Annotated in this window: 52 protein-coding genes (1 of these 52 cut by a window edge); 33 read left to right on the forward strand and 19 right to left on the reverse strand. The window is 63.9% G+C overall.

Annotated elements, in window-relative coordinates; genetic code table 11:
- Nucleotides 1–381, reverse strand: partial view of a hypothetical protein gene (locus V1479_RS02845; protein ID WP_368801571.1) — the 5' portion only. The gene continues 150 nt to the left of window position 1, outside the view; 381 of the gene's 531 nt are visible here — the first part of the coding sequence; its start codon is at nt 379–381; the stop codon falls past the left edge of the window.
- A 1-nt stretch (nt 382) separates the two neighbouring features.
- Entirely contained in the window at nt 383–3,313 is a 2,931-nt protein-coding gene (polA, locus tag V1479_RS02850; RefSeq protein ID WP_368801572.1) for a DNA polymerase I, read from the reverse strand.
- 390 nt (nt 3,314–3,703) lie between these two features.
- On the opposite strand from polA, the gene V1479_RS02855 reads away from it, so the two are divergent.
- A complete protein-coding gene (locus V1479_RS02855; protein ID WP_368801573.1) occupies nt 3,704–5,083 on the forward strand; it encodes a M20/M25/M40 family metallo-hydrolase in 1,380 nt (459 codons plus the stop codon).
- A 17-nt stretch (nt 5,084–5,100) separates the two neighbouring features.
- Nucleotides 5,101–5,718 (forward strand): ribonuclease D, encoded by a 618-nt coding sequence (locus V1479_RS02860; protein WP_368801574.1) that lies wholly within the window; start codon nt 5,101–5,103, stop codon nt 5,716–5,718.
- 15 nt (nt 5,719–5,733) lie between these two features.
- On the opposite strand, the gene V1479_RS02865 is transcribed toward V1479_RS02860, so the two are convergent.
- Nucleotides 5,734–6,828 carry an acyltransferase family protein gene (locus V1479_RS02865; RefSeq protein WP_368801575.1) on the reverse strand — a complete coding sequence of 365 codons (1,095 nt, stop codon included), beginning with the start codon at nt 6,826–6,828 and terminating at the stop codon, nt 5,734–5,736.
- A gap of 353 nt (nt 6,829–7,181) precedes the next feature.
- On the opposite strand from V1479_RS02865, the gene V1479_RS02870 reads away from it, so the two are divergent.
- From V1479_RS02870 to V1479_RS02890, 5 genes are all read left to right on the forward strand, one after another.
- Complete coding sequence (locus V1479_RS02870) at nt 7,182–8,750, forward strand: peptide ABC transporter substrate-binding protein (protein ID WP_438620497.1); 1,569 nt, start codon at nt 7,182–7,184, stop codon at nt 8,748–8,750.
- Between the two features lie 65 nt (nt 8,751–8,815).
- Nucleotides 8,816–9,733: an ABC transporter permease subunit gene (locus tag V1479_RS02875; RefSeq protein ID WP_173189993.1), complete on the forward strand. Its 918-nt coding sequence runs from the start codon at nt 8,816–8,818 to the stop codon at nt 9,731–9,733.
- 10 nt (nt 9,734–9,743) lie between these two features.
- On the forward strand, nt 9,744–10,898 hold the full coding sequence (locus tag V1479_RS02880; RefSeq protein ID WP_368801577.1) for an ABC transporter permease: 1,155 nt from the start codon (nt 9,744–9,746) through the stop codon (nt 10,896–10,898).
- A gap of 1 nt (nt 10,899) precedes the next feature.
- Entirely contained in the window at nt 10,900–12,543 is a 1,644-nt protein-coding gene (locus V1479_RS02885) for an ABC transporter ATP-binding protein (RefSeq protein ID WP_368801578.1), read from the forward strand.
- 127 nt (nt 12,544–12,670) lie between these two features.
- Complete coding sequence (locus V1479_RS02890; protein ID WP_368801579.1) at nt 12,671–12,826, forward strand: hypothetical protein; 156 nt, start codon at nt 12,671–12,673, stop codon at nt 12,824–12,826.
- On the opposite strand, the gene V1479_RS02895 is transcribed toward V1479_RS02890, so the two are convergent.
- From V1479_RS02895 to V1479_RS02940, 10 genes are all read right to left on the reverse strand, one after another.
- Complete coding sequence (locus V1479_RS02895) at nt 12,823–13,284, reverse strand: RrF2 family transcriptional regulator (protein WP_368801580.1); 462 nt, start codon at nt 13,282–13,284, stop codon at nt 12,823–12,825. The two genes, V1479_RS02890 and V1479_RS02895, sit on opposite strands and share 4 nt — an antisense overlap.
- Before the next feature lie 158 nt (nt 13,285–13,442).
- Complete coding sequence (locus V1479_RS02900) at nt 13,443–14,465, reverse strand: sulfate/molybdate ABC transporter ATP-binding protein (protein WP_368801581.1); 1,023 nt, start codon at nt 14,463–14,465, stop codon at nt 13,443–13,445.
- Complete coding sequence (cysW, locus tag V1479_RS02905; protein ID WP_368801582.1) at nt 14,462–15,358, reverse strand: sulfate ABC transporter permease subunit CysW; 897 nt, start codon at nt 15,356–15,358, stop codon at nt 14,462–14,464. The genes V1479_RS02900 and cysW overlap by 4 nt, the downstream gene beginning before the upstream one ends.
- Nucleotides 15,355–16,176: a sulfate ABC transporter permease subunit CysT gene (cysT, locus tag V1479_RS02910; protein ID WP_368801583.1), complete on the reverse strand. Its 822-nt coding sequence runs from the start codon at nt 16,174–16,176 to the stop codon at nt 15,355–15,357. The genes cysW and cysT overlap by 4 nt, the downstream gene beginning before the upstream one ends.
- A gap of 78 nt (nt 16,177–16,254) precedes the next feature.
- Complete coding sequence (locus tag V1479_RS02915; protein ID WP_368801584.1) at nt 16,255–17,256, reverse strand: sulfate ABC transporter substrate-binding protein; 1,002 nt, start codon at nt 17,254–17,256, stop codon at nt 16,255–16,257.
- Nucleotides 17,257–17,476: 220 nt separating this feature from the next.
- Nucleotides 17,477–19,534 carry a bifunctional aldolase/short-chain dehydrogenase gene (locus tag V1479_RS02920; RefSeq protein ID WP_368801585.1) on the reverse strand — a complete coding sequence of 686 codons (2,058 nt, stop codon included), beginning with the start codon at nt 19,532–19,534 and terminating at the stop codon, nt 17,477–17,479.
- Between the two features lie 36 nt (nt 19,535–19,570).
- Entirely contained in the window at nt 19,571–20,527 is a 957-nt protein-coding gene (locus tag V1479_RS02925) for a sugar-binding transcriptional regulator (RefSeq protein ID WP_368801586.1), read from the reverse strand.
- A gap of 120 nt (nt 20,528–20,647) precedes the next feature.
- The gene (locus tag V1479_RS02930) at nt 20,648–21,694 is read right to left on the reverse strand and encodes a substrate-binding domain-containing protein (RefSeq protein ID WP_368801587.1); all 1,047 of its coding nucleotides are present in this window, start codon (nt 21,692–21,694) and stop codon (nt 20,648–20,650) included.
- 46 nt (nt 21,695–21,740) lie between these two features.
- Nucleotides 21,741–22,727, reverse strand: coding sequence for an ABC transporter permease (locus V1479_RS02935; protein WP_173188262.1), 987 nt, complete (start codon nt 22,725–22,727; stop codon nt 21,741–21,743).
- Entirely contained in the window at nt 22,727–24,232 is a 1,506-nt protein-coding gene (locus tag V1479_RS02940; protein ID WP_368801588.1) for a sugar ABC transporter ATP-binding protein, read from the reverse strand. Before V1479_RS02940 ends, V1479_RS02935 begins: the two co-directional genes overlap by 1 nt.
- A 162-nt stretch (nt 24,233–24,394) precedes the next feature.
- Between V1479_RS02940 and mtnK the strand changes: the two genes are divergently transcribed.
- From mtnK to V1479_RS02980, 8 genes are all read left to right on the forward strand, one after another.
- Nucleotides 24,395–25,663, forward strand: coding sequence for an S-methyl-5-thioribose kinase (mtnK, locus tag V1479_RS02945; protein WP_368801589.1), 1,269 nt, complete (start codon nt 24,395–24,397; stop codon nt 25,661–25,663).
- Nucleotides 25,660–26,751, forward strand: coding sequence for an S-methyl-5-thioribose-1-phosphate isomerase (mtnA, locus tag V1479_RS02950; RefSeq protein ID WP_368801590.1), 1,092 nt, complete (start codon nt 25,660–25,662; stop codon nt 26,749–26,751). Before mtnK ends, mtnA begins: the two co-directional genes overlap by 4 nt.
- Before the next feature lie 80 nt (nt 26,752–26,831).
- Nucleotides 26,832–28,052 (forward strand): alpha-hydroxy acid oxidase, encoded by a 1,221-nt coding sequence (locus V1479_RS02955; RefSeq protein ID WP_368801591.1) that lies wholly within the window; start codon nt 26,832–26,834, stop codon nt 28,050–28,052.
- A gap of 121 nt (nt 28,053–28,173) precedes the next feature.
- Complete coding sequence (locus V1479_RS02960) at nt 28,174–29,310, forward strand: alpha-hydroxy acid oxidase (protein ID WP_368801592.1); 1,137 nt, start codon at nt 28,174–28,176, stop codon at nt 29,308–29,310.
- A gap of 76 nt (nt 29,311–29,386) precedes the next feature.
- Nucleotides 29,387–30,649 carry an imelysin family protein gene (locus V1479_RS02965; protein WP_368801593.1) on the forward strand — a complete coding sequence of 421 codons (1,263 nt, stop codon included), beginning with the start codon at nt 29,387–29,389 and terminating at the stop codon, nt 30,647–30,649.
- Nucleotides 30,650–30,673: 24 nt separating this feature from the next.
- The gene (locus V1479_RS02970; RefSeq protein WP_368801594.1) at nt 30,674–32,182 is read left to right on the forward strand and encodes a di-heme oxidoreductase family protein; all 1,509 of its coding nucleotides are present in this window, start codon (nt 30,674–30,676) and stop codon (nt 32,180–32,182) included.
- Nucleotides 32,179–33,237 carry an imelysin family protein gene (locus V1479_RS02975; protein WP_368801595.1) on the forward strand — a complete coding sequence of 353 codons (1,059 nt, stop codon included), beginning with the start codon at nt 32,179–32,181 and terminating at the stop codon, nt 33,235–33,237. Before V1479_RS02970 ends, V1479_RS02975 begins: the two co-directional genes overlap by 4 nt.
- A 13-nt stretch (nt 33,238–33,250) precedes the next feature.
- Nucleotides 33,251–34,324: a DUF1513 domain-containing protein gene (locus tag V1479_RS02980; protein ID WP_244648581.1), complete on the forward strand. Its 1,074-nt coding sequence runs from the start codon at nt 33,251–33,253 to the stop codon at nt 34,322–34,324.
- Here V1479_RS02980 and ocd read toward each other — a convergent pair.
- From ocd to V1479_RS02995, 3 genes are read right to left on the reverse strand one after another with little or no spacing between them, the layout of a single operon-like run.
- Complete coding sequence (gene ocd, locus V1479_RS02985) at nt 34,321–35,379, reverse strand: ornithine cyclodeaminase (protein ID WP_368801596.1); 1,059 nt, start codon at nt 35,377–35,379, stop codon at nt 34,321–34,323. The genes V1479_RS02980 and ocd overlap by 4 nt on opposite strands.
- A 32-nt stretch (nt 35,380–35,411) precedes the next feature.
- On the reverse strand, nt 35,412–36,725 hold the full coding sequence (locus tag V1479_RS02990) for a glutamine synthetase family protein (RefSeq protein WP_368801597.1): 1,314 nt from the start codon (nt 36,723–36,725) through the stop codon (nt 35,412–35,414).
- Nucleotides 36,715–37,617, reverse strand: a complete 903-nt coding sequence (locus V1479_RS02995; RefSeq protein ID WP_368801598.1) for a MurR/RpiR family transcriptional regulator — start codon at nt 37,615–37,617, stop codon at nt 36,715–36,717. The genes V1479_RS02990 and V1479_RS02995 overlap by 11 nt, the downstream gene beginning before the upstream one ends.
- Nucleotides 37,618–37,824: 207 nt before the next feature.
- On the opposite strand from V1479_RS02995, the gene V1479_RS03000 reads away from it, so the two are divergent.
- The 15 genes from V1479_RS03000 (at nt 37,825) to V1479_RS03070 (ending at nt 51,935) form a co-directional block, all read left to right on the forward strand.
- Entirely contained in the window at nt 37,825–38,646 is an 822-nt protein-coding gene (locus V1479_RS03000; RefSeq protein ID WP_368801599.1) for an N-formylglutamate amidohydrolase, read from the forward strand.
- Entirely contained in the window at nt 38,636–39,280 is a 645-nt protein-coding gene (locus V1479_RS03005) for a cysteine hydrolase family protein (RefSeq protein ID WP_368801600.1), read from the forward strand. Before V1479_RS03000 ends, V1479_RS03005 begins: the two co-directional genes overlap by 11 nt.
- Before the next feature lie 64 nt (nt 39,281–39,344).
- Nucleotides 39,345–40,661 carry a M20 family metallopeptidase gene (locus tag V1479_RS03010; protein ID WP_368801601.1) on the forward strand — a complete coding sequence of 439 codons (1,317 nt, stop codon included), beginning with the start codon at nt 39,345–39,347 and terminating at the stop codon, nt 40,659–40,661.
- Nucleotides 40,662–40,696: 35 nt separating this feature from the next.
- On the forward strand, nt 40,697–41,932 hold the full coding sequence (locus tag V1479_RS03015) for an ABC transporter substrate-binding protein (RefSeq protein ID WP_368801602.1): 1,236 nt from the start codon (nt 40,697–40,699) through the stop codon (nt 41,930–41,932).
- Nucleotides 41,933–42,003: 71 nt separating this feature from the next.
- Nucleotides 42,004–42,759 carry an ABC transporter ATP-binding protein gene (locus V1479_RS03020; RefSeq protein ID WP_368801603.1) on the forward strand — a complete coding sequence of 252 codons (756 nt, stop codon included), beginning with the start codon at nt 42,004–42,006 and terminating at the stop codon, nt 42,757–42,759.
- Nucleotides 42,756–43,490, forward strand: coding sequence for an ABC transporter ATP-binding protein (locus V1479_RS03025; protein ID WP_368801604.1), 735 nt, complete (start codon nt 42,756–42,758; stop codon nt 43,488–43,490). The genes V1479_RS03020 and V1479_RS03025 overlap by 4 nt, the downstream gene beginning before the upstream one ends.
- Before the next feature lie 8 nt (nt 43,491–43,498).
- Nucleotides 43,499–44,368 (forward strand): branched-chain amino acid ABC transporter permease, encoded by an 870-nt coding sequence (locus tag V1479_RS03030; protein WP_368801605.1) that lies wholly within the window; start codon nt 43,499–43,501, stop codon nt 44,366–44,368.
- Complete coding sequence (locus V1479_RS03035; RefSeq protein WP_368801606.1) at nt 44,368–45,330, forward strand: branched-chain amino acid ABC transporter permease; 963 nt, start codon at nt 44,368–44,370, stop codon at nt 45,328–45,330. The genes V1479_RS03030 and V1479_RS03035 overlap by 1 nt, the downstream gene beginning before the upstream one ends.
- Before the next feature lie 156 nt (nt 45,331–45,486).
- A complete protein-coding gene (locus V1479_RS03040; protein ID WP_368801607.1) occupies nt 45,487–46,215 on the forward strand; it encodes a TetR/AcrR family transcriptional regulator in 729 nt (242 codons plus the stop codon).
- Nucleotides 46,216–46,245: 30 nt separating this feature from the next.
- Complete coding sequence (locus V1479_RS03045; protein ID WP_368801608.1) at nt 46,246–47,316, forward strand: C4-dicarboxylate TRAP transporter substrate-binding protein; 1,071 nt, start codon at nt 46,246–46,248, stop codon at nt 47,314–47,316.
- A gap of 8 nt (nt 47,317–47,324) precedes the next feature.
- The gene (locus tag V1479_RS03050; protein WP_368801609.1) at nt 47,325–47,897 is read left to right on the forward strand and encodes a TRAP transporter small permease; all 573 of its coding nucleotides are present in this window, start codon (nt 47,325–47,327) and stop codon (nt 47,895–47,897) included.
- On the forward strand, nt 47,894–49,213 hold the full coding sequence (locus V1479_RS03055) for a TRAP transporter large permease (RefSeq protein ID WP_368801610.1): 1,320 nt from the start codon (nt 47,894–47,896) through the stop codon (nt 49,211–49,213). Before V1479_RS03050 ends, V1479_RS03055 begins: the two co-directional genes overlap by 4 nt.
- Nucleotides 49,214–49,234: 21 nt before the next feature.
- Nucleotides 49,235–50,233, forward strand: coding sequence for an MBL fold metallo-hydrolase (locus tag V1479_RS03060; protein WP_368801611.1), 999 nt, complete (start codon nt 49,235–49,237; stop codon nt 50,231–50,233).
- An 8-nt stretch (nt 50,234–50,241) separates the two neighbouring features.
- Entirely contained in the window at nt 50,242–50,991 is a 750-nt protein-coding gene (locus tag V1479_RS03065) for a glutathione S-transferase family protein (RefSeq protein ID WP_368801612.1), read from the forward strand.
- Nucleotides 50,988–51,935: a fumarylacetoacetate hydrolase family protein gene (locus tag V1479_RS03070; RefSeq protein WP_368801613.1), complete on the forward strand. Its 948-nt coding sequence runs from the start codon at nt 50,988–50,990 to the stop codon at nt 51,933–51,935. The genes V1479_RS03065 and V1479_RS03070 overlap by 4 nt, the downstream gene beginning before the upstream one ends.
- Nucleotides 51,936–51,957: 22 nt before the next feature.
- Here V1479_RS03070 and V1479_RS03075 read toward each other — a convergent pair whose 3' ends face one another.
- Nucleotides 51,958–53,070 carry a Gfo/Idh/MocA family protein gene (locus tag V1479_RS03075; protein ID WP_368801614.1) on the reverse strand — a complete coding sequence of 371 codons (1,113 nt, stop codon included), beginning with the start codon at nt 53,068–53,070 and terminating at the stop codon, nt 51,958–51,960.
- An 8-nt stretch (nt 53,071–53,078) separates the two neighbouring features.
- The gene (locus V1479_RS03080) at nt 53,079–53,780 is read right to left on the reverse strand and encodes a GntR family transcriptional regulator (RefSeq protein WP_368801615.1); all 702 of its coding nucleotides are present in this window, start codon (nt 53,778–53,780) and stop codon (nt 53,079–53,081) included.
- 127 nt (nt 53,781–53,907) lie between these two features.
- Here V1479_RS03080 and V1479_RS03085 point away from each other — a divergent pair, with 127 nt between their 5' ends.
- From V1479_RS03085 to V1479_RS03095, 3 genes are read left to right on the forward strand one after another with little or no spacing between them, the layout of a single operon-like run.
- Entirely contained in the window at nt 53,908–55,065 is a 1,158-nt protein-coding gene (locus V1479_RS03085) for an LLM class flavin-dependent oxidoreductase (protein WP_368801616.1), read from the forward strand.
- Nucleotides 55,065–55,958, forward strand: a complete 894-nt coding sequence (locus tag V1479_RS03090; RefSeq protein WP_368801617.1) for an aldo/keto reductase — start codon at nt 55,065–55,067, stop codon at nt 55,956–55,958. Before V1479_RS03085 ends, V1479_RS03090 begins: the two co-directional genes overlap by 1 nt.
- Complete coding sequence (locus V1479_RS03095; RefSeq protein WP_368801618.1) at nt 55,958–56,488, forward strand: flavin reductase family protein; 531 nt, start codon at nt 55,958–55,960, stop codon at nt 56,486–56,488. Before V1479_RS03090 ends, V1479_RS03095 begins: the two co-directional genes overlap by 1 nt.
- Here the strand turns inward: V1479_RS03095 and V1479_RS03100 are convergent.
- Nucleotides 56,461–57,555: a LacI family DNA-binding transcriptional regulator gene (locus V1479_RS03100; protein WP_368801619.1), complete on the reverse strand. Its 1,095-nt coding sequence runs from the start codon at nt 57,553–57,555 to the stop codon at nt 56,461–56,463. The genes V1479_RS03095 and V1479_RS03100 overlap by 28 nt on opposite strands.
- Nucleotides 57,556–57,671 lie beyond the last annotated feature (116 nt).

A 57,671-nucleotide genomic window follows, 5' to 3' on the forward strand; every position in this document is an offset into this window, starting at 1 on the left:
ACAGTAGCACGTGTCCGGCGAAATTGGATCTTCATACACTTCATCTGCTTGGCTTGGCATTCTGAGTGCGTCAATAATTCGCTTTAGACGATTGTCTAGGTCACCTGAACTAAGGGCAGATTTTCGTTCGGGTGTCCCTGTAAGTAGGACTAAGTCCAGCATAATCTGCACTTTGACATGCTTTCCATACAGTGGCGCAAAGCGCTGCTCGCGAATTGTACGTGCCGAATTTGCGAAGAATTCTCGATCGAGGACATTGAAGGGGTCGCTTTTCCGGACTTTTGCTAATTGATGGTGAAAGCTGCGGCGCATCTCCCATATCGCCGCAAGGCTTTTTCTCTTGGATGGAATCTTTCCTCGGTATGTAAGAAATATCTCCACCTCAATGCGCCTCGTCCCAGTTCTTCGCGGCGCGGGCGTCGACGTGCAGCGGCACTTTCATGGCGAGTGCCGGCATGGCGGCATGCTCCATGACGTCGCGGATCACCGGCATGGCCGCCTCGATCTCGCCTTCCGGCGCTTCAAAGATCAGTTCGTCGTGCACCTGCAGCAGCATCTGCGTGTTGTGCAGCCCTGCTTTCTCCAACGCAGCCTCCATCCGCACCATCGCGCGGCGGATGATGTCGGCGGCCGAGCCCTGGATCGGGGCGTTGATCGAGGCGCGCTCGTTGAACGCCCGCACGGAGGGATTCGGCGAGCGTATCTCGGGGAAGTGGATGCGGCGGCCGAAGATCGTCTCGACGTAGCCGTTGTCGCGCGAATGCGCCTTGGCCGCGTCCATATAGTCGCGGATGCCCGGAAAGCGCTCGAAATACTTCTTGATGTAGGCGCTGGCCTCTTCGCGCGGAATCGCAAGCTGGTTGGCCAGTCCGAATGCCGAGATGCCGTAGATGATGCCGAAATTGATCGCCTTGGCGCGCCTGCGCACCTCGCCCGGCATGCCCTCGACCGGCACGCCGAACATCTCGGATGCCGTCATCGCGTGAATGTCGATGCCATCGGCAAAGGCTTGGCGAAGCTGGGGAATGTCGGCGACGTGGGCGAGCACGCGAAGCTCGATCTGGCTGTAATCGGCCGAGATCAGCAGGTTCCCGGGCTCGGCGATGAAGGCGGTGCGGATCTTGCGGCCTTCCGCGGTGCGGATCGGGATGTTCTGAAGGTTGGGATCGGACGACGACAGGCGACCGGTGGTAGTGGACGCCAGCGCATAGGACGTGTGCACGCGCTTCGTCTGCGGGTTGATAAAGCCGGGCAGCGCGTCGGTATAGGTCGATTTCAGCTTCGTGAGCTGGCGCCAGTCCACGATCTTGCGCGGCAGCTCGTGCCCGGCGGCTGCAAGGTCTTCGAGTTCGCGCGCGGTGGTCGACCACTGTCCGGTCTTGGTCTTCGATCCGCCCGGAAGTCCCATCTTGCCGAACAGGATGTCGCCGAGCTGTTTCGGCGAGCCGACGGTGAAGCGCTCGCCGGCAAGCTGATAGATTTCATCCTCCAGTGCCGCCGCGCCCTGGGCGAAGTCGCCTGACAACCGCGACAGAATCTGCCGGTCGACTGAAATGCCGCGCTGCTCCATCCGCCCGAGCACCGGCACCAGCGGGCGTTCCAGCCGCTCATAGACGGAGACGAGGCCCTTTTCGGCAAGCCGTGGCTTGAGGACCCGCCACAGCCGCAGCGTCACGTCGGCATCCTCTGCGGCATAGCAGGTGGCCCTGTCGAGATCGACGAAGTCGAAGGTGACCATCGCCTTGCCGGAACCGCACACGTCCTTGAAGGCGATCGGCGTATGGCCCAGCCAGCGCTCGGACAGCGCATCCATGCCGTGACTGCCGTTGGAGCCGCCGTCGAGCACGTAGGAGAGAAGCATCGTGTCGTCATAGGGCGCAACGTCGATGCCGTGGCGTTGCATGATGACGAGATCGTATTTCAGGTTCTGCGCGACCTTGAGGACGCTGCGATCCTCCATCAGGGGCTTCAGTTCGGCCAGCGCGTCTCGCGCAGGAATCTGGCCTTCCACCAGCCCGCCGCCCAGCAGGTCGCCGGCGCCCGACTTGTGGATCAGCGGCACATAGGCAGCGCGTCCGGGGCGGGTGGCAAGGCTGAAGCCACACAGCTCCGCCTGCATCGGGTCGAGGGATGTCGTCTCCGTATCGAAGGCGACGACGCCTGCCTCGCGTGCCTCCGCGATCCATTCGCGCAGCGTGGCGATGTCGCGGATGCAGTCATAGGCGGTGTTGTCGACCTTTTGCGCGACCGCCTCGGCGGCGCGGGCCGCAGCGAGCGCTCCCGGCGTGTCTCCAGCCGCCGCCGCAGGCGATGCGGCATCCCCCTCGGCAGTTGCGTCAGCAGGCTTTGAACCGACATCCGGACCGTGCGCTGCCTCGCCCCATTCGACATCCACCTGTGCGGATTCGATCTCCGCGGCCTCGGCGCCGGACGCCTCGGCGACGCGCCGCGTCAGCGTGGTGAATTCCATCGCCTTGAGGAAGGAAATCAGCTTCGGGCCGTTCGGCGGCTGCAGCACGAAATCGTCCAGCGGCTCGACGCCGGGCACGTCGTTCCTGAGCCGCACCAGTTCACGCGACATGAGCGCCTTGTCGCGATTTTCGATCAGCGTCTCGCGCCGTTTCTGCTGTTTGATTTCGCCCGCCCGCTCCAGCAGCGTGTCGAGGTCGCCATATTCCTCCAGAAGCTGCGCCGCCGTCTTTTGGCCGATGCCGGGAACGCCCGGAATGTTGTCGACCGAGTCGCCCATCAGCGCCTGCAGGTCGATCATCTTCTCCGGCGGCACTCCCCACTTCTCGATCACCTCGGGGACGTTGATTTCCTTGTCCTTCATCGGGTCGTACATCGACACGGTGGGACCCACGAGCTGCATCAGGTCCTTGTCGGAGGAGATGATGGTGGTATCGCCGCCGGCCTCGCAGGCCAGCCGCGCATAGGTGGCAATCAGGTCGTCCGCCTCATATCCTTCCATTTCCAGACAGGGCAGGTCGAAGGCGCGCGTCGCCTCGCGGATCAGGCCGAACTGGGGGATCAGGTCCTCGGGCGGCGCCGAGCGGTTTGCCTTGTATTCGGGATAGAGTTCGTTGCGGAACGTCTTCGACGAATAGTCGAAGATGACCGCGAAATGTGTCGGCGTGGCCCCTACATCGGTGTCGCGCGCGTTCTGCATCAGCTTCCAGAGCATGTTGCAGAAACCGGAGACCGCGCCGACTGGAAGACCGTCGGATTTTCGCGTCAGCGGCGGCAGTGCGTGATAGGCGCGGAAGATGTAGCCCGAGCCGTCGACGAGGAAGAGATGATCGCCTTTTTTCATGGACAAACGCCTAGCGCGGGGCATCCGTGGTGTCCATCGCAAACCGCTTCAGAGCCCCTTGTTCCTGCCACGTCGTCAGGGCAGGCCGCCCATCACGGCCATGTTACAGAGATGTAATGTTGACGCCCTTGAATCGCCATTTTCAAAGACCCAAATGCAGGTCATCGGCAATTTTCGCCGAGTCCGGGAAATAGGCCCGTCCCCCGCCTGAACCGGACATTGCGGGAGCCTCATCCCCCTCTCCGGGCTCCCGCATCGTTTCGAGTAAGGCCGCCGTGGTTCCCCTCCACCACGGCGGCACTTTTTTGTGCTGCTGGCACAAGGAAGCAGGGCTTTTCGAGCGGTGCGCCGGACGATAGGGTCGCGGCCGCAGAATCGAAAGGTCCAACCATGTCCGCACTCGCTCCCGTCCTCGAACGTATTGACGCAGACCTCGAAGCAAGCCTCGAACGGCTGTTCGCGCTGCTGCGCATTCCCTCCATCTCGACAGACCCGGCCTTCGCGCAGGATTGCCGCCGCGCCGCCGAATGGCTGGTCGATGATCTGAAGGGCATTGGCTTCGATGCAAGCGTGCGCGACACGCCCGGCCATCCGATGGTCGTTGCCCATCACGACGGGCCGGAAGGTTCTCCGCATGTCCTGTTTTACGGCCATTACGATGTCCAGCCGGTTGACCCGCTGGACCTGTGGGATGCCGACCCGTTCGATCCGAGCATCAAGGATCTGGAGCCCGGCAGAAAGGTCATCACCGGCCGCGGCTCGTCCGACGACAAGGGGCAGCTCATGCTGTTCGTGGAGGCTTGCCGCGCCTGGAAACAGGTGCATGGCAGTCTGCCGTGCAAGGTCACCTTGCTGTTCGAAGGCGAGGAAGAATCCGGCTCGCCCTCGGTCAAGCCGTTCCTCGACGCCAATTCGGAGGAGTTGAAGGCTGATTTCGCCATGGTCTGTGATACCGGCATGTGGAACCGCGAAACGCCTTGCATCACGGTCGGCCTACGCGGACTCGTGGGCGAGGAGGTGACGATCCACGCCGCCAACCGAGACCTCCACTCCGGCGTCTATGGCGGTGCGGCGGCCAATCCCATCCGCATCCTTTCCAGGATCCTCGCGGACATGCACGACGAGACGGGGCGTATCACAATCCCCGACTTCTATGACGGCGTTGAAGAGACGCCGAGCCAGATCAAGGCATCTTGGGATAAGCTCGACATCAGCCCTCTTCTGGGCGACATCGGCCTGTCGGTCCCGTCGGGCGAAAAGGGACGCTCGATCCCGGAAATGGTGTGGGCGCGCCCGACCGCCGAATTCAACGGCATCTCCGGCGGATACGAGGGCGAGGGCTTTAAGACGGTGATCGCCGCGCAGGCCTCGGCGAAAGTGTCCTTCCGCCTCGTCGGCAATCAGGACCCCGAGGCGATCCGCGCGGCATTCCGCAAGTTCGTCGAGGATCGGGTTCCAGCCGACTGCTCCGTGACGTTTCACAAGCATGGCGGGTCGCCGGCGCTGCAGCTCGCCTATGATTCCCCGATGGTGACCAAGGCCGCCTCGGCGCTGACGGACGAGTGGCCGAACAAGGCCCTCGTGCTTGCCATGGGCGGCTCGATCCCGATCGTCGGCGATTTCAAGCGCCGCCTCGGGATGGACACCCTGCTCGTGGGATTCGGCCTCGACGACGACCGCATCCATTCGCCCAACGAGAAATACGACCTTACCTCGTTTCACAAGGGCCAGAGAAGCTGGGCGCGCATCCTCGCCGCCCTGACCGCCTGAACCCGAAAGGCCGCTCGATGACCATCCGCTTTCACAAGGGCGACCTGCCCGATCTTGCCAATTATGACGTCGATGCGATTGCGATCGACACCGAGACGCTCGGGCTGAACCCGCATCGCGACCGGCTCTGCGTGGTGCAGCTTTCGCCCGGCGACGGCACCGCCGACGTGATACAGATCGCGCCCGGTCAGAAGCGTGCGCCCAACCTCGTCTCGCTGCTCCGCAACCGCAAGATCACCAAGCTCTTCCACTTCGGCCGCTTCGATCTTGCGGTGCTCTACCACGCATTCGGCGTGATGCCGGAGCCGGTCTTCTGCTCCAAGATCGCTTCACGGCTGACCCGGACCTATACCGATCGCCATGGTCTCAAGGACATCTGCAACGAGTTGCTGGGTGTCAGCCTGTCCAAGGTGCAGCAATCGTCCGACTGGGCAGCCGAGACGCTGACGCCGGAGCAACTCGAATATGCCGCTTCCGACGTTCTCTACCTGCACCAGCTTCGCGAAAAGCTGCTGTTCAGGCTGGAGCGCGACGGACGGACGAAAGAGGCCGAAGCCTGCTTCCGCTTCCTGCCCACCCGCGCCAGGCTCGATCTGATGGGCTGGGACGAGCAGGACATCTTCGCCCACTCGTGAGGGGTTGTGCCGGGCCTATTCGGCTGGCAGCGCGGCACGTTGCGGCTTTGCTGGGCGATCGATGATCGCCCAGTCAGGCCTCTCGAACAGGAATTTGCCCCAGCCGGTCCACTGGATCAGCCCATAGAGCATGACCGGGCCGATCACGCCTGCGATGGTTACAAGCAGGGAGATCGTGCCGATATCGGTGATGATGCCGGTGCGGATGAGGATCACGCGCGATACGGCCATGGGCAGGAAGAAGGCGAGGTAGATCACGATCGAGTGCGCGCCGAGCCACGATAGCCATTGCATCCATGAAACCTGTGCGACGAGGGCCGAGACGGTTACGATCGCCATCGCGCCGGCGACGCCAAGCGCCAGCGAAATGAACGGCAGCACTGCCAGTCCAGCGGCACCGGCGGCATCGCCTCCCGGCTGGTGGAAGATGGCGAAGGAGGCCGGCGCTGGCGTGAAGACGAAGATGCCGTTGATGACCGCCCACAGCCCAAGAAGACCGAGAGCCTTGGCGCGGTTCGCAGCAACCCATTCGGCAAGGTCGAAAATCCGCGTTGCGAAGGCATAGCCGGCGAAGAAGTAGACATAACGCGAGCAGAACTCGTCGAAGAGCACCCAGCCGGTGTGGATCGGCAGCATCTCGAGCACGGCGGCGAAACCCAGCACCAGCCAGACCGGCAGCGTCTTCACCAGCCGCGTGAAGATGAAAAAGATCGGCAGCATATAGACGAACCACAGCGTGCCAAACGGCTGTATGAACGACCAGAGATAGGCTGTCAGCGGCGCGGCGGCCCCGTCTTCAGCCACCATGCCGGGCGCCTTGAAGACGAACTGGATCGTCAGCCACAGCACATAGAAATAGAGGAAATGCACGACCTTCCGGTCGACGTAGCGCAGCCATGGCCTGTCGATGACGAGCCCGAGGAAGAGGCCGGAAATCAGGAAGAAGTCGGGCATTCGGAAGGGGCGCGCAAACGCCACGACATAGTGCATGAACCCTTCGCCGCCCATGGTGCTGCCGACGCCGAGCGTCGAGTGCATCATCACCACGAAGATGATGCAGATGCCCTTGGCGATGTCGACCCACCCGATGCGTGTCGCGGTTTCAGCCATTTCGTGCTCCCTGCGCTTACGGAATGCGCTTTTGATTGGGCGCAAACCTAGCACGCCGAGGCCAGCGAACCATTAACCCGCCAACGGAACGGCGGGCATCTTGCTGGCTTGGTGAAGACTTTCTTGCATGCACCGGAGAGCAAGATTCCGTCAATTTCACCTTTTTGATGCGCGTGTTCGTGCGAAAATTATGCCTTCAGGCTAATCGCATTGCGGAAAGGGCGCATGGGCGGCCGCGCGTCCGATTCACGCTTGCTCTCGGATTAGGCTTGTTCATAATCTGCCTCACCCGGCGGCGGGGACCGGTTCCAGAGGAGGAAGTACCGATGCTACGTCAATTGATGAATGCGGCCATGCTTTCGGCTGCGATGGTTGTGCCCGGCGGCCTCGTCGCAACCCAGGCTTTTGCCGAAGTGGTCTACAACCGCGGCAACGACACCGATCCGACGACCCTCGACCACCACAAAACGACGACAGTTGCGGAAGGTCACCTGATGCGCGACCTTTACGAAGGTCTCGTGGTTCAGAACAACAAGGCCGAAGTGGTTCCGGGCGTTGCGGAGAGCTGGGAAATCTCCGACGACGGCCTCGTCTACACCTTCAAGCTGCGGCCGGACGCGAAGTGGTCGAACGGAGACCCGGTGAAGGCAAGCGACTTCGTCTTCACCTATCAGCGCATCCAGAACCCGGAAACGGCGGCGCCCTACGCCAACATGCAGTATCCGATCCTCAACGCCGAGGCGATCAACAAGGGTGAGAAGGAGCTTGCGGAACTCGGCGCCAAGGCCGTTGACGACCATACGCTCGAGATCACGCTCAACGCGCCGACCCCCTACTTTCTTGAGTTGCTGACCCATCAGACCGGCCTGCCGCTTCATCAGGCCTCGGTGGAGGAGCACGGCACCGAGTTCACCCGCCCCGGCAACATGGTGACCAACGGCGCCTACATGCTGGAGAACTTCACACCCAACGACAAGATCACGATGCGCAAGAACCCGCATTTCCACGATGCGGATAACGTTAAGATCGACGTCGTCAACTTCATACCGTTCGAGGACCGCGCCACCTGCCTGCGTCGCTTCGAGGCGGGTGAAGTCCACTCCTGCTCGGACCTCGACAACCAGCAGATGGACTATATGAAGGCGAACCTCGGCGAGCAGCTCCGCATCGCGCCCTATCTCGGCGTCTACTATCTGCCGGTGAAGGTGAAGAAGGAAAAGCTTGCCGATCCGCGCGTGCGCCAAGCGATCTCGATGGCCATCGACCGAGAGTTCCTGGCTGACGAGATCTGGCGCGGCACCATGATCCCGGCATGGTCCTTCGTGCCGCCAGGCATCGGAAATTACGGTGAGAACGCCACTCTGCCCTATGCCGAGGACGACATCCTCGACCGCGAGGATGCCGCCAAGGCACTGCTCGAGGAAGCCGGCGTGGCCGAGGGTTCGCTCAGCATCGAGCTGCGCCACAACACCGGCGAGAACCACAAGAACACCATGACGGCGCTGAGCGACATGCTGAAGAACATCGGCATCAACTCGACCATCGTCGAAATGGAGGGCACCGGCTATTTCGACTACATGAAGCAGGACGGCGACTTCGACATGACGCGCGCCGGCTGGATCGGCGACTATTCCGATCCGCAGAACTTCCTGTTCCTGTTCGAGAGCGAAAATCTCGGCTTCAACTATCCCCGCTGGGAGAATGCCGACTACGACGCCCTGATGGAAAAGGCCGCAGGGACGATCGATATCGACGCACGCGCGGAAATCCTCAAGGATGCCGAGGCCCTGCTTCTGGAAGAACTGCCGATCATCCCGATCATGTACTATTCGTCCGGCTCGCTCGTCTCCGACAAGCTGAACGGCTGGGAAGACAACGTGATGAACGTCCACGGCACCCGCTGGATGTCGATCGAGCAGTAGTCCCACAGACGACTTGCCCATGCGCGACTGTGGCCGCGCATGGGCGACCTTGACCGGAGCAGGCCATGTTTGCCTACGTGCTCAGGCGTTTTGCCGGAGCGGTGCCGACGCTGTTCATCATCGTCACCATCGCCTTCTTCATGATCCGGCTTGCGCCGGGCGGCCCGTTCGATCTCGAACGCCCGCTCGACCCTTTGATCATGAAGAACCTCGAACGCGCCTACAATTTCGACAAGCCGCTTTGGCAGCAATACCTGATCTATCTCGGCAATCTGGCGCAGGGCGACCTCGGCCCGTCCTTCACGCGGCGTGATTTTTCGGTCGTCGATCTGTTCAGGACCGGCCTGCCGGTGTCGATCCAGCTCGGTGGTATCGCGCTGTCGATCGCGCTTGTCGTCGGCGTGTTCCTTGGTGCGCTGGCGGCACTGCGCCAGAACACCTGGGTCGACTACATGGTGGTCGGCACGGCGACCTTCGGCATCACCATCCCGACCTTCGTGATCGCGCCGGTTTTCTCGCTCTTTTTCGGCGTCATGATGGGCTGGCTCCCGGCGGGGGGCTGGGGCACCTGGCAGCATATGGTTTTGCCCATCGCCACGCTGGCCCTGCCCCAGATCGCGATCATCGCGCGCCTGACGCGCGGCGCCACGATCGAGGCATTGCGCTCCAACCATGTGCGCACCGCGCGCGCCTACGGCCTGCCGTCCTACGTCGTGGTCGGTGTTCATGCGCTGCGTGCGGCAATCCTGCCGGTGGTGTCCTATCTCGGGCCGACGGCAGCGGCGCTCCTGACCGGATCGGTGGTCGTCGAGACCATCTTCGGCATTCCCGGCATAGGCCGCTATTTCGTGCAGGGCGCGCTCGGGCGCGACTATACGCTGGTGATGGGCACGGTGGTGGTGATCGCCTGCTTCGTCATCGTCTTCAACCTCATCGTCGACGTGCTCTATGCGTGGCTCGACCCGCGCGTACGCTACGACTGAGGAGGCGTCAATGAGCAACACCACGCTTGAACAAGCATCAGGCCCTCGGGAGCCACTCGTCGCTGGGCGGTCCCTCGGCCAAGATGCCTGGCTTCGCTTGAGGCGCAACCGGGCGGCCGTCGCCAGCGCGATCGTGCTGCTGTTGCTGGCGCTTGCCGGCATCGTCGGTCCTTGGATCCACGCGCATCCTTACGACCGCATCTATCCGCAATATGTGCGTGCGCCGGCGAGCCTGGAGGCCTATCCGAAGGAGGACGCCATCGTGCCGGCCTTCGAAAGCGCGCTTGAGCGGGCGAGGGTGGAGATCGGCGAGACCGAGCTTTCCGGCTCCACTGTTCGCGCCCCGGTCTCCGACGACGAAGCGCTCGATCCGCGCATCGTGCGCTATATCGACCGTTCCGACCTTTTCTCCAATGCCCGCCTTGAGGATGAAGAAGGCAACGAGATGATGGAAGGCGCGACAAGCGCCTTCATGGTGGCCGACGTTCAGCGGCTGCGCTTCGTCTTTGGCACGGATGCCAACGGCCGTGACCTGCTCTCGCGCATCCTCATCGGCATCCGCATCTCACTGGCGATCGGCGTGCTGGCATCGATGATGGCACTGCTGCTCGGCGTCACCTACGGCGCCATCGCGGGCTATCTCGGCGGTCGTGTCGACAATCTGATGATGCGCGTGGTCGACGTCCTCTATTCGCTGCCCTTCATATTCTTCGTCATCCTGCTGGTGGTCTTTTTCGGACGAAACTTCGTGCTGATCTTCATCGCGATCGGCTGTACGGAATGGCTCGACATGGCGCGCATCGTGCGTGGCCAGACCCTCACCATCAAGCGCCAGGAATATGTGCAGGCGGCAGAAGCGCTTGGCGTGAGCGATGCCGGCATCGTACGCCGCCACATCATTCCGAACGCGCTCGGCCCAGTGGTCGTCTTTGTCACCCTGCTGGTTCCGAAAGCGATCCTGCTTGAAAGCCTGTTGTCCTTCCTAGGCCTCGGCGTACAGGAGCCGCTGACCAGTCTCGGCCTGCTGATCGCCGAAGGTGCGGCCAACATGCGCGGTGCAGCGTGGTTGTTGATCTATCCGGCGGTGACGCTGACGGCGATCCTGTTCGCGCTCAACTTCCTGGGCGATGGATTGCGCGACGCGCTAGACCCGAAGGATCGCTGACATGACGCAGGAATCCATCCTCAGCGTGCGCGACCTGCATGTCGAGTTCGAGACCAATGACGGCATGGTTCACGCGGTCAGGGGCATCGATCTCGACGTCAAACCCGGCGAGACCGTGGCGATCGTCGGCGAGTCCGGGTCCGGCAAGAGCCAGACCACCATGGCGCTGATGGGCCTGCTTGCAAGCAATGGCCGCGCCCGTGGTTCCGCCACTTATCGTGGTCAGGAGCTGATCGGCCTGTCGGAGCGCAAGCTCAACCGCATCCGCGGCGAGAAGATCACCATGATCTTCCAGGAGCCGATGACCTCGCTCGATCCGCTCTATCGCATCGGGCGGCAGATCGCGGAGCCGCTTGTCCATCACCGCGGGATGTCGCGAAAGGCTGCGCGCGAGCGTGTCATCGAATTGCTGGAGCTTGTCGGCATTCCCGATCCCGCCCGCCGGGTCGATGCCTATCCGCACGAACTGTCCGGCGGACAGCGTCAGCGCGTTATGATCGCCATGGCGCTGGCGAACGACCCCGACATGCTGATTGCCGACGAGCCCACCACCGCACTCGACGTCACTATACAGGCGCAAATCCTTGCACTGCTGGCCGAGTTGCAGCGCAAGCTTGGCATGGCGATCGTCTTCATCACGCACGATCTCGGCATCGTCCGCCGCTTCGCCGACCGGGTCTATGTGATGCGCCACGGCGAGGTAGTGGAGGAAGGAGAGACATCAGCCCTTTTTGCTGCCCCCGGCCATCCCTATACGAAGATGCTGCTCGCAGCCGAGCCGACCGGTCGCAAGGCGCAGCCACCACGAGAAGCACCGATCCTGCTCGAAGGACGCGATGTCGAGGTTGTCTTTGGCGGCGGTGGCGGGTGGTTCTCCGGTCCCGAAGCCGAAATCCGCGCCGTCGACAGAATTTCGGTCGCCTTGCACAAGGGCCAGACGATCGGCGTCGTCGGCGAGTCGGGTTCCGGCAAGTCGACGCTCGGTCGCGCGCTGCTCAGGCTCCTGCCGAGCGAGGGTACGGTCCGCTTCGAAGGGGCGGATATCAGCGCCGCCGACAAGCGTGCCATGCGGCCGATGCGCAAGGAACTGCAGCTCGTCTTCCAGGACCCGTTCGGCTCGCTCTCGCCGCGTATGACCATCGGCCAGGTGGTGACCGAGGGCCTGAAGGTTCACGAACCGCAACTGCCTGCGCGCGAGCGTGACCGGCGCGCCATCGAGGCGCTGGAAGAGGTCGGGCTCGACCCGGCCATGCGCAATCGCTATCCGCACGAATTCTCCGGCGGCCAGCGCCAGCGCATCGCCATCGCCCGCGCGATGATCCTTAAGCCGAAGGTTGTCGTGCTCGACGAGCCGACATCTGCGCTCGACCGTTCCGTGCAGAAGCAGATCGTCGATCTTCTTCGCGATTTGCAGAAAGCGCACGATCTTTCCTACCTCTTCATCAGCCACGACCTTGCGGTTGTGCGGGCGATGGCCGACCACATCGTGGTGATGAAACAGGGCCGGATCGTCGAGGAGGGGCCGACGGACGCGATCTTCGATCACCCGCGTGAAGCCTACACCCAGGCCCTTATGGCGGCGGCCATCGACGGGACGCCGTTCCGGCAGCAGACCGGCGCATTCGCAGCCGGTCTGATTGACTGATTGGAATATTTTTCGCCGATTATTGCAAATTTTCCGGGACAGTCGGCGAGGAAGCGGTGAACGGTAGAAAATTTATAGTCGACAAAGTCTACTGATTTTATAGATTAAAGACATGGACGGAGGAACCATGTCTTACGGAAACAGCAATCGATCCAGCCGCCAGGCGCAGCAAGGGGCGGCGGAACGGGCCATCGTTCGCCCACGCGGCAGCGCCTTCACCTATCTCATTTTCACGGTTTCGGTGGTTTTCACCGCAGCCTTCGTCTTCGGCCTGGTAGCCTAGATAGCGCCGGTGGCGCTTACCTCATAAAGGCCGCCAACCGCGTCATTGTCGGCATCGCGCATCTGGGCAAGGCTCTGGCCGTCGAGCACTTCGGCAATGGCGCGACGAACATTTAGCATCATATGCCGGACCTCGCAGGTCGCCTCGTCGCAGTCCTCGCAGCGCTGGTAGCGCGTCTGGCTCGCGCAGGAGATCGGCGCGAGCGGCCCGTCCAGCACCCGCACGACATGACCGATCCTGATGTCGCCGGCCGGCTTTGCCAGCCGATAGCCGCCGTCCTTGCCTTTCCGGCTCTCGACGAAGCCGGCATTCCGCAGCTCCCCCAGTATCGCATCGAGGAATTTCTTCGGAATGTTCCGGGCAACGGCGATGTCGTTGACGAAGGCGAGTTGGCCGGGCGGCAGGTGAGCCAGATAAACGAGAGCCTTCAGGCCGTATTTGCCCTTCTTGGTGAGCATGTCCGCATCATTCTCCGACCACCGCGCCTACGCAAGAGCGATGCGACGGCCAGGCAATCCAGCTTTACCTTGTCGCGGCGAGGCACCCATTCCTCATAGGATCGGGCGGCGGCACATACAAGCCGCAAGGCTCCGACATCGGGCAGTGCCGGCGATGATCAGGACACCGGGAACACGTTACCGCGCAGGATACTGACATAGCCATGGTCGCTGGCTGCGACCTGCATGTCGGCCGGCACATCCAGTTCGACAGCTTCGCCGGTCTCGATGCGGGCCAGGATGCGCCGACCTTGGGGCTGGTCGATCACACGGGCCACCTGCGCCGGAATGCCGTCGCCCGCCGTCGCCCAGCCGAGGTCTACCGGCCGCGCCAGTATCTCGACCGGCCCGTCCCCGACACCCGGAGCGGGAACGGTCGCGCCAGAGACCCGTGCGATGCCGCCCGTCACCGTTCCGGCCAGGCGGTTGGTGTCGCCCAGGAACTTCATGACGAACGCCGATCCTGGCCGCCGGCACACATCTTCAGGCGTGCCCTGCTGCACGATCCGCCCCTCATTGAGGATGACGACGCGGTCGGCGAGGTCCAGCGCCTCTTCCTGGTCATGGGTCACGAACAGCGTCGTGATGCCGAGCTCGTCGTGGATTTCGCGCAGCCAGCGCCGCAGGTCACGTCGCACATTGGCGTCCAGCGCGCCGAACGGTTCGTCGAGCAGCAGCACCTTGGGGTCGACCGCCAGCGCCCGCGCCAACGCCACGCGCTGCCTCTGCCCACCGGAGATCTGCGTCGGGAACCGGTTGCCCAGCCCTTCCAGCCTCACGAGCCGCAACAGATCCTCGACGCGCCGCGCGATCTCGTCCTTCGACCGGCGCACCTTTGATACCTTCATGCCGAAGGCCACGTTCTCGCCCACCGTCATATGCGGAAACAGCGCATAGTGCTGGAAGACGAAGCCGACGCCGCGCTCCCGCACGGGGATGTTCGTGGCGTCTTCGTCGCCGAAATGGATTGATCCGGCATCGGCATATTCTAGGCCCGCCACCATGCGCAGGATCGTCGTCTTGCCCGAGCCGGAGGGGCCGAGCAGTGCGACAAGTTCGCCACTTTCGATTTCCAGAGAGACGCCATGCACGGCGCGGAACGTGTCGAAGGTCTTCACGACCTGGTCGAGGGTGATCTTCATGAGGTCTTTTCCTGGATGGCGACTGTTGGGCTGGCCAGCGCCGGACGGCCCGCGCGTCCCGCGCCGCGGCGCTCCAGCGCGAGCTTGGCGACAATGGTGACGAGCGCAAGCACGGCGAGTATCGAGGCGGCCGCGAATGCGCCGACGGTGTTGTAGTCGTGATAGAGCAGCTCGATGTGCAGCGGCAGCGTGTTGGTCTGGCCGCGGATCTTTCCGGACACCACCGAGACCGCGCCGAACTCGCCCATCACACGCGCGTTGCAGAGCACCACGCCATAGAGCAGCGCCCAGCGGATATTGGGCAGCGTCACGGTCAGGAATGTACGCCAGCCCGATGCGCCCAGCGAGGTCGCCGCCTCTTCGAGGTCCCGCCCCTGCGCCTGCATCAATGGGATCAGCTCGCGCGCGACGAACGGCGCGGTCACGAACATCGAGGCGAGCACGATGCCGGGCAGGGCGAACAGGATCTGTATCTCGGCCGATTGCAGCGCCGGGCCGAACAGGCCCTGAAGCCCGTAGACGAAGAGATAGGCAACGCCCGCGACCACCGGCGAGATCGAGAACGGGATTTCGATCACGATCAGCAGAAAACGCCGCCCCCAGAACTCGAATTTTGTGATCGCCCAGGCGGCCGCGATGCCGAAGATCGTGTTGAGCGGCACGGCGATCAGTGCCGTCAGTACGGTCAGGAAGATCGCGTGTCGCGTGTCCGGAAGCGCAATGGTTTCCGCGAAATGGCCGATGCCGAGCGCGAAAGCCTGCGCGAAGATCACCAGCAGCGGTGCCAGCACGAGCAGTGAGCCGAAGAAAACGACGAAGGCGATCAGTGTCCAGCGAATGGCAGGCGTATCGCCGACCCGTGGCGGTTTGGCGGGGTGCTGCGCCATAGTCATGCCCTCGCCATGTAGCGCAGGGCGCGCGCCTGCAGGTAGTTCGTCACGGCAAGCATGACAAAGGCCGTGAACAGCAGCACCGAAGCGATCGCTGCCGCGGCGCTGTAGTTGAACTCTTCGAGCCGGATAAAGGCCAGCAGCGCCGTGATCTCGGTCGAAGAGGGGCGGTTGCCGGCAATGAAGATGACGGCGCCGAACTCGCCGAGGCTGCGCGCGAATGAAAGCGACAGGCCGGCCAGAAGCGCAGGCGTCAGCAGCGGCAGGATCACGCGCAGGAAGATCGTGCCATCCGACCCGCCAAGCGACTGCGCGGCTTCTTCAAGCGCCGGATCGAGGTCTTCCAGCACAGGCTGCACCGTGCGCACCACGAATGGCAGGCTGGTGAAGAACATGGCCACCATGATGCCGAGCGGCGTGTAGACGACCTGAATGCCGACCGAAGCCAGGATCGAGCCGAGCCAGCCATTCTGCGCGAATAGCGAGGTGAGGGCGATGCCGGCAACAGCTGTCGGGAGCGCGAAAGGCAGGTCGACCAGCGCGTCGATCAGCCGTTTGCCGGGAAATTCGTAACGAACAAGGACCCAGGCCAGCGCCAGCCCGAAGACGAGGCCGAACGCTGTCGCGGCGAGCGCGGACAAGGCCGTGACGCGGTAGCTGGCTATGGCGCGGGAGGACGAGACGATGCGCCAGTATTCCTCGGGGCCGAGGCTGGCGGCCTTGAAGATGAGCGCGCCGAGCGGCAACGCCACGATCAGCGCCACATAGAACAGCGTGATGCCGAGCGACAGCGGCAGACCGGGCAGAATTCGACGTCTCAAGATCGCTGGACCTTTCGGGGCAAGGGTTGCGGCCGGCGGGTTTCCAACCGCCGGCCGCACACTAGCGAATTGACGGGCTCAGCGGTCGCCGAAAATCTGGTCGAGCTTGGCGTCCGAAGCGAAGTGTTCCTCCTGGATGCGGTCCCAGCCGCCGAAGACGTCTTCGGCCGTCACCAAGCGCACCTCGGGAAACTGGTCGGCAAACTCGGCCGTCACCTTTTCATCGTGGACGCGATTGCCGAACGTTGCGGCGATGCGCTGTCCCTCTTCCGAATAGAGGAAATCCAGATAGTCCTTCGCCAGTTCCTGGCTGCCGCGCCGCTCGGCAACGCGGTCGACGATGGCCACCGGGAACTCGGCCAGCAGGCTGAGCGACGGCACGACGCTGTCGTAGCTGTCTTCGCCATATTCGCGGGCGATCGATCGCGTCTCGGCCTCGAATGTGATGATCACGTCGCCTATGCCGCGTTCGATGAACGTCGTAGTGGCACCACGGCCGCCGGTATCGAACACCGGGACATTGTCGAAGATCTTGCCGACGAATTCCGCGATCTTCTCCTCGTCGTCGCCGAATTCCTCTTTGGCGTAGGCAACTGCGGCCAGATAGGTATAGCGCGCGTTGCCGGAGGTTTTGGGGTTGGGGAAGATCACTTCCACATCGTCACGGGCGAGATCGTCCCAGTCGGTGATGTTCTTCGGGTTGCCTTCGCGGACGAGGAACGACGGGAAAGAGTAGTAGGGCGAGGCGTTGTTCGGGAACTCGCTCTGCCAATCGTCGGAAACGAAGCCCTGCTGCACGAGGAAATCGATGTCGGTCGTCTGGTTGAAGGTCACCACATCCGCCTCGAGGCCTTCGGCAATCGAGCGCGCCTGGGCCGAGGTGCCGCCGTGGGACTGGTCCACGGTCACGTCGCGTCCGGTCTCTGCCTTATAGGCGGGCACAAAGGCTTCGTTGATCGCGGCGAAAAGCTCGCGGGCGATGTCGTAGGAGGAGTTGAGGATCTTGTCCGGCGATTGCGCCTGCGCGGGCGCGGCGAAAAGGAGCGCGGCGGCGGCGCCGGCGAGAAGAAGGCGTTTCATGAGGAACTCCGTGAGAAAGGACATGCGTCCAGTTCACGCAGAATATCCGTCTTCGCAGGTGCGGGAGAGGCACGTTTACGGGGACGCCCGCCCGGGAAATAGAAATTCTATCCTGTGGTGCGTCTGGTTTGGGATTTTCCGTCTCCGTATGTAGGAAACAGCGCAGTGATGTTGCCCGCGTCGGCGACCAAAGGCGCGACGCGGGCAAATGTGGGTTCGTTCAGCGCAGCGTTGCCGCTATGTTGCCGCCATCGACGGTTGTAACGTCGGCGGTCGTGCGCTCGGCCAGCGCATGGTGCAGGAAGGCCTGCGCCACGTGTTCGGCGGTCACCTCCAGCCCGAGCAGGTTGCCGGACATGTAGTCCTTCTCGGAAAGCCCGCGCGCCTTCGAGCGGCTGGCGATCATCTCGTCGGTGAGCAGGCCGGAGCGGATGCGGTCGGCGTTGACGGCATTGGCGCGCACGCCGATGCCGCCATATTCCAGGGCATACTGCCGCGACAGGAACAGCGTTGCTGCCTTCGGTATGCCGTAGGCGCCGAATTTCGGACCCGGATTGACCGCCTGCTTGGAGGTGTTGAAGAGCAGCGCGCCGCCGGTGCCCTGCTGCTTGAAGATGCGCACGGCCGCTTGCGCGACATTCTGGTGCGAGAAGAAATTGAGCTCGAAGCTCTTGCGCAGCAGCGCGTCGTCCAGCTCGCCGATTCCGCCTTCAAAGGCGGCTCCCGCGTTCGAGACCACGATGTCGACGCCACCGTAATTGCGCACTGCCTGTTCGAAGGCGGCGGCGATATCTTCCGGCTTCGTCACGTCGGCACCGACGCCGATCGAGCCGTTGCCTGCAACCTTGGCCGCTTCTTTTGCCTTCTCAGCGTCGAGGTCGACGACAACCACATGTGCGCCCTGGCTGGCGAACAGCTTTGCCGTTGCGGCCCCGATAGCGCCGGCGCCGCCGGTCACCAGCGCGACCTGCCCCGTCAGCGGCTTCGGCTTGTTGCCGGCGAGCTTGGCCTGCTCCAGCGACCAGTATTCGAGCTCGAAAAGGTCGGACTTGGCAAGCGGGCGGAAATCGCCGATCGCTTCGGCACCGCGCACGGCCTCGATCCACATTTCGCCGACGTCGGAGGCGATCTTCGCGTCCTTCAGCGTGCGGCCTAAACCGAACATGCCAAGCCCCGGCACGAGCAGAAGCCTCGGCATCGGGTCGAGCATGGTGCGCTTCACGTCGTCGCGCGCGTCGTTCTCCTCGAAGTAGCGGGTGTATTTGGCGACATAGTCGGCGACATGCGTCTTCACCGTCTCGGCGTAGGCGTCCAGATTGTCGGCGTCGGGTGCAGGCAGCGCCATTGGACCCGTCTTGATGCGGATCGAAAGGTCGGGCGTGGAAACGCCTCGGGCGGCGCGACGCTCCAGCCCTTCCGCGTTCAGGAATTCCAGGATCGTGGGCGACGTACGGAAGTCGCTGACCATCCGGTCGAAGCGGCCTTCGCCGTGGCGCATCGCGACCGCGCCGCGCAGCAGGGGGGCTATCTGCGCCGGGTCCGGCAGGCGCTTGGGCAGCTTGATCGGCACCAGCGGGTTTGTGGTGTTCTGCGCCACATAGTCTTCCGCCACGGTGACGTAGCGGATCATCAGATCGTATGCATCCTTCGCCGTCTCGGCGAATGTGAAAATACCGTGCTTGTCGAGGATGAGCCCCTCGACCGAAGGATCCTGATCGTAGATTTCAGCCGCGGCCTTGGCGAGGTCGAAACCGGGCTTGATATAAGGCACGTAGCCCATCTTCGGCCCGAACACCTTGCGGATCAGCGCTTCGCTGTCGTCGCCCTGGTCGACGATGGCGAGCACGGCTGTCGAATGGGTGTGGTCGACGAACTTGTGCGGCAGGAAGGCGTGCAGCAGCGTTTCGACAGACGGGTTCGGCGAGCCGGGATCGATCAGGTTGGCGCGCTGCAGCGCCACCATGTCCTCGTCGGAAAGGCTCTCCAACGCGCGCGCTTTGAGAAGCGGCGCGAGCTTCACTGCCGGCAGGCCCTGCGGTTCGATCACGCCCATGTCCCACCCGCTGCCCTTCACGCACAGAACCGGCCAGTGGTCGCCGACGAGGTCTGTAGCCTCGAGCTTGACGGAGGTGTTGCCGCCGCCATGCAGCACGAGGCGCGGCTCGCCGCCCAGCAGGCGGGTGGTGTAGACGCGCAGCGCGAGGTCGCGCTCGACGCCCTTTTCCGCATAGGCGGCAACCAGGGCTTCGGCGTCGGTGTCGTTCCAGAGGTTTTTCATGTCTTGTCCGTCAGTGGTTTGGGGAGGATACGAATGTCAGGCCGCAGCGTCGGCCGCCTCGGCGAGAAGGCGTTCGGCCATGCTTTGCGAAAGCACGAGATGGGTTGCGAATTTGCCGGCAAGGGCGGCCTTGAGCGGGTCGAGCTTGGCGCTTTCCTGCACGACCATCATCCGCTTCGGGATATGCCGGAACGAGGCGAAGTCGGCGGAAATGACCCGGCGATTGTAGTCGCAGTCGAGAAGTTCGCCCGTGGCGTCGATCATCTGGCCGGCGATCACGCCTGCTGCCCCGCGATCGCGCAGGGCGTGCACCTCGTCGGCGGTCATCGCACCGCATTTGACCACGTGGGCGTCCTCGTCGACCATGCCGACGGAAAACAGGGCCAGATCGCAATCCGACACACCCGCGAGCTGCTCGCGGATCACCGGTTCGTCGCGCAGTTCGCGCGCCAGCCGCTCGCTCGATAGCACCAGCGGTGCGTAGAAATTGAGGCCCTTGGCATTGAGCCGGCGGGCGATTTCCATCGTGCACTGGTCCGGCCGGTAGGAGTAGGGCGCGCCGAGATTGCCGCAAAGCTGCACGACGGTGACGTCCTGAAGATCGGCATAGGACATGACGTCGGCGATCGAATAGACGGTCCGGCCCCAGGCAATGCCGATCTTCTGGCCGCTCGCCGCCAGCGAAAGAAAAACGCTTGCCGCCAGTGCCGGGATTTCGATGGCAGGCTCGAAGACCGGTCCCGTTTCAGGCGCGACCCACACGCCGGCGAGCCCGTAGGTGTCCTCCACGCGCCGGGCCAGCACGTCGCTGGCAAAGAGATGCGTCGACGTGGCGATGGTGACGATGCCGCTTTCTCGCGCCTTGCGCAGGTAGAGCGCCACGGACGCGCGCGAGATGTCGAGCCGCCGCGCGACCTCGTCCTGCCGCAGGCCATGCGTGTAGTAGAGCCACGCGGCCTTGTGCACGATCTGGTCGCCGGGGCGGATTGGCATGGCTCTGTCCCTTCCTTTCGTCGTCATGACAAAAGTACGTACTGCGCGCGAGCGAGACCGGTAAGGTGAAACAGGCGGGACGGTCCGTTGCGAACCGCCCCGCCCGAAGCTTGAAACCGCCTACTCGTTCGGGTTCGGCATCCACGCAGGCATGGCGACATCGGCATGGTTGAACTGCGGCATCTTGGCCGACAATTCCTCCATGTTCTTGATGTCGCTGTCGTTGAGTTCGGCCTGCGTGATCAGCGTCGGCGGCACGATGACGCTGGCGCCCGGCTCCTCGCCTGCGAGCATCATGGCGAGCGCGCGCACCGAAACCTGGCCGACGACGGCGGGATTGGTTGCAGCCGTCGCGACCCATGCACTGCCGGGCTCGCGCATCGCCGAGATGTCGGCGGTGGAGATGTCGGCCGAATAAATCTTGATGTCCGAGGAGAGCCCGGCTTCGTCCACCGCGATCTTCACGCCTTTCGCAAACTCGTCATAGGGTGCGAACACGACCTGGATGCCGGGATTGGCGGTCAGCACCGAGCGCGCCTGATTGGCGACGGAGTTGGCGATCGGGTTGTCGAGCGTGCCGAACATGGCGACTTCCTCGATGCCCGAATAGCGTTCCTTGAATTCGCGCCAGGTCTCGTCGCGCCGGTCGAGCGGTGCGATGCCGGCAACGTAGACATAGGCTGCCTTCCAGGCCTCCCCATTGTCCTCGATAGCCTGTTCCAGCGCGAGCCTTGCGAGGTCGCGGTCGGACTGCTCGATCTGCGGGATCGCATGGTTCTCGACGTTCACGTCGAAGGCGACGACCTTGATGCCGGCGTCGACGGCGCGCTGAGCGGCCTCCTTCATCGATTCGGTCAGGCCGTGCTGGATGATGATGCCGTCGACGCCGAGCGCGATCGCCTGGTCGACCATGTCGGCCTGCAGTGCCGCATCCTGACGGCTGTCCAGCACGCGCAGGTCGACCCCCAGCGCCTTGGCCTGCGATTCGACGCCGGCCAGATAGGCCTGGAAGAAGTCGCCGGTGGACAGGTATCGCACCAGCGCGATCTGGACGTCGGCGGCATTGTCGAACGGCGCCGGCCGGTCCTGCGCCAGCACCGGCAGTGCGAAGATGCCGGTGGCCGCGGCGAGGCCAAGGGCGCTGAATGTCCTGCGAGTAATGCTCATGCTCGTTTCCTCCACTTTGTGGCTTGTTGCAGCCTTGTTGAACCCGTCATCTCGCCCTGTTGGAGAGCGCGAATGTGAAGACGAGCGCGACGACGAGAACCGCGCCCTTGACGAAATCCTGCGTGTAGTAGGGCGCGTTCATCATCGTCAGCCCCTGCAGCAGGACGCCCACGAAGAGAGCGCCGATCGCCGTGCCGAAGGCGTTCGGTTTGGCGGCACCCAGCACCGCGAAGCCGATCAGCGCGGCGGCCACCGAATCGAGAAGCAGATTGTTGCCGGAGGCGATGTCGCCGCGGCCCAGGCGCGCGGCTAGCAGGATGCCGCCGATCGATGCGAAGACGCCGGAGATGACATAGGCCCAGATCTTGTAAGCCTTGACCGGCGCACCTGCGAGTTCAGCCGCCTTTTCGTTGCTGCCGACCGCATACATCATCCGCCCGAACCGCGTGAATTCGAGGAAGAACCAGATCAGGACCGCCAGCACCAGCAACACCACGACCGACACCGGAAGCAGATTATCGATGAAAAAGTCGAGCCGGTGTCGCCCCAGCGCCAGGAACGTCGGGCTGAACGTGCCGGTCGCCGTCGAGCCGTCGGGCATGGTCATGCCTGTGGCGATGGAGCGGCCTTCCGTGGGTATGCGTTGCAGCCCGACCAGCAGGAACATCATGCCGAGCGTGGCAAGCAGGTCGGGCACGCGCATGTAGACGATGATGATGCCGTTGACGAGGCCGACCAGGGCGCCGATGGCCAGGCAGAAGAGCACCGCGACAAGCGCGTTCTGCTCCAGCACCACCATCGCGTAGGCGGCTGCCATCATCGCGCTGGTGGCGACCGAGCCGATAGACAGGTCGAAGCCGCCGACGACGAGCGTTGCCGTCACGCCCAGTGCGAGAATGCCGGTGATGGCAACCGACTGGAAGATGAAGACGGCACTCTGCGGCGAAGCGAAGCCGGGTGCGGCGAACGCGAAGAACACGATCAGTGCGGCCAGAAGGGCCAGGAATCCGTAGCGGATGACGGTGTCGGCCATCAGGCGGCGCCTCGTATGTCTTCGCCGGCGACCTGCGCCAGCAGCCTGTCCATATCCAGGCCGGCGTTGCGGTGCTCGCCGACGATGGTGTGTTCCGACATCACGAGGACGCGGTCGGCGGTCTCTAGCGCCTCATCGAGTTCGGTGAGAAACAGGAGCGTCGCCCTGCCCGCCGCGCCGGCGCGCAGCTTCGCCGCAATGTCGCGCCTTGCGGCGATGTCGACGCCCTGGAAGGGCTCGTCAAGGATCAGCAGCGAGGAAGGCTGCGCAGTCCAGCGCGCTACCATCACCTTCTGCTGATTGCCGCCGGAAAGGGTCTGCATCCGGTCCCGCTCGCCACGGCAGACGATGCCGAGTTCCTCGATCTGCCGGCGGGCGATTGCACGCTCGGCGCGCGGCTGCGACACGCCCAACCGGGCAAGGCGACGCAGGAACGGCAGGCTTACGTTCTTGTAGAGATTGAAATCGGCGACGATGCCGCTTTCCGCACGATCCTTGGCGACGAGAAAGACGCCTTCTTCTATGGCGTCGGCCGGCGAACGAGGGCGATACTCGCGCCCCTCCAGCGCCATCGTGCCGCCGAGCGGCCGGCGCACCCCGAACAGCGTCTCGGCAAGCGCGGTCTTGCCGACGCCGACCAGGCCGGTGATCGCGACCACCTCGCCGTCGCCGAGCGCAAGCGAAAAGGGTCTGGCCTGGCTTGCGATGCGCAGGTCCTTGGCTTCGAAGACCGTTCGCGTCGCGTCCTTCACCGATACGGCTGAAAGGTCCATAGCCCGGCCAAGCATAGCGTCGACCGCGCCCTCGTAGTCGAGCGGCTTGTTGGCAAAGACGCCCGCGATGACGCCGTCCCGCAACGCGACGATGCGGTCCGCGATGCGGCGGATGTCGGACATGCGATGCGAGATGTAGAGAATGGCGACGCCATGCTCGCGCAGCCGCTCGACCACCGCAAACAGCCGGTTGGCTTCCGCGCTCGACAGCGACGATGTCGGCTCGTCGAGGATCATAACCTTGGGCTCGTGCGCCATGGCGCGCGCGATGGCCACCATCTGCCGGTCAGCGAGCGAAAGCTCGGAGATGCTGGCGGAAAGGTTGACCTGCAGCCCGAGCCGGTCGGCGACAGCCTGCGCCTCGCGCCTGACGCGGCGCGGATTGAAAAGTAAAGGCGCGCCCTTGCCGGTGAGCCTGTCCATGGTCAGGTTCGTGGCAACGTCGAGGGCGGCCACCACGCCGTCATTGATGTTTTGGTGAACCGTCACTACCCCGGCGCGGATTGCCTCGGCGGGTGAGGCGGGATCGAACGGCTCGCCTGAAAGATGCATCGTGCCGCGGTCGCGCGCATGCACGCCGCTGATCACCTTCACCAGCGTCGACTTGCCGGCGCCGTTGGCTCCCATCAGTACGGTGACTTCGCCTGCGCGCAACTCGAGATCGACGTCGCTCAGCACCCGAATGGGGCCAAACGCCTTCTCCAGACCCGCAATGCGGAACATGGCTTCCATGGCCGCCAACTCCTCCCTGGCACCGGACGCTACGGCACTGTATCGGCAATTGTCAACATGATTGACAATTGCCAGTCTCGTCTCTAGCGTTTTCGCTCAGAGGCGGAGAACCGGCGTATCAAGACCGTATCCGCAACCATGCGCAGTGACGGGAGGAGTTGCATGGACGCCGCATCTTTCGAGGCGCTGAATGCCGAAACGCTGGGCCCGAGGCTGGGTGGGCTGGAGGCGCTGCGCGCCCGTCTCGGAGACGATCCGTCAGCATGGCGCGTCCGCGAGGTCGGCGATGGCAACCTCAACCTGGTGTTCATCGTCGACGGCGACAAAGGCAGCGTGATCGTCAAGCAGGCCCTGCCCTATGTGCGCCTTGTAGGCGAAAGCTGGCCGCTGCCGCTCAAGCGCTCCTTCTTCGAATACCACACGCTGGCGCGCCAGGCTGCCCGCGCGCCCGGCCAGGTGCCGGAGATCTTCCATTTCGACGAGCAGCAGGCGCTGATCGTCATGGAGTTTCTGTCGCCGCACGTGATCCTGCGCCGTGCGCTGATCGACGGCCGGATGCTGCCGCGCATCGCCGACGACCTGGCGCTGTTCATGGCGCGCACGCTTTTCCGCGGGTCGGACCTTTCCATGCAGACACGGGAGCGCAAGGCCGATCTGGCGCTCTTCGCCGACAATGTCGAACTCTGTGACATCACCGAGAACCTGGTTTTCTCCGACCCTTATTTCGACGCGGAGATGAACTCGCACACCTCACCGCAGCTCGACGGTCTGGTGGCGCAGTTGCGTGCCGACCGCGACCTCAAGGTCGCCGCGCAGCGCATGAAACACATCTTCGCCGCAAGGGCGGAGACACTGGTGCATGGCGACCTGCACACCGGCTCGATCATGGTCACGGAGACGGACACCAGGGTCATCGATCCCGAATTCGCCTACTATGGCCCGATGGCCTTCGATGTCGGCATGCTCTTCGCCAATTTCTGGATGTCCTATTTCTCGCAGTCGGGTCATGAGCAGGAGGGCAATCGCGACGCGATGCGCGCCTACCTTCTGGATGTGCAGGAGCGCTGCTGGAACGGCTTCGTGGCCGAGTTTTCGCGCCTGTGGCGCACCGAGCGGAACGGCATCCTCTACCAGAAGAGCCTGTTCGAGGAGCAGGGCGATCATCTCGGCGCGGAGCAGGCGCTGGGCGAGGTCCTGCGCGAGATATGGGTTGACCTGCTCGGTTTCGCCGGCATCGAGATTCACCGCCGCATCCTCGGGCTCGCGCACAACGCCGACTTCGAGACGATCGAGGATCCTGACATGCGGGCGCAATGTGAGGCGAAAGCGCTCAAGTTCGGACGGCAGATCGCCGTCAACCGTGCCCATCTGAACGGCATGAAGGAAGCCAATGCGCTTGCAGCGCTGATCGAGACGGGAGCGGTGGCGTGAGGGTCGGTGACAAGCATTTCCGTACAATCTGGCTGAACGACGATGGCAGAGCGGTCGACATCATCGACCAGCGCTGGCTGCCGCACGAGTTCCGGATCGTCACACTGTCGACCGTAGAGGATGTCGCGACCGCGATCCGCGACATGTGGGTGCGTGGCGCGCCACTGATCGGGGTCACCGCAGCCTACGGCGTCGCCATCGCCATGCGCGCCGATCCGTCCGATGAAGCGCTGGAAGCGGTATGGCATACGCTTCACGAGACACGTCCGACGGCGATCAACCTGCGCTGGGCGCTTGATGAGATGACGCGGCTCCTGAAGCCGCTGCCCGTGGCTGAACGCGCCGACGCCGCCTATGCGCGCGCCGCCGAGATCGCCGACGAGGACGTCGAGCTTAACCGGTCGATCGGCTCGCACGGCCTGACACTGATCCGCCAGATCGCCGCGTCGAAGAAGCCGGGCGAAAGCGTCAACATCCTCACTCACTGCAATGCCGGCTGGCTGGCGACCGTCGACTACGGCACCGCCACCGCGCCGATCTACATGGCCACGGAAGAGGGCATTTCCGTCCACGTCTACGTCGACGAAACACGGCCGCGAAATCAAGGCGCGCAGCTCACAGCATGGGAGATGGCCGGCCACGGGGTGCCGCACACGCTGGTCGTGGACAATGCCGGCGGCCATCTCATGCAGCGCGGCCAGGTCGACATGGTGATCGTCGGGACCGACCGCACCACGGCCAATGGCGACGTCTGCAACAAGATCGGCACCTATCTGAAGGCGCTGGCCGCGCGCGACAACGGCGTTCCGTTCTACGTCGCCCTGCCGTCGCCAACCATCGACTGGACGGTGAAGGATGGCCTCGCCGAAATCCCGATCGAGGAGCGTTCGGGCGACGAGGTGTCTCTGGTCTGGGGCCGCGCGCCCTCCGGCGAGGTGGTGCAGGTTCGCATATCGCCGGACGAGACCGAGGCGGCGAATCCCGCCTTCGACGTGACTCCGGCGCGGCTTGTGACCGGCCTCATCACCGAACGCGGTGTCGCCGAAGCCTCAGCCGAAGGGTTGAAGGGGCTATTTCCCGAAAGCTGATCCGCCAGCAGGTCTTTTGCGGTTGCGGGGTGCGTCCGCCGGCGCGAAGATGGTCTTCCTGTCGTCGGGGGAAGAACTGCATGAGCGTGAAATATGACGGGACGCCCGCAACGGCCCCGCGCCGGTTGCGCAACATTCTGGCGCTCGACGATTTCGAGGTGGCGGCGCGCCGGCATCTCCCGAGGCCGGTCTTCGGTTACGTCTCGGGTGCCGCCGAAACCAACGCGTCGCTCCACGACAATCGCGCGGCCTTTGCCGAGTTCGGTTTCCTGCCCCGCGCGCTGATCGACGTTTCCAAACGCTCGCAGAAGCGGGAACTTTTCGGCACAACCTATGCCGCACCCTTCGGCATCGCGCCCGTCGGGCTGAGCGCGCTTTCCGCCTATCGCGGCGATCTGGTTTTGGCGCAGGCTGCCGCCGCCAGCGGCATCCCCATGATCATGAGCGGCACATCGCTGATCCGGCTGGAGGAGATCGTCGCTGCCAATCCGCAGGCGTGGTTTCAGGCCTACGTGCCTGGCGAGGAGCGCTGGATGCTTGCGCTCGTTGATCGTGTTGCCCAGGCGGGGTTCGGGACGCTCGTGCTGACGGTGGACACGCCGGTCATGGCCAATCGCGAGAACAACATCCGCAACGGCTTCTCGACGCCTATGCGCCCCACCCCACGACTGTTCTGGGATGGCATGGTGCGGCCGCGCTGGAGCCTTGGAACCTTCCTGCGGACGATCGTCAGGCACGGCATGCCGCATTTCGAGAATGCCTCGGTCGAGCGCGGATCGGCGATCCTGTCGCGCAATGTCGTGCGCCAGTTCGGCCCCAAGGACAGGCTGAGCTGGGATCATTTCGACCTCATCCGCAAGCGGTGGAAGGGGCGTTTCATCGTCAAGGGCATCATGACGCGCGAGGATGCACGCATCGCGCTCGATCGCGGCGCTGACGGCGTGATCCTGTCCAACCATGGCGGCCGGCAGCTCGACGGTACGGCCTCGCCGTTGCGCGTGTTGCCTGCGGTCGCGGAGGAGATCGGCGGCCGGATTCCGGTGATGATCGACGGCGGTTTCCGGCGCGGAACGGACGTGTTGAAGGCGCTGGCGCTCGGCGCATCGTTCGTCTTTCTGGGGCGGCCGTTCATTTATGCCGCCGCCATCGGCGGTGAGCCCGGCGTGCGCCACGCCTTTTCCATCCTTCACGACGAGATCGACCGGAACATGGCGCTGCTGGGCATCAACACGCTGGACGAGTTGCATCCCCGTATGCTGATCCGGCTTGCGCGATCGGCGGAATCAGACGCTTCGGCATAGAGAAGACTTGCAGAGTGGGGCATCCGCAGGCATTTGGTTTCCTTGCCGGGGGCAAAAATTCCGGCATCCGAAATGCCAGCCGGCCGCAAGGCCAGATGTTCATCCGCATGCAGGCCACGCAATGTCCCATCTTCTCACCATCGCCGACCTGAAGGAACTCGCCAGGCGGCGCGTGCCGACCATGTTCTTCGACTACGCCGATTCCGGCGCCTGGACCGAAGGCACCTATCGCGCCAACGAGGAGGACTTCGCCGACATCAAGCTGCGCCAGCGCGTGCTCGTCGACATGACCGACCGCTCGCTGGAAACGACGATGATCGGCGAGAAGGTATCGATGCCCGTGGCCTTGGCGCCCACCGGACTGACCGGTATGCAGCATGCAGACGGCGAGATGCTGGCCGCGCAGGCGGCCGAAGCGGCCGGCGTTCCTTTCACGCTGTCGACGATGAGCATCTGCTCGATCGAGGATGTGGCGTCGGTGACGACGAAGCCGTTCTGGTTCCAGCTCTACGTGATGCGCGACCGCGACTTCGTGCGCAATCTGATCGACCGGGCCAAGGCTGCGAATTGCTCCGCCCTCGTGCTCACCGCCGACCTGCAGATCCTCGGCCAGCGCCACAAGGACGTCCGCAACGGCCTGTCGGCCCCGCCTAAGCTGACGCTTGCCAACCTGTTCGACATGGCGCTGCGCCCGCGCTGGTGTGCTGCGATGCTGGGCACGCAGCGGCGCACTTTCCGCAACATCGTCGGCCACGCCAAGGGCGTGGGCGATCTGTCGTCCCTGTCGTCCTGGACCGCCGAGCAGTTCGACCCGAAGCTTTCGTGGGACGACGTCGCCTGGATCAAGGAGCATTGGGGCGGCAAGCTCATCATCAAGGGTATTCTGGACGAGGAGGATGCCCGCATGGCGGCAAAGACGGGCGCCGACGCGATCATCGTCTCCAATCACGGCGGCCGCCAGCTTGATGGCGCAAGGTCTTCGATCTCGATGCTGCCGCGTATCGTGGAGGCCGTCGACGGACGGATCGAGGTTCATGTCGACGGCGGCATCCGCTCCGGCCAGGATGTGCTGAAGGCCGTCGCGCTGGGCGCACAGGGCACCTATATCGGCCGCCCGTTCCTCTACGGGCTCGGGGCCATGGGCCGCGAAGGCGTGACGCTGGCGCTGGAAATCATCCGCAAGGAGCTGGACATCACCATGGCACTGTGCGGCAAGCGACGCATCACCGACGTCGACGGCTCGGTACTGGCGCGCTAGGAAACGCTTCATAAGCTGACCTTGATATTCATGTTTTAGCGTGAGATATAGCGGGCAACCACGGAGGATTACCGCCATGTCGATCGCCCGCATTCTGCTTCTGACTGCTGCTTCGCTGGCGCTATGCGCGCAGGCGCAGGCTGCCGAGCCTGCCGCCATTCTGGATACCTATGCCGACATCGCGCTGGCCGGCTACGAGGACAGTCTGAAAACGGCGCAGCAGCTGGACGCCGCGATCGAGGCGCTGGCCGCCGACCCGACCGAAGGCAATCTGACGGCCGCGCGTGAAGCCTGGCTTGCCGCCCGCGTGCCTTACCAGCAGACGGAGGCTTTCCGCTTCGGCAATCCGATCGTCGACGAGTGGGAGGGCCGCGTGAATGCCTGGCCGCTCGACGAGGGCCTGATCGACTATGTCGACCCAAGCTACGGCATGGAGAGCGACACCAACCAGTTCTACGCCGTCAACATCATTGCCAACGCCTCCGTCAGCGCCGCCGGACAGACGGTCGACGCCTCGGAGATTACGCCCGAGCTGATCCAGTCGCTTCAGGAGATTGGCGGCATCGAGGCGAATGTCGCGACGGGTTATCACGCGATCGAGTTCCTGCTCTGGGGGCAGGACCTCAACGGCACGGATGCCGGCGCCGGCGCGCGCCCGGCGACTGACTTCGACACAGCCAATTGCAGCAACGGCAATTGCGACCGTCGCGCCGCCTATCTCGCGGCTGCATCGGATCTTCTGATCGCCGATCTCGAGGAAATGGTCGCCAACTGGCAGACGGATGGCGCGGCGCGTGCGGCCTTGACCGAGGAATCGCCCGAGGCCGGACTTTCGGCCATCCTCACCGGTCTCGGCTCCCTGTCCTACGGCGAACTGGCGGGCGAACGCATGAAGCTCGGGCTGCTGCTGCATGATCCGGAGGAAGAGCACGACTGCTTCTCCGACAACACCCACAATTCGCACTACTACGACGTGCTGGGCATCTCGAACGTCTATCACGGCAGCTACCAGCGCGTTGACGGATCCACTGTGTCGGGTGCCTCTCTGGCCGAATTCGTGCGCGAGAAGGATGCGGCGGTCGCCGACGAGATCGAGGCTGATCTTGCAGCGACCGTGGAAGCGGCAACCGCACTCAAGGCGCGCGCGGAAGCCGGCGAGGCTTATGACCAGATGATCGGCGAGGGCAACGATGAGGGCAATGCGGTGGTGCAGGCCGTCATCGACGGGCTGGTCAAGCAGACCCGCTCGCTCGAACGCGTGATCGCAGCGCTTGACCTTGGCGGTGTGACCATCGAAGGTTCCGACAGCCTCGACAATCCCGACGCCGTCTTCGAATAGGGCGCGGTTCGTAACCGCGGGATCATGCCAAGCTTTTCCGCCAGGCTCCTGACCGTCGCGCTGCTGCTTATGCCAGCAACCGTCGCGGCGGCGCAGTCGTCCCGCGACGACCTTTCCGAGGCCGATCGCGCACGCGTCGAAGCCGTGACGCGTCCTGCGACGGATTTCTCCCGGCCGGAGCCGTTCGAGCTGATGCAGGGCGGGGCAGGCACCACCAAGCGCGTCTCCGACGCCAACGCGCTTTCTCATCCTGGTGAGAATCTCGTCTTCGAGGACGAGCAGCGTTTTCTGGTCGGCAACGGGCTTTTCCGCAAGGACTGGGTCACCGCGCCGTCGTCGACGATCGCTTCGGACGGGCTGGGCCCGCTTTTCAATGCACGCGCCTGCCAGGCCTGCCACATCAAGGACGGTCGGGGCCACGCACCGTTGGAGCCGGGCGGCAATGCAACATCGCTGCTCGTTCGCCTATCGGTGGAGCCTGACGCCGGACAGCGGGAGCGTATAGAAAAGGGACTGCAGCCGGCCGCGCCGCACCCGGTGCTGGGTTTCCAGCTTCAGGACAATGCCGCCGCGGGACTGAACCCGGAGGGCAGGATTCGCATCGACTACAGCGACAAGCCAGTCGAGTTCGCAGGCGGCGAGATCGTCGCGCTGCGCCGCCCCCGGCTTTCGATAGTGGACACGTCTCCCGACGCCGATCTGGACGGATTGAGGATGTCGGCGCGCGTATCGCCGCCAATGAGCGGTATGGGACTGCTGGAGGCGATCCACGAGGCCGATATTCTGGCTCTTGCCGATCCGGACGACAGCGATGGCGACGGTATCTCCGGCCGTCCCAACATGGTCGGCGACGGCAAGGGCGGGCTGGTGCTTGGCCGGTTCGGGTGGAAGGCGGTCGAGCCGACTGTCGAGCGCCAGACCGCGCATGCCTTTGCCGGCGACATGGGGCTTTCGACGCCGGTCGCGCCCGACCATTGGGGCGACTGCACCCAACGTCAGCCCGAGTGCCGGGCGCTGCCACACGGGGCGCAATCGCAATTCGGCGACGAGGAGGTGCCTCGGGATCTGCTCGATCTCGTGGTGTTCTATTCACGCAATCTCGCCGTGCCGGTGCGACGGCAGATCGACGCGCCACAGGTTCTGGCCGGCAAGGAAGCCTTTTACGAAGCCGGCTGCGTAAGCTGTCACGTGCCGAAATTCGTGACGAGCCGCAACGCCGGGCACGAGGCGCACCGCTTCCAGCTCATATGGCCCTATACGGATCTTTTGCTGCACGACATGGGTGAAGGGCTGGCCGACAACCGCGAGGAAGGTTTGGCGGACGGGCGCGAATGGCGCACGCCACCGCTTTGGGGCATCGGGCTCGCGCATCAGGTGAGCGCCGAAGCGGGCTTTCTCCACGATGGGCGCGCCCGATCGCTGGTGGAGGCAATCCTGTGGCATGGTGGCGAGGCCCAGGCTTCCCGCGATGCTTTTGCAAAGATGCAAAAGGCCGAACGCGATGCCCTGATCGCTTTTCTGGAGTCGCTATGAAACGCGTTATTATCCTGATGTTCCTGCTGTTGCCCGGTTTCGCCGCGCAGGCTGCCGATGGCGCAGGGACGCGGATCGCCGATCAGTTCGCGCGACCGACCTTGAAGGCGCTGGTGGATGCGGCCGAACGCAACAGCATTGCTGTCGATGCCCTGTGCGCCGAACCCGGCGCGGAGAGGCTGGAGGCTGCGCGGGAGACATTCGACACGCTCGTCACCGGTTTCGGCCGCGCGAGCGTCCTGCGCTTCGGCCCCTTGGCCGCCGAAAGCCGGATCGAGCGCCTGTTCTTCTGGCCCGACCCACGCGGCATCGCGCTCAGGCAGGTGCAGGGCGTTCTGGCCAAGGCGGATGACACCGCTGCCCGTCAGGAAACGCTTGCCGAAAAGAGCGCTGCCTTGCAGGGTATTCCGGCGCTCGAGTTCGTGCTGTTCGGCAGTGGCTCAGAGCAGCTTGCGAGCAGCGACGGAGCGTTCCGGTGTGCCTATGCCGCCGCTATTTCCCGCAATATCGGCCTAATCGCTGCCGAAACCCTGAACGGCTGGTCGGCGGATACCGCCTTCGCCCGGTCTTTCACCGCTCCGTCCGCCGACGCGGAAATCTATCGATCACCAAGGGAAGTGGACGGCGAAATCGTGAAGGCGATGTCGACGGCGTTGCAGTTTCTCGGCGCGGCGGAACTGCGTCCGCCGCTTGGCGAAACGCCGGAAAAGGCCAATGGCCGCCGCGCCCCGCTGTGGCGTAGTGACCTGACCTTCGCGCTGGCACGGGCACGCGTTGGCGGGGTGCAGGCGCTGCTCGACGCGAGCGGCTATGCCGAAACCGTTCCGTCGGACCAGGCCTATGCGATCGACTCGCTGCGCTTCGAGCTGAACACGGCTTCGACGCAGCTTGGCGAGATCGGGTTGCCGGCGGAAGCGGCCTTCGCCGACGAGGCGGCGCGCGGCCACCTGGCTGTCGCGCTGCTGGCGCTCGATCACGCGCGGGACATTGTCTCCGAGCACCTCTCGGCCGCACTCGGCCTGACCATGGGGTTCAATGCGCTCGATGGAGATTGACCGCAGACGATTGATGGCGCTGTTCGGCGGCCTTCTGGTTGCGCCGGCAAACGTTCTTGCGGCACCCGACAGCGAGCCGCTTTTCCTCGCGGCCCGCACCGAAGCCGGCCGCCACGCCATCGCGGTGTTCGACAGCCGCGGTTCGGAGCTTTTCTCCATCCCCGTCGACGCGCGCGGTCATTCCTTTGCGATCGATGCCCGCAACCGGATGGCGGTCGCGTTCGACCGCGCGCCCGGCACCCATGCAGTGCTTTTCGACGTCGACAATCGCAAGGACCCGCTGCCGTTGGTGGCGGCGCCCGGGCGCCATTTCTTCGGACACGGCATCTTCTCCAGCGACGGCAAGCTGCTGCTCGCCTCGGAGAACGACTATGATGAAGGTCGCGGGGTGTTGGGCGTCTACGACGTTGCGGCGGGGTGCCGCCGCATCGGCGAGTTCGCGAGCGGCGGGGTCGGTCCTCATGACGTGGTGCTGATGCCGGACGGGCGCACACTGTGCGTCGCCAATGGCGGCATCCTTACCCATCCCGATTATGACGGCATCAAGCTCAATCTGGACGAGATGACGCCGAGCCTCACCTATGTCGACCTGCACAGTGGCGAATTGGTCGAAGAGGTTCGGCTGGCGCCCGAACTCCATCGTCTTTCGATCCGCCATCTTGTTGTGGACGCGTACGGCGTCGTCTGGTTCGGCTGCCAGTATGAGGGCGAAGCCGCCGACAGGCCGCCTTTGGTCGGACGTCATCGGCGCGGCGAGGAGCCTGTGCTGTTTGCAGGCCCGGCCGAAACCCTGCGCGCGCTCGACAACTATGTCGGCTCTGTGGCGGTGGACCTGTCAGGCGAGATCGTCGCGACGTCGTCGCCGCTAGGCGGACTAATCACCTATTGGGACGCCGCCACCGGCCGCAATCTCGGGCAGACGTCGCTTGCCGACGGCTGCGGTATCGCACCGCTGCAAGACGGCGGCATCCTTGCGACCAGCGGGCGCGGCACGATTGCAGCCGTCGACATTGCGAGAAGCCGGCTTCGATCCGTCGCGGAACAGCCTGCCGTCGGCTGGGACAATCACCTGCGCCGCATCGGCTAGAGGCGCGCAGCAGCTCGCTGAAGCATGCCGAAAAGGTCGCGCGGATCGTCGGGGTCGGCGAGCATGTCGAGTTCCTCGTAGAGCCCGGTCGGCCCAACGAGGTCGCGCACGTAACGCAAGCTCGAGAAATCCTCGATGGCAAAGCCGACGGAATCGAACAGCGTGATGTCGCGTTCGCCGCGCCGGCCGTCGGCGGTGCCGGCAAGGACCTGCCAGAACTCGGTGACCGGATAGTCCGCGTCGAGCTGCTGTATCTCGCCCTCGATCCGCGTCTGCGGTGTGAACTCGGTGAAGATGCTGGACCGGAGAAGAATGTCGCGGTGCAGCTCGGTCTTGCCGGGGCAGTCGCCACCCACGGCGTTGATGTGCACGCCCGGCCCGACCATGTTGTCGGTCAGGATCGTGGCATTGCGCTTGTCGGCCGTTGCGGTGGTGATGATGTCGGCTCCTTCCACCGCCTCTTCGCCGCTCCGGAAGATTTCGATCTCGAAGCCGAGCGGGGCCAGATTGGCCTTGCACTTCTCGCTTGCCGCCGGATCGGTGTCGTAGAGCCGCAACCGCTCAATGCCGAGCAGGGACCGGAAGGCCAGCGCCTGGAATTCCGACTGGGCGCCGTTGCCGATCAGCGCCATCGTGTGCGATCCCTTTGGTGCTAGGTGACTCGCGACCAGCGCCGACGTTGCGGCGGTGCGCAGCGCCGTCAGCAGCGTCATCTCGGTAATCAGCATGGGATAGCCATTGCCGAGATCGGCAAGCACCCCGAACGCCGTCACGGTCTGGCGACCGTCACGCGTGTTCTTCGGATGGCCGTTGACATATTTGAAGCCGTAGAGCTCGCCGTCGCTCGTGGGCATCAGCTCGATGACGCCTTCATGGCCGTAGGACCCGACACGCGGCGTCTTGTCGAACCTCTCCCAGCGCCCGAAATCATCCCGGATATAACCGGCGAGCTCCTGGATGAAACGCTCCGTCCCGGTTTTCAGAACCAGCTTCATCATGTCCTCGACACTGACGAAGGGCACCATGTTCAGGTTTCTGGCGACAAGCCCGCTCATGCTTCACCTCAGTTTCGAATGCAGTTCAAGGCTCAGTAGACCGTCTCGTAGGCGGCGCAGATCTCCGCCTCGCTCTTGTCGTCCAGAAAGGCCATCTCGCTGCGCTTGTGCTTGGTGTAGACGTCGACGAAGCGCGGCGTGAACCAGCCCTTGACCACGTCGTTTCCAGCGAAGCGTTCGAGCGCTTCCTGCAGCGTCGTCGGCAGCCGGCTCAATCCGCGCGCCGCAAGCTCGCTCGCCGGCAGGAGGGAAAGGTCTTCCTCCGTGGCATCCGGTACGTCGAGCCCTTCCTCGATGCCCTGGACGCCGGCATTGACGATCGCTGCGAGTTGCAGATGCGGGCTTGCCGTGGCGTCGGCCGCGCGGAACTCGAAGTTGAACTGGCGCGCCTTGTCGATGTCGCTCATCGCCGAAACCGGGCAGATGCGCACCGATGCCTCGCGGTCCTGGAGGCCAAGATTGTTGTAGGCCGCACTCCAGCGATGCGGGGTGAGGCGGCCGTATGAGATGACGCTCGGCGCGACCAGCGCCAGATAACTGTCGAGATATTTCAGCAGGCCCGCGACGAACTGGCCGGCAGGCTTGCTCAGCCTGTGGCGCCCCGACGGATCGTAGGTGGCCGGCTTGCCGTCGGCGTCTAGGAAGCTCATGTGGATGTGAACGCCATTGCCAACACCGGCCGGATCGCGCAGCGGCGTGAACGTCACCTCTTCGCCAGCCTCGGCCGCCACCGCCTGGATCAGCTCGCGGAGCGTTGCCGAATGGTCTGCGCTGGTGACGCCGCGCTGCGGCCCCATCGTGACCTCATACTGGTCCGCGCCGTATTCCTTCATGATCGTGTCGGGGTCGAGGCCTGCCGCGCGCATGGCGGCAATCAGCTTTTCCGCGAAGGCGCGCCGCTGGCGGAAGCCAGACATCGTATAGGCGGTGCCCATCGGCATCGCCTTGCCCTTGAACTGGAACTCGTGCTCGAAAGCACTGACCAGCGTCAGCCCGGCAGCCTTTTCCAGCCGTGCCAAAGCGGCCTTGAGGATGGAGCGTGTGCAGCAGTCCCATGGCGTGCCGTCGGTATGGCGGATGTCGCCGAACACGAAGTCTTCCGAAAGGCCGCTTTCCTCTGATCGCACGCTGACGCGCGTGGCGGCATCGGGGATGAGCACCATGTCGCCGAGCGAGCCGAAGGGGCTTTCCGCGATGGCGTCGAAGCAGGTTATCTGAACGTTGGTCGGCGCCCAGCCGATGCCGCGCTTCAGCCGTTTCTCGAACTCCGCGGCGGGAAACCCCTTGCCGCGCACCTTGCCCGCGATATCGGTCGCGCAGGCGTAGATCACATGCTCATTCTGCATCGGGTTCCGTACCTCCCCCTTCTTTCAGTGCATCCTGCAGCGAGAAGCGGATGCGGTCCCAGGATTCGATGCGCTTGCGGGTCGCCGTCCAGTCCATCTCGGAGACGCGAACGATGATCGCCTCGACGAGGGTGACGAGGCACACCTGCGTGTCCCATGCTGTTTCAAGTTCGATCGGCACGGCGAAAACGTGCCGCGCATAGCTCGCAACCGGCGACATCCACTTGTCGGTGATGGCGACGATGGTGGATTGGCGCTGCTCCGAAATGAGATGGGCGAGCTGCGCGAGCTGCGGCTGGTAGCGGCGTACGTCGAAGACGATGACGATGTCCTGCTTGCGCATGCGCAGCACATATTCGGGCCAGAGCTCGGGGTTTCCGGGCATGTGGTAGATGCGGCTGCGCATCTGGCGCAGATGGATCGACAGGAGCTGGGCGATGCTGTCTGTGACGCGGCCACCGATGATGAAAACGTTGCGGCTCGGGTCGGCGATGAGCTCGCAGACCTCGTCGAACTGCCGCTGGGGCATGTTCTCCGCCATGTAGGTCATCTGCCGTATCAGGCGGCGGGTATAGTCGGTCAGGAGGTGCGCGCCTTCGGGCGGGGCCTCCGTGATCTTCAATTCGATGGGCGAAAGTTCGCGCTGCTTGAGTTCGCTGATGAGCTGGCGCTGGAAATCCTGGTAGCCCGCACAGCCGATCTTGGCGATGAAGCGGGTGATCGACGGTGCACTGACGCGTGTGCGCCGCGCAAGCTCCTGAATGGTTTCGAGCCCCCCATACGGGTAGTCGGCAAGGACAACGTTGGCGATCTTGCGCTCACTTGCCGTGAGCTGCTCCATCTCCGCGTTGATCCTGTCCTTCAGGCTGCCTGTTCCGGTGCCCTCGGTCATCGGCCCTCCTCATGGCCCCTCTGTCGCCGACTATAGGCATTTCGAAAATAATTTATCAATCCGAAAATTCTGATTGACTTTGACGAACTATTTTCGTTCCAATCCCGGTCATGTGATGCCCCGACCCATGCGTGGCGGCGGCCGGGAACTTGTCGTCCCGGCCGAGGGCGAAGCCTTGGTCGAAGTAACGGGATTGAACGGAAGCGCATGCTGCAGACTGGAAATACGGATGCCAGGGCGGATGGGAAATTGCTGGGTCCAGACGATCCAGCTCCCTTTGAGATCGCCAATGGCGAAGGCGCCAGCCGTGTCGTGTTGTTGTGCGAGCATGCGGGACGACAGGTTCCTGGCAAGCTCGGCGACCTTGGCATTTCCCAGAACGAGTTCGAGCGGCATATCGCCTACGACATCGGCGCCGAAGGGGTCGCAAGAGGTCTTTCGGTGGCTCTCGACGCGCCGCTTGTCCTGCAGCGCTACAGCCGCCTGGTCGTGGATTGCAATCGAGCCTTCGACTCAGTGGACTGCATGCCGTCCACGAGCGATACGACCCTAATCCCCGGCAATCGGGCTCTTTCGAAGGCTGAGAGGCTGGCCCGGTACGAGGAAATCCACGTTCCTTTCCATAGAGAGGTTAGCCGGCTTCTGGATCGGCATGGGCGCCGGCATAGAACGGCGCTGGTGTCCGTACACAGCTTTACGCCTCGGTTGATGAAAGACGGCATAGAGCGCCCGTGGCAGATCGGCCTGCTCTACAATCGAGACGACCGTCTGGCCCGCAAGCTGATGACCGCGATTGTCGGTCTGGACGACACCGTCAACGCGGCGTTCAACGAGCCTTACACCGGCAACGACCTGACCGACTACGCCATCCCTGTGCATGGCGAGAAGCGCGGCATCGAGCATGTTCTGATCGAGATACGCAACGATCTGATCGCCGATGCGGCCGGGCAGGCGCGATGGGCGGAATTTCTGGCGGTCGCCATTCGCGCTGCCGTGTCGATCAAGGGAGAGGCTGGAAATGCAGGATAATCTGACCCGCGAGGTGCCCCTTGTGCCGGCACAGTCGGCCATCCTCTTCATCGATGTTCAGAATTTTTCCGCGCGCCGCGACGGTGGCGAGTTCAGCGACGTGCCCGCCGAAGAGATGGAAGCCCGGTACGGCTACTATTTCGACCGGCTGGACAAGATCGCGATGCCCAACATGCGCAAGCTTCAGGCGGGCTTTCGCGCCGCCGGCATCGAGGTCATGTACACGACGATCGAAAGCCTGACGCTCGACGGTCGCGACCGCAGCCTCGACTACAAGATCACCGGATTCAACGTTCCGCGCGGATCTTGGGACGGCAAAGTGGTCGACGAGCTGGCGCCGGGCGAGGACGAGATCGTGCTGCCCAAGAGCTCGTCCAGCGTCTTCGTCTCCACGCATATCGATTACATCCTGCGCAATCTGGGGGTCCGTCAGCTCGTGCTTTGCGGGCTTTTGACCGACCAGTGCGTGGAGTCGGCGGTCCGGGACGCCTGCGACCTCGGCTACCTGGTCACGCTCGTTCCCGACGCATGCGGGACCTATACGCAGGAACGGCACGATTTTTCGCTGCGCGCCATCAAGGGCTACTGCCGCCAGATCAGCACCGACGAACTGCTCGCGGAGATCGCTGGCTGAACCAATCACCATGCCCGGAGGAAGTGCCGGACCCGTCGCCGAACGAAACAAGAAGGGGAATAGGATGGCCGACAAGGAAACCGCAATCGAGAAAGTCTGGAAGCTCCTGGACGAGGAGGCCGACTACGTCGTCAAGCTGACACAGGACATCGTCCGCATTCCCTCGGTGAACCCGCGCTTCGTGACGGATGCCGAGCAGAACCGCGAAGCAGCCGTCCAGGATCGGCTCCAGCAGGAAACCGAAGCACTCGGCTTCAAGTCCGACCGTTGGGAAGTGTTTCCCGACCGCCCGAACCTCGTCGCCGACCTTCCCGGCGACGAAGACAAGAGCCTCATCCTTTGCGGCCATGTCGATGTCGTGCCGATCGGCGAGCGGTCGGAGTGGACCGTCGAGCCCTTCGGCGGGCAGATCGCCGACGGCAAGCTTTACGGCCGTGGCGCCGTCGACATGAAGAGCGGCGTCGCAGCCTGCATCGCGGCGGCGCGCGCCCTGAACAAGGCGGGCGTCGATCTTCAGGGCCGGTTGTCGATCCACACCGTCGTGGACGAAGAGGCGGGCGGCTTCGGCGCAATGGACGCGGTCGCCAAGGGCAAGCTTGCCAAGGCGGCAATCGTCGCGGAGCCGACCTGGGGCGACGTCATCCCTTCAGAGGGCGGGCTTTTCTGGACCCGCGTCACGATCAAGGGCCGGCAGGGTCACGCGGGCCTGCGTTTCAACGAGGTGTGGCCGCAGCGCGATCTTCCTGGCCGCACGCTTCCGGGCGTCAACGCGGTGGAACTTTCCACACGCTTCCTCGCCGCGCTGCGCGAATTCGAAAGCATCCGCTGCCGCACCAGCTATCATCCGCTGGTGCCGCCCGGCCTCAACACCATCAATCCGGGTGTCATTCGTGGCGGCGCGGGCCTCGGCGAAGACGGACTGCCGATCATCCTGACCAACCCGGCCATCATACCGGACGTGGTCGTCATCGATCTCGACTACAAGTTCCTGCCGAACGAAGACCCGGCCGAGGTGAAGAAGGAATTCGAGAGCTTCGTGCATCATTTCTGCCAGCAGGATCGCTGGCTGCGCGAGCACCCGATCACCGTCGACTGGGACTATTCAGGCCTGTACTTCCCGCCGATGGATACCGACGCGAACCATCCGGTCATCCAGTCGCTCGTCACCCACAAGACAAGGCTCGGCAAGGCCCCGGTTATCAAGGGGTTCGAAGCGGTCACAGATGCCGCCCACTATGCGGGCGCCGGCGTCGCGAGCGTCATCTTCGGCCCTAGCGGTGATGGCTTCCACGGCTACGACGAATACGTGGACATCGCATCGTTGCAGGAAGCCACCAAGACCATCGCGGCCGCCATCATCGACTGGTGCGACGTCCGCTGATTGCACAACGACAACACCAAACAGGGGAAATGGACATGAACACGATACGCAAGTTGGGACTGGCATTACTGGCCGCCTCCGCGCTTTCGGTGGCGTCGGCCCAGGCGCAGGACAAAGTGGCCAAGATCGGCGTACTCGCGCCTATGACGGGCGGCGCGGCCGCCGACGGCAATGAGATGGTCAACGGCGCACGCCTTGCCGTCGAAGAGATCAACGCGGCCGGCGGCATTGCCGGCTACACCTTCGAGGTCGTTGTCGGCGACACGCAGGACCAGGCTGCCGACACGGTGACGAGCGCATTCGAGCGCCTTGCGGGCGACCGCGATGTCAACGTGATGATGACCGGCTACGCCAGCGGCAGCAATTTCGAGATCGAGCTGATGGCGGAGCAGGAGATGCCCTACATCATCTCGGCCAACGCCGCGCAGACGCGCGACATCATCGCGCCGAGCCCGGACGACTTCCCGACCGTCTGGTCGATCTCGCCGTCCTACGATGCCTACGAGACGGCGATGGTGCCGGTCATCCAGCAACTGCTCGATGGCGGCGCACTGGAGTTGCCGAACAAGAAGGTCGCGCTGATCTCGTCCGATAATCCCTATTCCAAGACGATCATGGAAGGGCTGCAGAAGAACTTTGAGGAAGCCGGCTGGGAAGTCACTTCGGCCGATCTTCTGCCCTTCGGCGAGATCAACGACTGGCGTGCCTTCCTCGCTGGCGTGCGCCAGGCTGCCCCGTCGATCATTATCAATACCGACTACCTGCCGGGCAATGCGGCGACCTTCATGACGCAGTTCCTGGAACAGCCGACCGACAGCCTTGTCTTCATCCAGTATGCGCCGTCGGTCCCCGAATTCCTCGACCTGACCAAGGACCGCGCCACGGGCGTCGTCTACAACATGCTTGGCGGCGTGCTGGATACGCCGCAGAACCCGCGCGCCGCCGAAGTGGTCGGCAAGTACGAGGCCAAGTATGGCGCCGCACCAGGCGTCTATGGTCCCGCACTCTACGAGCAGGTCTACCTATACGCCGATGCACTCGCCAAGGTCGGCGATCCGACCGACAGGCTGGCGATCGGCCAGGCAATCGGTGAGACGGAAAAGCAGATCGCGGCCGGCATGCTGCGCTTTGATCCGGAGACCCACCTGGCCGTGCAGGGCGAAGACGCGATCCCGATCCAGTTCTTCCAGATCTGGGACGGCAAGCGCGAGCTCTTCTACCCGGCTCGGTACGCCACCGAGGAATTCCAGACCCCGCCCTGGATGAAGTAGTCCATTCGGATGCGGCCGCGCGGCAAAAACCGCGCGGCCGCGGCGCTGAATTCCCCGGGAAGGAGGAACAGGTGGCTCAATCCACGCACGAGGCCCCCTTGCTCGAAGTGCGCAATGTCGAACGGCGCTTCGGCGCGCTGGTGGCCGTCAACGATGTGTCCTTTACCGTGCCTGCGGGGCAGGTCTTCGGCATCGCCGGCCCGAACGGCAGCGGCAAGAGCACGCTTTTCAACGTCATGACGGGCATTCCGTTCGGACCAAGCGGCGGCAAGGTGCTGCTCGAAGGCCGCGAGATTCAGCATCTGCGGGCGCACGAGATCAGCCGGGCGGGCATCGCGCGCACCTTTCAGAAGGACGCCGAGTTCGCGACGCTGAGCGCTTTCGAGAACGCCTATGCCGGGGCGGTCTATTGTGCGGGCCTTTCGGGCGTTCAGGCGCGCGACGAGGCAGCCAAGGCGCTGGACGATGTTGGCCTGGGTGAGGAACGGCGCGACAAGGCAGCCGGAGATTTGACGGTCTTTGAACGCAAGCAGCTCATGATCGCTTCGGCGATCGCCGGGCGGCCGCGTATCCTGCTGCTGGACGAGCCGGCTGCTGGCCTCACCCGGCCGGAGGTCAGCGCGCTGGCCGAGCTGATCCGCACCGTCAACGGCCGCGGCGTCACAGTTCTTCTGATCGAGCATGTGCTGCCGCTGCTTCTTTCGGTGTCGCAGCATCTGATGATCCTCAACCACGGATCGGTGATCGCCTCGGGCAAACCGGCCGAGGTGGTGCGCGACCCCCAGGTCGTCGAGGCCTATCTGGGCAAGAGGGAGGCAGCACTTTGACGAACATTCAAAGAGCCCTCGAGGTTGAGAACCTGCGCGCCGGTTACGATGCCTTCGACGTGCTGCAGGGCATGAGCCTGCATGTCGGCGTCGGCGAGCGCGTCGGGCTGTTCGGCCCCAATGGCCACGGCAAGACGACGCTTCTCAATGCCGTTTCCAAACTCATCCAGCCGCGGGCCGGTTCGGTGCGTTTCATGGGCGAGTCGCTGGAGGCGCGTTCCGCACAGGAGATCGTTGCCATGGGCCTCGTCCACGTGTCGCAGGCCAACCGCATGTTCCCGGACATGGAGATCATGGAGACGCTGGAGCTCGCGGCCTACACGCCGCGCGCCCGGAAGGATCGCAAGGCCAACCTGGAGCATGTTCTTGAGCTTTTCCCGCGCCTTGCGGAGCGGCGGCGGCAGGAGGCGAAGACGCTTTCCGGCGGCGAGCGCCAGATGCTCTCGATCGGCGTTGGCCTGATGTGCGCACCGCGCATGCTGATGCTCGACGAGCCGACGCTTGGCCTCTCGCCCAAGCTCAAGGACGAGCTGGCGGTGGCGATCGGCAAGATCTCGGCGGACGGGATTCCGCTGCTGCTCATCGAGCAGGACATCGCCTTCGTGCTCTCGCTGGTCGACCGGATGTACCTCATCGACCACGGAGAGATCACGCGAGAGGTCGCGCGAGGCGGCGACGTCGACCATGACGAGATCATGGACATGTATTTCGGGGGGCACGTGTCGTCATGACGATGGATATGATCAGCGCAATTCTTGTCAGCGGGCTGGTGCTGGGGTCGGTCTACGCCCTCATGGCCAGCGGCCTGTCACTTGTGTGGACGACGCTCGGCATCTTCAATTTCGCCCATGGCAGCCTGATGGCGCTGGGCGCTTATTTCGCCTGGACGATGACAGACGCTGCCGGCCTGAATCTTTGGCTCGGCGCTGGCGTCGCGATCGCCGTCGCCGGCATGGTCGGCGTCGGCATCCTGATCGAGCGAACCGTCATCCGCCCCTTCTACGATGACAAGGACATCCTGCTCATCACCGTCATGACCACCCTTGCGGTGATGATCTTCCTGGAGAAGGGCATCCAGTTCATGTGGGGCGCGCGGCTGAAGCAGCTCGAACCTCTGGTGCCGGGGCAGGTCAACCTGATCGGCACGACCATCTCGGCGCAGGAGGCGCTGATTATCGTACTGGCGCCGCTGCTGCTGGGTGCGCTCTGGGCCTTCCTGCGTTATTCGAACACCGGTCGAGGCATCCGCGCGGTCGGCCAGAACCCGGCCGCAGCGAAGCTGATCGGCGTCGACGTGTCGAAGCTTTTCATCCTGACCTTCGCCCTGTCTGCCGCACTTGCCGGCCTCACCGGCATATTGCTTGGCTCGGTGCGTTTCATCACGCCCACCTTCGGCGCGGAGCCGCTGGTCAAGGCGCTGATCATCGTCATCTTCGGCGGGCTCGGTTCGCTCAGCGGCACCATCGCCGCCGCCTATATCATCGGCGTCGTCGAGGCTGCCTTGATCTTCTTCGTCGGCATCTACTGGGCGCCTTCCATGCTCTTCGCGCTCCTCATCGCGGTACTGATGCTTCGGCCGCAGGGCCTCTTCGGAAAGACGGTGCGCTGATGCCTGTCGCCTTCAACATGAAAACGCTCGTGGTCGCCGCTGTCCTGATCCTTGGCCTTCTGGTGCCTGTATTCGTCGAGGACACCTATGTCCGCCACCTGTTCATCATCGCGTTCATCTACGCGATCGTCGCCGCGAGCTGGGATCTAAGCCTCGGCTATGCCGGCATCTTCAACTTCGGCCACGTCGCCTTCTTCGGCATCGGCGTCTACGCAACGGGCCTGTGCGCCAAGCTGCTCGGCATTGATCCGTGGATCGCGATGCTGATTGGCGGAGTGGTGGCGTCGGTGGCTGCCGCTGTCGTTGCCCTGCCGGTCGTGCGATTGCAGGGCATCTATGTCGTGCTGGTCACATTCGCCTTCAGCCAGCTCGTGCTCCAGTTCGTCATCAGCCAGTCGCAGATCACCGGCGGAACGCAGGGTCTGGTTCGCGTGCCGACGATCGAGCTGTTCGGCTATAATTTCCTGCGCGACTACAAGTTCGGCTACTACTACGTCGCCTTTGCGCTGCTGGTGCTTTCGACCCTGTGCCTGCGGTTCATCACCAGGACGGATTTCGGACTGTCGATCCGCGCCTTGCGCGACAATGAGGATTACGGGCTGGCGCGCGGCATCCCGATCGGATTGCAGCGTCTGAAGGTGCTGGTGGCGAGCGCTTTCTTCGCCGGCATCGCGGGTGGCTTCTTCGCCATTTACCTGCGCGTCGCCTCGCCGGAGGTCTTCAACTTCTCGACCATGGCCCTCATTCTGAGCATGGTTCTGGTCGGTGGCACGTCGAGCATCTATGGTCCGGTCATCGCGGCGCTTGTGTTGACCTTCATCTCCGAAGGCCTCGCCAATGTCGACGGCCTCGCGGAAGGCCGTTTCATGCTCGTCGCCATTGCCATGGTGCTGGTGCTGCTGTTCTTCCCCAAGGGGCTTGTTTCGGTCTTCGGGAAACGGGCCGGAAAGTCCGGCGCCTGACGGCCTGACCCACCCACTCCTTCTGACGCCAGAGCTGCAGTGCGGATCGATTTCCGCCCGGCGGTGAACTCGTTTCGCCCGTCGCTCTGCGCTTTCTCGCCTTCGCGGACACGAAGGCCGTTGACTCGCGTCAAAATTCAAACGTATGTTTGAAACATGGAATTGAAACAGTCGTTGGGCAAATCCGAGAACACGCGCTCCCGCATCCTCGATGCGGCAGCCTCGATGTTCGCAAAGAACGGCGTGGCCAACACCACGCTGCGGGAGATCACCCGCGCGGCCAAGGTCAACATGGCCGCGGTCAACTACCATTTCGGCAGCAAGGAAGCGCTTGCCAACGCGGTGTTCCGCGACCTGGCCGAGCGCGTCAACACCAAGCGGCGTGAGGAAATCGCAAGGTGCGTGGCGGCCGCCGAAGCGGCGGGCAGTCTTCCGGGCGTCGACGATCTCGTCGATATTTTCCTGGAGCCTTATGTGGGCAGGGAAGAGCCGTGGACCTCCATGCTGCTCGTGCATCTGGTCATGCTGCATCGGGTGGAGCCGACGCAGTGGACGCGTGAGATCATCGCCAGCCAGTTCGATCCGCTCGCGCGCGAATTCGTCGACGCGCTGCATCTGGCGCTGCCGGACCGCGACAAGTCGGAGCTTTACTGGCGCTATTATTTCATGCCGGGAACGGTGATCTTCGCACTGTCCGACGCACCGCGCTCCAAGCGCTTGCTGAGCCTCTCGCAGGGCGAGTGCGACACGGCCCAGGCCGACGTTCTGGCCGTGCAATTGCGCCGGGTGCTCATCAACATGCTGTCGGGGCCGCCGGGCGAGCCGGTCGCGCCGGGCCTGCAGGAGGCAGGTTCGGTCCGCGTGGGAGAGGCCGACTGCAACTGAAATCACGAACCAACTCTACGGGAGGAAGACATGAGAACTATTGCTGCCGTTTCGGCAGCCGCTGTCATGGCGGCTGCAGCGTCGTGGCCACAGGGCGCGGCCGCTGACGACTTTTCGTTCACCGTTGTGGCGGGTCACCCGCCGATCACGGCCGGCGTCGCCGCAATCCGCGACTTCTTCATCCCCGAGGTGAACCGTCGTCTCGAGGAAGCGGGCGGCAACCATACGATCACCTGGAACGAAGCCTACGCCGGCGCGCTTGCCGACGTGCAGGGCGTTCTGGAAGCTGTCGAAGGCGGTGTCGGTGATTTCGGTTACGTTCCGCACCTGTTCGAAGCCGACAAGCTTCCGCTCGAGCAGATCACCTATGTCACGCCGTTCGGTTCGGCGGACCTGAAGACCATGATGCGCCTCGTTCGCGACCTGCACGACGAGGTTCCCGAGATGGCGCAGGCCTGGCGGGACAACAACCAGCTCATGCTCGCCGCCGTCGGCGTCGACACCTATCACCTGGCCACGACCTTTCCGGTCGAATCCGTCGAGGACATCAGCGGGCGCAAGCTGTCCACCGCGGGGCTGCAGACCAACTGGCTGCGCGGTACGGGCGCTGTGCCGGTCGCCGGCGCGCTGCCGGACTACTACAATGCCATCCAGACCGGCTTGACCGAAGGAACCGTGACCTTCGGCTCGGCGATGGCGCCCTACAAGTTCTTCGAGGTTGCACCGCACATCACCAAGGTGAATTTCGGCGCCCAGTCGGCATCGGCGCTCACCGTCAATCTCGATGTCTGGGAGGGACTGCCCGACGACCTCAAGGAGATCATCCAGCAGGTCGCGATCGAGTATCAGGACTACGCCGCAGACAACTACACCAACAGCGCCGAAAAGAGCCTGAACATCGCCGCAGAGGGCGGTGCCAAGATCAAGGAAGCGTCCGACGAGATGCGCGCCGGTTTCGCCAATGCCATGCCGAACATCGCGCTGGAATGGGCGAAGTCGCTGGACGATCGCGGCGTTCCCGGCACCAAGGCGCTGGAAGCCTATCTGCGCCTGTCGGAGGAAGCCGGCGTCAGCTTCTCCCGCAACTGGCTGGCTGAATAGGCATCGACATGAGCAAGGATCTGTTCGCGGAGGACCCCTCCGCGACGGGTTCGCCTTTGCGGCGAACCTCACCTTTGGGTCGGGTAACCGAGGCGTTTTCGGCAGTCGGAACATTGATGATCGTGGGCATCATGGTCCTCATCAATTCCGACGTGGCGATGCGCTATCTCTTCAACCAGCCGATACCCGGCGTGGCCGAGATCGTTTCGGCCTCCATCGTCACCATCATCTTCCTGCAGCTCCCCGACTGCATCCGCAGTGATCGCATGATCCGTTCCGATATGTGGATCGAGCGGCTGACCCGCCAGCGGCCCGGTGTGGCGTTTGCGATGGAAACGCTCTTCAACGCCGCCGGCACGCTGATGCTCGCCCTGCTCGTCTACTACGTCTATCCCAAGGTCGCGCGCGCCTACACGGCCGGTCACACGATCGGCGTCTACGGTGTCTTTCTGGCTCCCGTCTGGCCATTCTACGCGGGCGTCCTGTTCGGTGCGGCTCTGGCGACCGTGGAATATGCCGTGAAGACCATCCATTGCATGCGGCGGCTGATCTCCGGTCTGGTCTCGGGAGGCGCAGCATGAGCAATCTTCAGATCGGCCTGATGTCGATCGTCCTCATCCTCGTCCTGATCCAGTCCGGCCTGCATGTGGCGATCGCGCTGGCTGCGGTTTCCTTTTTCAGCGTTGCGCTTATCCGTGGCAATTTCGACGTGGCGGGGACTTTCCTGTCGCTAGCCGCGCTCGAAAGCGTCGCGCGCTACTCGTTCGGGGTCATTCCGCTCTTCGTCCTGATGGGACTTCTGGTCGGCATTTCTGGTTTGGGCCGCGATGTCTTCGAGGTCGCCGGGCAACTGTTTCGGAGGCTGACGGGCGGGCTCGGCATTGCCACCGTTTTCGCCAATGCCGTCTTTGCCGCGGTCAACGGGACCAGCATCGCGTCGGCTTCCGTATTCACGCGCATCGCCGTGCCGGAACTGCTCCGGTCGGGCTATACGCGCCGCTTCTCCGTCGGCGTGGTTGCCGGGTCGTCGGTGCTTGGTATGCTGATCCCGCCGAGCCTGCTGCTGATCCTCTACGGCATCATCGCGGAGGTCTCGATCGGCGATCTTTTCACCGCCGGCATCCTGCCGGGCATCGTTCTCTCCCTGCTCTTCGTGGCGACGATCCTGCTTCTGGCGAAGTTCAGGCCGGGCTTCGTGCTGGCCAAGCCTGAGGAAGGCGCCAGAAGCCTCGTCGCCGACGATCTTTCGCCATCGCAGATGATCGGCAAATCGGCGCCGGTCGTGCTTTTGATCGTCATCGTGCTCGGCGGCATCTATGGCGGGGTCTTCACGCCGACGGAGGCGGGCGCGGTCGGCGCGCTGGCGGCACTCGTCATCAGCGTCACGCGTCGCAGCCTGGGCTGGCGGCAGTTCTGGGGCCTTCTCGTCGAAACCGGCAGGGTAACGGCGGCAATCACCTTCCTGATCGTTGCCGCTCACATGTATGCCAGGCTGCTGGCGCTTTCCGGCCTGCCCAGCCAGATGAATGCGCTGATCCAGCATTACGAGCTGGGCCTGTTCGCGGTGATGGCTTTGTACCTGTTGGCCATCATAGCGCTTGGCACCATCCTCGATTCGTCGTCGATCATGCTGATCGTGCTGCCGCTGATCCTGCCGATCATGGCCAGCTTTCAGGTCGATCTCATCTGGTTCGGCATCCTGACCATCATAGCCGTCGAGGTCGGCCTGCTGACGCCGCCGCTTGGCATTGCCTGCTTCGTCATCAAGGCCAATCTGGAAAAGCTCGACATCCCTCTCAACGTCATCTTCGCCGGCGCGTTTCCGTTCGTCGTCGCGATGCTCGTCATGATCGGTCTGGTGCTGCTGATACCGCAGCTTGCGACCGCTCTTCTGTAAAAATACGAAAAGGCAATTCGCATGTCGCAACGCGCATTTCGCAAGGGTGTGGAGGATCTCGGCAACGGTCTCCTCGCCTATGTCCAGCCTGATGGTTCCTGGGGCTGGAGCAACGCCGGCCTCATCACCGACGGCGATCGCAGCCTGCTGGTGGATACGCTGTTCACGCTCGATCTTACGCGGGAGATGCTCGGCGCCTTCCGCGACGCCACGCCGGCAGCCAGGCATATCGACACGCTGGTCAACACCCACGCCAATGGCGATCACACCTTCGGCAATCAGCTTGTCGAGGGCGCACGCATCGTCGCCTCGGCCGCCTGTCTGGAAGAGATGCGGGAGCGTCCGCCGGAGCAGTTTCGCGACACCATGCAGCGGTGGCGCGAGAACGGCGAGGCCGGCCGCTTCATGCATGAGGTGATGGGCGCCCATTTCGATTTCTCCGGTATCGTATTCACGCCGCCGGACACGACCTTCAGTGGCCGGACGGATGTGATGGTCGGCGACACGCAGGTGGAACTGCACGAATTCGGCCCGGCCCACACGCTTGGCGATATCGTCGCCTATATTCCGTCGGCGAAGACGGTGTTCACCGGCGACCTGCTGTTCTCCGAGGGGCATCCCATCCTGTGGGCAGGACCGGTCGGCAACTGGATCGATGCGTGCGAGGCGATACTCGGCTGGGATGTTGACATCGTCGTGCCGGGCCATGGCCCCGTCGGCGACAAGCAGGCGCTGCGCGCCATGCGCGACTATCTCGTCTACACCCGCGACGCAGCCAAGGCGCGTTATGAGGCCGGCATGAACTATGCCGACGCGGCCTGGGACATCGCCTTCGATGCCTACGATAGCTGGCTCGACCGCGAACGCGTCGTGGTCAATGTCGCGCAGATCTATCGCGAGCTCTCCGGCGGCAGCATTTCCCCCGAGCGATCCGAGCTGCAGAAACTGATGGGACGTTATCGCGCCGGTGCTCGGTCGCCGCACGAGGCCCCCGCCTGCAACTGCGGCCACGACCACTAGGTGCATCGATGATCGAGCTTCTCAACAACGCCTATTCGACCTGCAGTCAGAAGGTGCGCCTGTGCCTTCACGAGAAGGGACTGCCCTTCACGGATACGCAGATCGACTTCCGCAAGAACGAGCATCTGGCGCCGGACTACCTCGCGCTCAACCCGAACGGCGTCGTGCCGACCCTCGTCCATGACGGGCAGCCCATCCTCGATTCATCGGTCATCATGGAATATCTCGATGAGGTGTTTCCGCAGGTGCCGCTGTCGCCTGACGGTCCGGTCGGCCGCGCAGACATGCGGGCTTGGTTGCGCTATTTCGAGGAAGTGCCGACGGCGGCGATCCGCGTGCCGTCCTTCTCGCAGGTCTTCGTGCGCCACTTCGCGGGCCTGACGGACGAGCAGTTTGGTGCCGAAGCCAAGGCGCGGCCTCTGCGCACTCACTTCTACCAGAAGATGGGCCGCACAGGTTTCTCGGACCAGGAGGTCGAGGCGTCCTTCCATGCGCTCGCGCAGACGATCGCGCGCATGCAAAAGCGGCTTGCCGGCAATGTATGGCTTTGCGGCGACGCGCTGACGCTAGCCGACATCTGCGTCTATCCGACCTTCGATCGTATGGCCGATCTCGGCCACGCGGCGATGTGGTCGGAGGCCTCTGATGTTGGTCGCTGGTTCGCCGCCATGCGCGCGCGGCCAGCCAACGCGGCAACCTATTATCAGGGAAGCCGCCTCTCGCACCGTTATCCCGAACTGCAGGAAGTCGCGCTATGAAGCTGGTCACTTTCAATCTTCCGGGCGAAGAACGCCAGCGCATCGGCGCGGTGCTCGATGAAAGCGGAGCCGTCTGCGAATTTGCTGCGTCAGCCGCTCCTCATTTTGGCTCCATGCTTGCGCTGATCGACGCTGGCGAGCGCGGGCTCGAGGAAGCTCGCGGGGTACTTTCGAAGCGGGAAAACGTTCACGAAGCCGGGGGAGTGCGCCTGCTCGCGCCGGTGCCGGAACCCCGCCAGATGCGCGACGCTTTGTGCTTCGAAAAGCACCTCCGACAGGCACGCGCCAACCGCCACCTCTTCGGCTACGAAGGGTTTCCGCGCGATCCGGCCAAGGTCGACGTGCCGGCGGTCTGGTACGAGCAGCCGATCTACTACAAGGCAAACCGCTTCTCGGTCGTGGGGTCGGACGTGGACGTGATCGTGCCCCGCGGCGAGACGCGCTTCGACTACGAACTCGAGCTCGGCGTGTTCCTCTCACTCAAGGGCAAGGACATCCGCCCCGAGGACGCGAACGACCACATTTTCGGCTACTGCATCTTCAATGACTTCACCGCCCGTACCGCGCAGCTTCGCGAAATGACGGGCCAGCTCGGCCCGGCGAAGGGCAAGGATTTCGATACCGGCAACGCTATGGGCCCTTGGCTCGTCACGGCGGACGAGGTATCCGACCCGCACAATCTGACGATGACGGCGCGGATCAACGGCGAGGAGTGGTCGCGCGGCAACTCCGGCGAAATGCACCACAAGTTTCCTGCCGTGCTGGCGCACATATCGAGCGATGAGACCCTCCATGCCGGCGAATTCATAGGTTCGGGAACCGTCGGCAGCGGCTGCGGGCTGGAACTCGGCCGGTTCCTGAAGCATGGCGACGTGGTCGAACTCGAGATCGAGGGGTTGGGCATCCTCAGAAACAGGGTGGTCGATCGCAGCGCCGGGGTCTGACGTCTGCCGGTCTGCAAGGTAATCAGGACAACCTCTGGGCCATCGGATCGGCTATCGCGATGCCCTCGCGGGCCGAGCGCTGCGCAGCCATGCCCATGGCGACGGCCCGCCAGCCGTCATCCAGCGTCACCTCGACACGACCCTCGCCCCGCAGCGCCGCGCAGAAGCGCTGGTGCTGGTAGAAGGTCGAGCCGTTGTGGTCACCTGCTTCAAGCAGGGTAGGGTCGACTGGCAATTCGAACGTGTAGGGCGTGTCAGGCCGGCGGGGGCTCACCGTAACCAGCGGCACAGGGGCAGGCCCGGCCTGCGGCGGCCAGAAGCGGGTTGGTCCGGGTACCAGGCATTCGATCTTGCCTCTCGCGCCCACCGCGCAAATCTCCTCCTGATAGCGGCTGCCATCCGCGAACATGCACAATTCCAGCATCGCGCGCGCGCCGCTTGCGAAGTCGACCAGCACATAGCCGTTGTCCCATATGTCCGGCACGTCGTCGCCATAGCGCTCGTCGAGATGGTTCACCGCCTGCCCGGCGGACGCCATTACCCGCACCGGCTCGGAGCGCAGGATGAGGCGCATCAGGTCGAAGAAGTGACAGCATTTTTCGACGAAGGTTCCGCCCGAGGTCCGGTTGAAGCGGTTCCAGGCACCCACCTTCTGCAGGAAAGGATAGCGGTGTTCGCGGATCGTCAGCATGCGGATGCCGCCGGTCGCAGCCTCCGCCTCGGCGATGAACTTGGCCACCGGCGGCATGTAGCGATACTCCATCGCGACCCACACGGGCGCCGGATAGCCGGCGGCGAACGCCCGCATGGCTTCTGCCTCGTCCTGATCGATGAAGAGCGGCTTTTCGACCATCAGCGGCAGCGCTCTCGTTGCGGCGATCTCACGCAACTGTGCCGAATGCAAATGGTTGGGGCTTGCAATGAGCACGCAGTCGAGTTCCGGACGAGCGAGCAGTTCCGGCAGCGAGCTGACAAGCACTGCCTTGGGTGCGAGCGAGGCTGCGATGGCGCGCATCGCCGCATCCGGCTCGAAGATCGCGACCACGTCGGCATCCGGCAGAAGCGCGATGTTGCGCAAATGCTCCTGCCCCATCATGCCGCATCCGACGACGCCGTAGGAGATATGCCGGCCCATGCTTGTTCCTATCGCAGCCGCGCGACATAGCGCGCCTTGGTGTGGTCGAACCAGGTTCGTGAAAATTCCGCGCTCGCGCCGTCCTGTGTCCAGCCGATGCGTTCAATGAAGCCAGCCGGCGCCCCGGCGGCCAGCCCGAACTCCGCCGGAGCCCATGGCGGCACGGCATCGACGCCGACGCGGTCCTCCGCCCGCGAAATCCAGATGCCCAGTGCCTGCCGGTAGAATAGGTAGAGTGAATCGGAGAGGTCTTCCGCCGCGATCGTCTCGACGTAGTCGCCATCGAGCCAGATTTCCTCGACCGCCGCCGGCCTGCTGCCGAGGCTCCGTAGCCGGCGGATGCGATGCGCCTGGTTGCTTGTGCCGAAACGCGGCATGTCGGCGGTCTTTGCCAGCCGCTCGACCGAAAGAACGCGCGCTGTCGGCAGCCCGCCGCCTTCGGTCAGTTCTAGACGAAACATCGCATAGATGCTGTCGACGTCTGGCCGCGAGCGGACATAGTTGCCGGAGCCCTGCACGCGCTCCAGCAGGCCCTTGGCATGCAGGTCGGCGAGCGCCTTGCGCAGCGTTCCGACCGCGACGTTGAGGTTTGCGGCCATTTCGCGCTCGGGTGCGAGCTTTTCGCCGTCGATCATGCGCCCGGCCGCGATCTCGCGGATCAGCATTTCGCTGATCTGCTGGTGAAGCGGCAAGGCGTAGCGGTCGGACATGGCAGCACAGCAAAAATTGATACACTATTGATCTACATCAATGTGAGTGTTACGCAATAGGAAATTGCAGCCGATCGCAAAGCAGCCCGACGGGCTCGGTCCTTCGCTGCGGGAAAGGGATGAAACGATGACCGTCGTGCCGGTGACATCCGCCGATCTCGAAGCTTCTGAAGTTTCCTGGTTCTCGGCGCTCTGCTCGGACGATTATCGCTATCTGGGCGTTCCCGACGGCAGCCTGCGGTCGAGCTGGGAACATTGTTCCGCAATCGTCACCCGTGCCGAGGCGCTGGGTTTCCGCAACATTCTGTGTCCCTCGTCCTATCAGGTGGGGCAGGACACGCTTTCCTTCGTCGCCGGCTGCGCGCCCATCACCTCGAAGATCAACCTGCTTGCGGCCATCCGCTGTGGCGAGATGCAACCGATCATGCTGGCGCGCACGGTGGCGACGCTCGACCACATGTTGAAAGGCCGTCTGACGCTGAACGTCATCTCGTCGGATTTCCCCGGCGAGACCGCCGACAGCAGCTTCCGCTACCAGCGTTCGCGCGAGGTGGTGCAAATCCTCAAGCAGGCCTGGACGCGCGACGAGATCGACCATCAAGGCGAGGTCTACGATCTGGCTAAGGTTTCAGCCGATCCCGCCAGGCCCTATCAGCAGAACGGCGGCCCGCTGCTCTATTTCGGCGGCTATTCGCCCGACGCGCTCGAACTCTGCGCCGAGCACTGCGATGTCTATTTGATGTGGCCCGAAACGAAGGAGCAGCTTGCCGGGCGCATGCGCGCCGTCAACGAGCGTGCCGCCGCTCATGGCCGTACACTCGATTACGGGCTCCGTGTCCACATGATCGTGCGCGACACCGAAGCTGAGGCGCGGGAATATGCCCGTGAACTGGTCTCGAAACTGGATGACGAGCAGGGAACCGCCATCCGCTCGCGCGCGCTCGACTCGACATCGCTGGGCGTGGCGCATCAGGCGAAGAACCGCGATGCGGCAGATGCGGAGGGTTTCATCGAGCCGCACCTTTGGACCGGCGTCGGTCGGGCCCGCTCGGGCTGCGGCGCGGCCCTTGTGGGTTCCGCCGATCAGGTTCTTTCGGAGATCGAGGCCTATCGCAAGATGGGCATCCGCGCCTTCATCTTCTCCGGCTATCCGCACCTCGACGAATGCGAGGCGTTCGGCAGGCTGGTTCTGCCGCATCTGGAAACCTGCTCGCTGCCGCATGTCTACGACCGCGTGCCCGCTGATGTGCCGGCAACACCGCTTGGAAACGGGGAGCGCCGCTGATGGAACGGGTGAAACTTGGCGAAGGGCTGGAACTGTCGCGCATCGTCTACGGCATGTGGCGGCTGGGCGACGACCGCGATACGTCGCCGGCGCGCGTTCGGGCCAAGATAGAAGCCTGCCTCGAGCAGGGCATCACCACCATCGACCAGGCCGACATCTATGGTGGCTATACGGCGGAGGGCCTGCTGGGTGCCTGCCTGAAAGCGGCGCCCGCCTTGCGCGACCGGCTGGAGATCGTCACCAAATGCGGCATCGTCGCGCCTATTGCGCGCTACGCCGACCGGCGCGTGAAACATTACGATACGTCGGCTAATCATATCCGGGCGTCGATCGATCAATCGCTGCGTGCAATGGGCATAGAACGTATCGATTTGCTGCTTATCCATCGGCCGGACCCGTTCATGGATCATCACGAGACCGGGGCAGCGCTCGACGAGGCAGTACGCTCCGGCAAGGTTCGTGCGGTCGGTGTGTCGAACTTCCGCCCGCACGACTGGACGCTGCTGCAATCGGCGATGAAGTCTCCGCTGCTCACCAACCAGATCGAGCTGTCCCTCCTCGCGCATGAGGCCTTCGTCAACGGCGACGTGGCGTTCCTGCAGGAGCGGGGCATCGCGCCGATGGCGTGGTCGCCTCTCGGCGGCGGCCGGCTGGTGCGCGAAACGCAGGGTCCGCTTGCAGAGCTGCTGGCCGGGCTCGGCGAAAAATTCGGCGTCGATGCGGGTGCGGTCGCGGTTGCGTGGCTGCTCGCACATCCGGCGCGGATCCTTCCGGTGCTCGGCACCAACGATCCCGCCCGCATCGCGCGGCTTGCCGATGCCCTCACGGTTCCGATGGACCGTGAAACCTGGTTCGAACTCTACACCGCCGAGCTCGGCAGGGAGGTTGCCTGATGTATCACTTCGCCGACAGCGATCACGCCCGACCGATGAAAAGCTTTGTCCCCGGCCCGGAACGCCAGCGTGAATTCAGGGATGCGCTTGGCCGCTTCGCGACCGGCGTGACCGTGGTGACGACGGACACGCCGGAGGGTCCGGTCGGCATTACCGCCAACAGCTTTTCTTCCGTGTCGCTCGACCCGCCGATCGTGTTGTGGTCGATCGGTCGCCATTCGCGGCGCTTCCCGGCCTTCGCTCAATGCCGCGACTTCGCCGTTCATGTGCTGGGCGCGGACCAGCTTGAGCTTAGCCGCCGCTTCGCGTGTGCTGGCGAGGCGTTTGCCGGGCTCGACCACGACCGCAGCGAGGCGGGCGTACCGTTGTTGAAAGGGTGCCTCTCTCGCTTCGAATGCTCGCGGCTGGCAACGCATGATGGCGGCGACCATGCGATCGTCGTGGCGCGGGTCGTCGCCGCCAGCTTCGCGGAAGGCGAACCGCTTCTTTTTGCAGGCGGTGGCTACGGCCGGTTCGACAGGTTCGCGTGATGTTTCGCGCCGCCCCCAATGTCGGCACCGGCAGGGGCAGGCCCCGTCGATTGGCGCTCGACGAGGTGGCAGGCGAATTCGATGCGGCGGGGTGGCATGCGCTGGCTGCCGAGGTCGTCAAGCAGCAGGTCCAGCGCCGCAGCGCCGATCTCACGCATGGGAATGTGCATCGTCGACAATGGCGGGTTGTGAAAAGCGGCTTGTGGCAGGTCGTCCATGCCCATCACCGAGACATCGCCCGGCACGCCCAGGCCCGCACTTTCAAGCCCCATCATCGCCCCGACCGCGAGGCTGTCGCCGGCGGCAAGGATCGCGGTGAAGTCGCGTCCGCCCCCCGCGATGCGTTGCGTGATCGCCTCGGCCGCGAGTTCTGGCAGCCAGTCGGGTACATCGACGACGAGATCGGCGGAAGCCTCCAGCCCGTGCGCGCGCAGCGCGTCCTGCCATCCCTCGTATCGCCGTTCGATCGTGCGACGGCCGCGCCGCATCAGGAACAGGATACGTTCGTGGCCCAGCGCAAGAAGATGCTCGGTCGCCAGCCGCGCCGCCGACCTGTTGCAGGGCGTGACGCTCGAGTGTCGCATCTCAGGGTCATCCCCATTGACGAGCACAATGGGCTTGTCGAAATCGCTGGCGAGCGTCAGCACGGATTCGTCGTCAAGCGTGAGGAACAGGCAGCCGACCACTCCGTCATCCGCCCTGGCATCGGCGAGCAGGGCGGCTTCCTCCGCCGTGTTGGCGATGGCCCGCGAGATCACTTCCACGCCCAGGGACTTGGCCCGCTCCGCCAGTCCCTCCAGCACATAGAAGGTGAACTGGTTGCGCACATAGTCGAGCATGGCCGCGCTGGAGGCCGCGAGAATGACCTTGCGGCCGGCAATCGAGGTCGGAACCGTGTAGTTGAGCCGGCGCGCTGTCTCAAGGATGGTCGCGCGCAGGTCCGGGCGCACGCCCTTGGCATTCGCGAGCGCGCGCGATGCGGTGCTGACCGAAACGCCGCATTGGGCGGCAACGTCTTCGAGGCGCACCCGCCGGCTGGGCGTTCCACGTTTTCCCTCCGACACCATCGCGGTACGCGCTCCACTGCTCCAAGAGGGTTGCACTGTGCAAATAATTTTCAGATTGCGCAAGTCTTTGCAATGTGGAACCTCTGTCGCGGGTTCCGCAAGCATTCGGGAGGAGC

This window comes from Neoaquamicrobium sediminum, from assembly GCF_040970315.1.
Classification (GTDB): domain Bacteria; phylum Pseudomonadota; class Alphaproteobacteria; order Rhizobiales; family Rhizobiaceae; genus Aerobium; species Aerobium sediminum.

Coding starts and splice junctions, on each gene's coding strand:
- polA (WP_368801572.1), bottom strand. CDS start 3,313: ATGAAAAAAGGCGATCATCTCTTCCTCGTCGACGGCTCGGGCTACATC.
- V1479_RS02855 (WP_368801573.1), top strand. CDS start 3,704: ATGTCCGCACTCGCTCCCGTCCTCGAACGTATTGACGCAGACCTCGAA.
- V1479_RS02860 (WP_368801574.1), top strand. CDS start 5,101: ATGACCATCCGCTTTCACAAGGGCGACCTGCCCGATCTTGCCAATTAT.
- V1479_RS02865 (WP_368801575.1), bottom strand. CDS start 6,828: ATGGCTGAAACCGCGACACGCATCGGGTGGGTCGACATCGCCAAGGGC.
- V1479_RS02870 (WP_438620497.1), top strand. CDS start 7,182: ATGCTTTCGGCTGCGATGGTTGTGCCCGGCGGCCTCGTCGCAACCCAG.
- V1479_RS02875 (WP_173189993.1), top strand. CDS start 8,816: ATGTTTGCCTACGTGCTCAGGCGTTTTGCCGGAGCGGTGCCGACGCTG.
- V1479_RS02880 (WP_368801577.1), top strand. CDS start 9,744: ATGAGCAACACCACGCTTGAACAAGCATCAGGCCCTCGGGAGCCACTC.
- V1479_RS02885 (WP_368801578.1), top strand. CDS start 10,900: ATGACGCAGGAATCCATCCTCAGCGTGCGCGACCTGCATGTCGAGTTC.
- V1479_RS02890 (WP_368801579.1), top strand. CDS start 12,671: ATGTCTTACGGAAACAGCAATCGATCCAGCCGCCAGGCGCAGCAAGGG.
- V1479_RS02895 (WP_368801580.1), bottom strand. CDS start 13,284: ATGCTCACCAAGAAGGGCAAATACGGCCTGAAGGCTCTCGTTTATCTG.
- V1479_RS02900 (WP_368801581.1), bottom strand. CDS start 14,465: ATGAAGATCACCCTCGACCAGGTCGTGAAGACCTTCGACACGTTCCGC.
- cysW (WP_368801582.1), bottom strand. CDS start 15,358: ATGACTATGGCGCAGCACCCCGCCAAACCGCCACGGGTCGGCGATACG.
- V1479_RS02915 (WP_368801584.1), bottom strand. CDS start 17,256: ATGAAACGCCTTCTTCTCGCCGGCGCCGCCGCCGCGCTCCTTTTCGCC.
- V1479_RS02920 (WP_368801585.1), bottom strand. CDS start 19,534: ATGAAAAACCTCTGGAACGACACCGACGCCGAAGCCCTGGTTGCCGCC.
- V1479_RS02925 (WP_368801586.1), bottom strand. CDS start 20,527: ATGCCAATCCGCCCCGGCGACCAGATCGTGCACAAGGCCGCGTGGCTC.
- V1479_RS02930 (WP_368801587.1), bottom strand. CDS start 21,694: ATGAGCATTACTCGCAGGACATTCAGCGCCCTTGGCCTCGCCGCGGCC.
- V1479_RS02935 (WP_173188262.1), bottom strand. CDS start 22,727: ATGGCCGACACCGTCATCCGCTACGGATTCCTGGCCCTTCTGGCCGCA.
- V1479_RS02940 (WP_368801588.1), bottom strand. CDS start 24,232: ATGGAAGCCATGTTCCGCATTGCGGGTCTGGAGAAGGCGTTTGGCCCC.
- mtnK (WP_368801589.1), top strand. CDS start 24,395: ATGGACGCCGCATCTTTCGAGGCGCTGAATGCCGAAACGCTGGGCCCG.
- V1479_RS02955 (WP_368801591.1), top strand. CDS start 26,832: ATGAGCGTGAAATATGACGGGACGCCCGCAACGGCCCCGCGCCGGTTG.
- V1479_RS02960 (WP_368801592.1), top strand. CDS start 28,174: ATGTCCCATCTTCTCACCATCGCCGACCTGAAGGAACTCGCCAGGCGG.
- V1479_RS02965 (WP_368801593.1), top strand. CDS start 29,387: ATGTCGATCGCCCGCATTCTGCTTCTGACTGCTGCTTCGCTGGCGCTA.
- V1479_RS02970 (WP_368801594.1), top strand. CDS start 30,674: ATGCCAAGCTTTTCCGCCAGGCTCCTGACCGTCGCGCTGCTGCTTATG.
- V1479_RS02975 (WP_368801595.1), top strand. CDS start 32,179: ATGAAACGCGTTATTATCCTGATGTTCCTGCTGTTGCCCGGTTTCGCC.
- V1479_RS02980 (WP_244648581.1), top strand. CDS start 33,251: ATGGCGCTGTTCGGCGGCCTTCTGGTTGCGCCGGCAAACGTTCTTGCG.
- ocd (WP_368801596.1), bottom strand. CDS start 35,379: ATGAGCGGGCTTGTCGCCAGAAACCTGAACATGGTGCCCTTCGTCAGT.
- V1479_RS02990 (WP_368801597.1), bottom strand. CDS start 36,725: ATGCAGAATGAGCATGTGATCTACGCCTGCGCGACCGATATCGCGGGC.
- V1479_RS02995 (WP_368801598.1), bottom strand. CDS start 37,617: ATGACCGAGGGCACCGGAACAGGCAGCCTGAAGGACAGGATCAACGCG.
- V1479_RS03000 (WP_368801599.1), top strand. CDS start 37,825: ATGCTGCAGACTGGAAATACGGATGCCAGGGCGGATGGGAAATTGCTG.
- V1479_RS03005 (WP_368801600.1), top strand. CDS start 38,636: ATGCAGGATAATCTGACCCGCGAGGTGCCCCTTGTGCCGGCACAGTCG.
- V1479_RS03010 (WP_368801601.1), top strand. CDS start 39,345: ATGGCCGACAAGGAAACCGCAATCGAGAAAGTCTGGAAGCTCCTGGAC.
- V1479_RS03015 (WP_368801602.1), top strand. CDS start 40,697: ATGAACACGATACGCAAGTTGGGACTGGCATTACTGGCCGCCTCCGCG.
- V1479_RS03030 (WP_368801605.1), top strand. CDS start 43,499: ATGATCAGCGCAATTCTTGTCAGCGGGCTGGTGCTGGGGTCGGTCTAC.
- V1479_RS03035 (WP_368801606.1), top strand. CDS start 44,368: ATGCCTGTCGCCTTCAACATGAAAACGCTCGTGGTCGCCGCTGTCCTG.
- V1479_RS03040 (WP_368801607.1), top strand. CDS start 45,487: ATGGAATTGAAACAGTCGTTGGGCAAATCCGAGAACACGCGCTCCCGC.
- V1479_RS03045 (WP_368801608.1), top strand. CDS start 46,246: ATGAGAACTATTGCTGCCGTTTCGGCAGCCGCTGTCATGGCGGCTGCA.
- V1479_RS03050 (WP_368801609.1), top strand. CDS start 47,325: ATGAGCAAGGATCTGTTCGCGGAGGACCCCTCCGCGACGGGTTCGCCT.
- V1479_RS03055 (WP_368801610.1), top strand. CDS start 47,894: ATGAGCAATCTTCAGATCGGCCTGATGTCGATCGTCCTCATCCTCGTC.
- V1479_RS03060 (WP_368801611.1), top strand. CDS start 49,235: ATGTCGCAACGCGCATTTCGCAAGGGTGTGGAGGATCTCGGCAACGGT.
- V1479_RS03065 (WP_368801612.1), top strand. CDS start 50,242: ATGATCGAGCTTCTCAACAACGCCTATTCGACCTGCAGTCAGAAGGTG.
- V1479_RS03070 (WP_368801613.1), top strand. CDS start 50,988: ATGAAGCTGGTCACTTTCAATCTTCCGGGCGAAGAACGCCAGCGCATC.
- V1479_RS03075 (WP_368801614.1), bottom strand. CDS start 53,070: ATGGGCCGGCATATCTCCTACGGCGTCGTCGGATGCGGCATGATGGGG.
- V1479_RS03080 (WP_368801615.1), bottom strand. CDS start 53,780: ATGTCCGACCGCTACGCCTTGCCGCTTCACCAGCAGATCAGCGAAATG.
- V1479_RS03085 (WP_368801616.1), top strand. CDS start 53,908: ATGACCGTCGTGCCGGTGACATCCGCCGATCTCGAAGCTTCTGAAGTT.
- V1479_RS03090 (WP_368801617.1), top strand. CDS start 55,065: ATGGAACGGGTGAAACTTGGCGAAGGGCTGGAACTGTCGCGCATCGTC.
- V1479_RS03095 (WP_368801618.1), top strand. CDS start 55,958: ATGTATCACTTCGCCGACAGCGATCACGCCCGACCGATGAAAAGCTTT.
- V1479_RS03100 (WP_368801619.1), bottom strand. CDS start 57,555: ATGGTGTCGGAGGGAAAACGTGGAACGCCCAGCCGGCGGGTGCGCCTC.